Raw genomic sequence first — 57,671 nt, 5'->3', positions numbered from 1 at the left:
GGGATCGCGGTCGCGAACGGCGCGGCCGGCACGTCGCAGCTCATCAGGTTCGCGACGGCCTCGAAGTCGGCCTGCGGCACGTCGTCGTACAGCGCGCGCTTCGCGAGCTCGCGATAGGCGGCGTCGCCGCTGCGCGGATCGATGCGCAGCGCACCGGCGACGCGCGGGCTCGCCAGCATCAGCGGGCCGAGCATTTCACCCTTGTTTTCAGGTGCGCGCACGTAGTCGAGGCCCGGCACGCCCGACGCGGGCATGAAGGCCGCGAGATAGACGATCTTCGCGATCTTGTCCGGCGCGCGTTCGGCGGCCGCCGTGATCGCGAGGCCGCCCATGCTGTGCCCGACGAGCACGACCTTGCCGCGGCCGAGTGCGTACGCGTCGTCGACCGCCTGCATCACCTGCGTGGCGTAATCGTCGAGCGTCGTGTTCGCGACCGGCGACGGCTCGGCGCCGAACGCATCCTTGTCGAGCGGGCGTGCGAAGTAGGAAGCGGGAAAACGGGCGTTGATGCCGTGCGCGGGCAGGTCACGCGCGATCGACAGATGGCCGCGCGCGGCCAGCGCGGCCGCGACGTGCGCGTAGCACCACGCGCCGTGCCAGGCGCCGTGCACGAGCACGAAAACGGGATGATCGGACTGCGGGGTGGCGCTTGCGTTCGTCTCCATGGTGTCCGGGTCTTCAGATCTTGAGAAAGGTGTCATCTTAGACGAACCCGCGTGCGCCCTGACGGGCCGGATTCGATCCGTCCTCTTGTCTCGTACAGGCCACATTTCGTTCGTATCTGATTTGAATTTATCGCGAAGCACGCTAATTTGTTGCTTTACTTGCGATTGCGCCCCATGAACGTCGACTATCTTTTCTACCGGAGGCCGGACAAGCCTGGCCCCTATTCGCTCGACGACCTCGGCGACATCGCGCCGCCGATCGGCCCGGGCGACGTGGTGCGTGCGGGCATCGCGCGCGTGTTCGCGCAGATCGACTGGCAGGAATCGCCCGATGTGCCGGGCGCGTGGTTCGGCACGGGCGGTGCGACATTCCAGTTCACCGCGGAGCCCGACGGCCGCGTGACGAGCTTCATGGGCTCGCGCCTCGAACGCCGCTCGATGCTGCAACTCACCCGCGAAATGGGGCTCATTGCGCTCGACCTGCAACGCGACATCGTTTACGGCTGACGCGCCGCCGGCGCCGGCGCCCGCGGGGCCCGCCCGGGCCGGCCGCGCTTGCCGGCCAACGGCTTCCGGCATGCCGCCGCACGTGGCGCGTGTCCGCCATCGAACTTCAAAGATTGCTATACTTTCGCCCAATTCCGGCTTCCGGCCGGTAATTTGTGCCTGTCTGTGTCGATCGTTCGCATATCTCGCACGCATTTGACACCCTGACCATCCCAGCCGGGCATGGCTTCTTCAATCGCCCCGCGTGGGTGTCTCCGTGGAGCTCGTCTTGGCCGTTTCCCATTCCGTCGTGGACGAACAAGAAACCGACGCCGCTGCCGTCACATCGGGCAGTTCTTTCTATCTTGCGATGCGCATCCTGCCGGCCGTGCAGCGCGATGCGATGTTCCAGGTCTACGCGTTTTGCCGCGCGGTCGACGACATCGCCGACAGCGACCTGCCGCGCGCCGAGCGCCACGCGGGCCTCGATCGCTGGCGCGCGGACATCGACGCGTGCTTCGCCGGCCGCCCGCCGCGCCACCTGGCTGCGCTCGACCGCGAGATCCGCGCATTCAACCTGCAGCGCGACGACTTCCACGCGATGATCGACGGGATGGCGATGGATGCGGTCGAAGACATCTGCGCGCCCGACGAACCGACGCTCGACCTCTTCTGCGATCGCGTGGCGAGTGCGGCCGGCCGGCTGTCGGTGAGGATTTTCGGGATGCCGGAAGCCGAAGGGATCAAGCTGTCGCATCATCTCGGCCGCGCGCTGCAACTGACCAACATCCTGCGCGACATCGACGACGATGCGGCGATCAACCGTTGCTACCTGCCGCGCGAGCTGCTTGCGCGCGAAGGCATCGCGATCACCGACCCGGCGACGATCGTGCGCGATCCGGCGCTGCCGCGCGTGTGCGCGACGCTCGTCGAGCGCGCGCTCGAGCACTTCCGCCAGGCTGACGCAGTGATGGACACCTGCGCGCGTGCGCAGGTGAAGGCGCCGCGCATCATGTCGGGCGCGTATCGCTGCATTCTCGAAGCCGCGATCGCACGCGGCTTTGCCTTCCCGCGCGCGCCGCTGCGCAAGCCGAAAGCGCGCATGCTGATGATCGCCGCGCGCTACGCGCTGTTCTGAGCCGACCGAGTCGATGCCCAGGACCGTCCACGTGATCGGCGCCGGCGTTGCCGGCCTGTCGGCCGCGGTCGAGCTGCAACGCCGCGGTCGGCGCATCGTGCTGCACGACGCGCACGCGCATGCAGGCGGCCGCTGCCGCTCGTGGTTCGACGGGACGCTGAACACGACGCTCGACAGCGGGCTGCACACGGTGTTTGCGGGACAGCCCGCGACGCAGCGCTACCTGCGCGCGATCGGCGCGGCCGACCAGCTCACGGGGCCCGCGCTGCCTGAATTCCCGGTCGTCGACGTCGCGTCGCAGCAGCGCTGGACGCTGCGCTTCGGCAGCGGGCGCTGGCCGTCGTGGCTGTTCGATGCCGCGTCGCGCGCGCCGGACACGACGCCGCTCGACTACCTCGCGCTCGCCCCGCTCGCGTTCGCGCGGATGGGCCGCTCACTCGCACAGACGATGCGATGCGACGGTATGTTGTGGGAACGTTGGCTGCGGCCGTATTTCCTCGGTGTGCTGAACGTCGAGCCGCGCCACGCGAGTGCCGAACTCGCACGCGCGGCGCTGTGCAGCACGTTTTCCGCGGGCGGCCCCGCTTGCCGTCCACTCGTCGCGCGCCACGGCCTCGGCAGCGCATTCGTCGAACCGGCGCTGCGGATGCTGCAGCACGGCGGCGCGCAGATCCGGCTGAACTCGCGGCTCGACGCGTTCGAATTCGGCGCGCACGGCAACGCGGTCGATGCGGTTTCGGTCGGTGGCGAGCGGATCGATCTCGCGCCGGGCGACGCCGTCGTGCTGGCCGTGCCGCCCGAGGTCGCGCAGCCGCTCGTGCCCGAACTCACCGCGCCCGACACGTTTAGCGCGGTCGTGACCGCGTATTTCGCGGCTGAAGCGCCGGCCGGCAATCCGCTGCAGACGTCCGTGATCAGCGGTGTGGTCGATACGGTGCGCACCGGCGGCGGCCAGTTCGCGGCGACGATCCGCGACGCGGGCCGCTGGCTCGACACGCCGCGCGACACGCTCGCGCGGCGCATCTGGGAAGATGTCGCGCGCGTGACCGGCGCGAACCCGGAAACCATCCCCGCGTGGCAGCTCGTCGTCGAGCCGCGCGCGGGCTTTGCGGCGGTGCCGTCGCAGGAAATGAAGCGTCCGGCCGTGCGTACGCGCTGGACCAATCTTGTGCTGGCGGGCGACTGGATTGCCACCGGCTTGCCCGCCACGATCGAGGGTGCGATCCGCTCCGGCCAGCTGGCCGCGGACGTGCTCCAGACACAGTAAGTAAAAGAGGGACCGATGAACGATCTCACCGAAATGGCTACCCTGTCCGCCGGCGCCGTGCCGGCCGGCGTCGATACGGCCGTCGCGCGTGCGACCGACGCGCTGCTGGCCGCGCAGAACGCGGATGGCCACTGGGTCTACGAACTCGAAGCCGATTCGACGATTCCCGCCGAGTACGTGCTGCTCGTCCACTATCTCGGCGAGACGCCGAACCTCGAGCTCGAACAGAAGATCGGCAAGTATCTGCGCCGCATCCAGCAGGCCGACGGCGGCTGGCCGCTGTTCACCGACGGCGCGCCGAACATCAGCGCGAGCGTGAAGGCGTATTTCGCGCTGAAGGTGATCGGCGACGACGAGAACGCCGAGCACATGCAACGTGCGCGCCGTGCCATCCACGCGATGGGCGGCGCCGAGATGTCGAACGTGTTCACGCGCATCCAGCTCGCGCTGTACGGCGCGATTCCGTGGCGCGCGGTGCCGATGATGCCGGTCGAGATCATGCTGCTGCCGCAGTGGTTCCCGTTCCATCTGTCGAAGGTGTCGTACTGGGCGCGCACGGTGATCGTGCCGCTGCTCGTGCTGAACGCGAAGCGCCCGCTCGCGAAGAACCCGCGCGGCGTGCGCATCGACGAACTGTTCATCGATCCGCCCGTCAACGCCGGGCTGCTGCCGCGCCAGGGCCACCAGAGCCCCGGCTGGTTCGCGTTCTTCCGCGTCGTTGACCATGCGTTGCGCGCGGTCGACGGGTTGTTCCCGAACTACACGCGCGAACGCGCGATCCGCCAGGCCGTGTCGTTCGTCGACGAGCGCCTGAACGGCGAGGACGGCCTCGGCGCGATCTATCCGGCGATGGCCAACTCGGTGATGATGTACGACGCGCTTGGCTACGCGGAAGATCACCCGAACCGCGCGATTGCGCGCAAGTCGATCGAGAAGCTGCTCGTCGTGCACGACGATGAAGCGTATTGCCAGCCGTGCCTGTCGCCGGTGTGGGACACGTCGCTCGCCGCGCATGCGCTGCTCGAAACGCGCGACGCGCGTGCCGAGGATGCCGCGATCCGCGGCCTCGAATGGCTGCGCCCGCTGCAGATCCTCGACGTGCGCGGCGACTGGATCTCGCGCCGCCCGCACGTGCGGCCCGGCGGCTGGGCGTTCCAGTACGCGAACGCGCACTACCCGGACGTCGACGATACGGCGGTGGTCGCGGTGGCGATGGAGCGCGCGCAGCAACTCAAGCAGAACGACGCGTATCGCGATTCGATCGCGCGTGCGCGCGAGTGGGTCGTCGGGATGCAGAGCAGCGACGGCGGCTGGGGCGCGTTCGAACCGGAAAACACGCAGTACTACCTGAACAACATCCCGTTCTCGGATCACGGCGCGCTGCTCGATCCGCCGACGGCCGACGTGTCGGGCCGCTGCCTGTCGATGCTGTCGCAGCTCGGCGAGACGCCGCTGAACAGCGAGCCGGCGCGTCGCGCACTCGACTACATGCTCAAGGAACAGGAACCGGACGGCAGCTGGTATGGCCGCTGGGGGATGAACTACGTGTACGGCACGTGGACGGCACTGTGCTCGCTGAACGCGGCCGGCCTGACGCCGGACGATCCGCGCATGAAGCGCGGCGCGCAGTGGCTGCTGTCGATCCAGAACAAGGACGGCGGCTGGGGCGAGGACGGCGACAGCTACAAGCTGAACTATCGCGGTTTCGAGCAGGCGCCGAGCACCGCGTCGCAAACCGCGTGGGCGCTGCTTGGCCTGATGGCGGCCGGCGAGGTGAACAACCCGGCGGTGGCGCGTGGCATCGACTACCTGATCGCCGAGCAGAACGAAGAAGGCTTGTGGGACGAGACGCGCTTCACGGCGACGGGCTTCCCGCGCGTGTTCTACCTGCGCTACCACGGCTATCGCAAGTTCTTCCCGCTGTGGGCGCTTGCCCGCTATCGCAACCTGAAGCGCGACAACACCACGCGCGTGACGGTCGGGCTGTAACGCGTGGCGCCGCAATCCACCGGCTCGTTGCCCGTCATCGCCGTGACGGGGATGGCGTTCGAGGCGCGCATCGCACGCGGCGACGGCGTCGAAGCCGTCTTTGCCGCACGGGCCGACCGCCTCGAACGCGCGCTGACCGAGGCGACCGCACGCGGTTGCGCGGGCATCGTGAGCTTCGGCACGGCGGGCGGGCTCGCGCCCGACCTGGCGCCCGGCGCGCTCGTGGTCGCGAGCGCGATCGACGGGCCGTTCGGCCGCGTCGAGACCGACGCGGGCTGGAGCGCGCGGCTCGTCGCCGCGCTGCACGACACGCCCGTCTGGGCGCGCGTCACGCGCGGCACGATCGCGGCCGTCGGCGCACCGGTCATCAGCGAGCAGGACAAGACGTCGCTGCATCGCGCGAAGGACGCGCTCGCCGTCGACATGGAGTCGCATATCGCGGCGGCTTTCGCGGCGGCGCGCGGCGTACCGTTCGCGGTGTGCCGCGCGATCGTCGATCCGGCGTGGCGCACGTTGCCGCGCGCGGCGACGGCCGGCCTGCGCGATGACGGCAGCACGGCGATCCTGCCGATCCTGCGTGAACTGCTGAAGCAGCCGTCGCAGCTCGGCCCGCTGCTGCAGGTCGCGAGCGATGCGCGCGCGGCGCGCACGACGCTGATCCAGGCACGACACGCGTTCGAGCGTGCCGGTGCGATGCGGATCGCCTGAGCGACACGCGTCGCCTGTCTCGCCCTTCTCTCCCGTTTTCCGTTTCTCGCGGACAAAAAAAGAGCGCTGCATCTGAACTGCAGCGCTCTTTGTCTTTGCGGCGACGGCCGTTGCAGCGTTACTGCTGCACGGCCGGAGCGCTCGCAGGCGTCGCTGGTGCGGCCGCCGATGCCGCAGCCGGGGCGATGGCCGATGCCGCAGCCGGTGCAGCGGCCGAAGCAGCAGCAGGCGCACTCGCCGGCATCGCGTTGTCCGCGCCCGGATCGTCGTACTGCGGCAATCCCGGCGCGGCCGGTGCGTTGTTCGGCGTGGCGCCCGATGCGCCGCCCGCATCGCCCGGATCCTCGTAGTTCGGCAACCCCGGCACGGCAGGCGTTCCGGCCGGCACGGCGCCCGATTCACCCGGTTCGTTGTAGGTCGGCACCGTGGCCGACGACGACTGGCTGCGATACGTCAGCGACTTGCGCTGCTGCAGATACGCGTCGCGCACGAACGAATACGGATCGAGCGCGGCCTGCTTCAGCAGGTCGGTCGCGCCGAGCAGGTCCGAACGCGCGCTGATGAACTGCGCGATGTACATCGGGTTGCGCGCGGCCGGCTCGATGTAGTTCAGCAGGTTGAAGCGCACGTCCACCGCGCGGCCGACGCCGTCGCGGATCGTGCTCGGCCCGAACACGGGCAGCACGAGATACGGGCCGGACGGCATGCCCCAGCGCGCCATCGTCAGCCCGAAATCCTGGTGGTGCTTCGGCAACCCGGCCGGTGTCGCGATGTCGATCAGGCCGGCGACGCCGAACAGCGAGTTCATCGCCACGCGCATCAGATCCTGCGTCGCATCGGTGATGCGCAACTGCAGCAGGTTGTTGGCCATGTTGCCGAGATCGCCGAGGTTCGAGAAGAAGTTGCTGATCGCGGTGCGCACGGGCGTCGGCGTGACCTTCTGGTACCCCTTCGCGATCGGCTGGGCGATGTTCGTGTCGACGGTGTCGTTGAACTTGTACATCGCCCGGTTCATCGGCTCGAGCGGGTCGTTGGGGTTGCGGTTCGGTCCCGTCGCGCAGCCGGTCAGCGCCGCGCTGGCGGCAACGGTCGCCGCAATGATTCGCACCTTATTCATTGATTCCTTGCGATTGGTTCTTGGCGCGTTTGACGCGCGGTTTGCCCATCAGGACGGGCTGGAACACCACGGCGCCTATCAGCGTGCAGGTCAGGGCCAGCGCGAGCAGCTTGCCCATGCTCGACGTGCCCGGGTGGTGCGACAGCCACAGGCTGCCGAATGCGGTCGCCGTCGTCGCGGCGCTGAACAGGACGGCATGCGTGAGGCTCGAGTGCAGCAACCCGGTTTGCCCCGCGCGCCACGCCATCACGAAATACACCTTGAACGCGACGCCGACGCCGAGCATCAGCGGCAGCGCGATGATGTTCGCGAAGTTGAGCGACATGCCGAGCACGACGCACAGCTCGAGCGTCACGACGCCCGACACGAGCAGCGGCACCAGCGTGCGCAGCACGTCGCCGAAGCGGCGCAGCGTGACCCACAGCAGGACCGTGATCGAGATGATCGACCACAGCGCCGCATGCAGGAACGCGTTGATGATCGTGTCGGCCGAATGCAGGATCGAGATCGGCCCGCCGGTCGTGCCGGGTTCCGCGGCTTTCACGGCCTTCGCGAAGCGGCGCAGCATCGTGTCGTCGCCCGGGTCGACGCCCTTCGGCACCTTCGGCGAGATCTGCACGAGCGCATGGCCGTCCGGCGCGACCCAGTCACGCACGAGCTGCGGCGGCAGCGATTCGCGCGTGACGTCCTGCGGCTGCAGCAGCGACGCGAGCTGGTTGAGCGCGATGCGCAGCGTATCGGAGAACGCGCGTTCGGCGCGGTCGCGCGTCGCGGCATCCGCGGCGGCGAGCTTCGCGAGCGACGCCGACAGGTGCTGCGCGGCGGCCGCGCCCGGGCCCGGGTGATCTTCGGCCGCGTAGCTCAGCAGGTCCGACACGCGCTTGAGCGCGGCGACGCGCTGCGCGTCGGTCGCGGGCGGCGCGGGCGGCTGCGTCAGCGCGGGCAGCAGGTCGCTCGCGGCCGCGGCGATCGCCGCGCGCTTGGCCGGCTGGTCGGCGGGGATGAAGGTCGACAGCGTGGTCGTGCGGCCGACTTCGGGCAGCGCGTCGAGGCGCTTCGCGGCCGCATCGGCCTGCGCGAGCGACGGCGCGAGCAGCGTGACGTCGTTGACGGCGGCTTCCGGCGAATCCTTCAGGGCGAGCAGCGTCGCCATCGATTCGCTGTTCGGGTCCTTCAGGTGCAGCGGGTTGAAGTCGAAGCGCAGGAACGCGAGCAGCGGCAGCGCGCCGATCACGACCACGAGCGTGCCGATCAGGATCGGCTTGCGATGGCGGTCGAGGTAATCGTCGACCGGCGCGAGCCACGGGAAGCCCGGCGTCTTCGATTCGCCCGGCGGCGCGAACAGGCGCAGCAGCGCGGGCAGCAGCGTGATCGTGGTGAGCAGCGCGACGAACATCCCGACGCCCGCGATCAGGCCGAGCTCGGACACGCCGCGATAGGCGGTGGGGATGAACGAGAAGAAGCTCGCCGCGACGGCCGCGGTGGCCAGCGCGAGCGGCATGCCCATCGAGTGCGCGGCGCCGATCAGCGCGTGGTCGATGCGCGGATCGCGGAAGCGCTCCTCGCGGTACTTCACGCCGTACTGGATCGAGAAATCGACGCCGAGGCCGACGAACAGCACCATGAACGCGACCGAGATCATGTTCAGCGAGCCGACCATCGCCAGGCCGAGCGCGGCGGTCACGACGAGGCCGACGAACAGCGTGACGAGCACCGAGCCGATCATCCGCTTCGAGCGCAGCGCGAGCCACAGGATCACGAGCACGGCGAGCAGCGTGAAGACGCCGTTGAGCGCCGCGCCGTCCTCGACCGACGCGAATTCGTCGTCGGCGAGCGGCTGTTCGCCGGTCAGGCGCACGACCGCGCCGTAGCGCTTCTCGAGGTCGATCGAACGGGCCGCGTCGCGGATCACCTGGCTGGTTTCCGCGCCGGCCTTCAGCGCGCCGTAGTTGACCACGGGCTGCACGGTGACGAACGCGCGCGCGGGCTGCCGCGCGGCATCGTTGTCGACCAGCGCGCGCCACGAGAACGCGGCCGGCTTGCCGGCCAGCACGTCGTCGACCGTCGCGGCGCTGCGGGCGAGCAGCTTCGCCATCGTCGGCAGCTTCACCTGGCCGGTCAGCAGCGGCTGGCCGAGCGTGGTGGAGAGCGTCGTGGCGAGCCCGGTCAGGCTCGGGTTCTTCGCGAGTTCGTTGACGAGCGGGCGCGCGCTCGCGAGCTGCGCGGTCGTATCGGTGACTTCCTGCGGCGACAGGAACAGCAGCCCGTTGTGCTCGAAGAACGGCCCGCCGCCGGGCTCGGCGACCTGGCCGATGCGGCCGGCGGCGGCATCCTTCTGCAGCGCGTCGGTCAGCGCCTGCGCGGCGGCATTCGCGAATTCGGGCGCGGGTGCCTCGACGACCGCGAGGATCGTGCCGTTGCGTTGCGGGAACGCTGTGTCGACGGCGTGGCCGAGCGCGGCAAATTGCGGTTCCGCATCGACGAGCTTGCTGATGTCGGTGTTGATCTTGAAATGCTGCGCGACATAGACGCCGCTGAGCGCGGCGATGACGAGCGACAGCACGACGACCCAGACGGGCCGGCGTACCGACCATGCAACGAGTCGGACGATGAGAGATGTCACCATGTGGCGGTGGGGAGCGGCTGGAAAGGGCAAAGTAGCCAAGTATACCGGCGCAGCGTGGCGGCGGTCGTGACGTTGGGGGTTACGAGAACGGAAGGAGATTTGCTCGCGACGGCGGAATCGATGCCGGTGGCCGGCCGGTTTGTAAGGGGATATTTACATAAACGGCGCCGCGCTGCTTCGACGCGCCGCTGCGAGCCTGTGACAAAGGATCTGAAAGGTAACAGTCGGTCACGGCGGCGCACCGAGGCGTCGGGCCCGGTATACTTTGCTCCGTCGGCCGGTGCAATGAACCGGTCGTTTTTTCTCATCGAGCGATATTCGTATGAAACGTCATCTGTTTGCTTTCGTCGCGGCGGCCGCCGTGTCGGTTTCCGCTTTCGCGCAGAGCGCGCCGGTCGATATCGTCCGCAACGCGGTCGAGGGCACCGTCAACGCGATGAAGGCCGATCCGGCCGCACGCGGCGGTGACATGGCGAAGGTCTCCGCAGTCGTCGAGCAGCGCTTCCTGCCCGCGACCAACTTCGAGCGCACGACCCGCATCGCGGTCGGTGACGCGTGGAAGCAGGCCACGCCGCAACAGCAGCAGGAGCTGTACAAGCAGTTCAGGCTGCTGATGACGCGCACCTACGCCGCGTCGCTCGCGCAGCTCGGCAGCCAGGACGCGAAGTTCTCGTTCAAGGCGGGCGGCGCGTCGGGCGCCGACGCGCTCGTCCAGTCGACGGTCACGACGCCGGGCGACAGCCAGTCGGTCGGCTATCGTCTCGGCAAGGTCGGCAACGACTGGAAGATCTACGACATCGACATGTCGGGCGCGTGGCTGATCCAGGTCTACCAGGGGCAGTTCAAGAGCCAGCTCGCATCGGGCGGGATCGATGGCCTGATCGCGTATCTGCAGAAGCACAATTCGCGGACGAACTGACGGCCGCTGAGCGATCCGGATTCCGGATGCACGAAGGGCGCCCTCGGGCGCCCTTTTTCATGGCTGTGCGCTGGCGGCGCGTTACGCGCCGGCGCCGAGCATCCGCAGGCAATCGTCGACCACCGCGTCGACGAACGCGGCACGATCCGCTTCCGGCGCCGCGATGATGTGATCGGTCGCGCCATGCACGCCCGCATAGATCAGCAGCGCGGTCACCTGCGGATGCGCGAGCCGCCAGGTGCCGGCCCGTGCGCCGCCGTCGAGAATCGCGCCGAGCTGCTCGAGGATCGCGTTCTTGTCGGCATTCGCACGATCGTGGTGATGGTGGTTCGTGTAGACGATGTCGTGCGTGCGGTAGGTCGCCGCGTAGGTTTCGATGTTGGCGCGGATCCACGCGCGCAGGCGCGCGAGCCAGTCGTCGGCGTCGCACGCGTCCACCGCGTGCTGCAAACGGTCGAGGAACGAGGCCGTGTAGCGCTGCGCGAGCGCGGCGAGCATGTCGGACTTCGATTCGAAGTAGTGATAGAACGTGCCTTTCGCGACCTGCGCGTGCTCGACGATCTCGCTGATGGTCGTCGCTTCCACGCCCTGCGCGAGGAACAGCGTCTCGGCCGCCGCCATCAGTTCCTCGAGGCGCACTTCCGCCGGCTTCGTGCGCGGCTTGCCTGCCGGCGTGTCGTCTTTCACTGTCCTGAGTCCTGCCTTGGTCCTGTCCGTCATCGCGCGGCTCGACCCCCGTTCATGCAAAGCCCGCAGTTTAGGCCAGCGTCCTGCTCACGGCCAACGCAATCCATTGACCGACGGTCGGTCGATATATATGATGAGAATCATTCTCATCTCGATGCCCGTCAAGGGCTGACCACCATGCCTCGCTACCGTCGCGCCGCACTCGTCCTGGCCGCCTGTCTCGGCACCTTTCTCGCCACGCTCGACATCAGCATCGTCAACGTCGCGTTGCCGACGCTGCAGACGGCGCTCGATACCGATATCGGCGGCCTCCAGTGGGTCGTCAATGCGTATGCGCTGGCGCTGTCCGCGTTCATGCTGTCGGCCGGGCCGCTCGGCGATCGCTACGGGCACAAGCGTGTTTGGCTCGCCAGCGTCGTCCTGTTCACGGTGGGATCGGTGGTCTGCGCATGCGCGGGCAGCATCGAGCCGCTGCTGATCGGGCGCGCGATCCAGGGGCTTGCCGGTGCGTTGCTGATACCGGGCGCGATGCCGATCCTCACGCATGCGTTTCCCGATGCGCGCGAGCGTGCTCGCGCGATCGGCGGGTGGTCCGCGTTTAGTGCGCTCGCGCTGATCCTCGGGCCGCTGGTGGGCGGCCTGCTCGTCGAGCATGGCGGATGGCAGAACATCTTCCTCGTCAACGTGCCGATCGGCATCGTGACCGTGCTGCTCGGCGCATGGGGCATTCCGGAGCGCCGGCATCCGCAGCACGCGGCGTTCGATCCGCTCGGCCAGGCACTGAGCGTGATCTGGCTCGGGTTGCTCACGTACGGGCTGATCGGCATCGGCGAAGCCGGCGCGTGGCATGCGAAAGTGCTCGCGCCGCTGGCGGGCGCCGCGGTGGCGTTCGTCGTGTTCGTGCGAGTCGAGACGCGTGTCGAGCGGCCGCTGCTGCCGGTCTGGCTGTTTCGCGACCGGCGGCTGGTGCGCGCCAATCTCGCGTCGTTCGTGCTCGGGTTCTCGGGGTACAGCAGCCTGTTCTTCCTGTCGCTGTTCCTGCAGCAGGCGCAGGAGCGCACGCCTGCCGAGGCCGGCTGGCAACTGATGCCGCAGTTCGTGATGACGGCGATCACGTCGATGCTGTTCGGGCGCATCGCGGCGCGTATTCCGTTGCATGCGCTGATGGTGGCCGGGTACGGCCTGATCGGCGCGATGCTCGCGGTCATGGCCGGCTTCGGTGCGGGCACGCCATATGGGCCGGTCGGTGTCGCGCTGGCGGTGCTCGGCGTCGGCATGGGGCTCGCGGTGCCCGCGACCGGCATGACCGTGATGGAACTGGCGCCGGCCGAACGCGCGGGCATGGCGTCGGCGACGATGAACGCGTTGCGCCAGACGGGGATGAGCATGGGCATCGCGGTGCTCGGCAGCATGATGAGCGTCGGTGCGCTGCACCGGATGACGGCCGCGATGCTGGTGGCCGGCAGCGCGCAAGCGGATACGCTCGCGCGACAGGCGGTGATGGAGCATGTGTTTGCGGCAGGGCAGCCGGCGCTGCTCGGTGCGTATCGGGATGCGATGGCGCACGGGTTTTCGATCGCGGTTTTGTGTTCCGGGATCCTCAGTATTGTGGTTGCGGTGATGCTGATGGTGCGGCGTGAAACGGAGAAGCAGCCGGGACGCGCGGCGGCGTGCGTGACGTCGTCACAGCCGGAGTGATGTGGCGTGCCGGCAGATCGAGCCTGTCGCAGCGGATCGAGGCGTCAGCTGAATGGCCCTACCTCCGCCGATGCTCGACCGCGAACTTGATCAGCTCGGCCTGCCCTTCTATCTCCAGCTTGCGCTTCAGATTGAGCCGGTGCGTCTCGACCGTGCGCACCGACAGCCCCGTCTGCTGCGCGATCTGCTTGCTCGACAGCCCTTCCGCCAGCGCGTCGAGGATGTCGCGTTCGCGCGGCGTCAACCGGTCGAGCGGCGACGCGGTCGCGCTCGCGTGGATCATCCGCGCGGCGAGCCCCTCGCTGAAGAACGTCTGGCCGGCCAGCACCGCGCCGATCGCACGCACGATCTCGCTCGCGGGCGAATCCTTCAGCAGGTAGCCGCTCGCGCCGGCACGCACGGCCTGCGTCACGTATTCGATGTTGTCGTGCATCGACAGCATCAGCACGCGGATGCCCGGAAAGCGCTCGTGGAACACGCCCGCGAGCGTGATGCCGTTCATCCCGTTCATGCCGACGTCCATCAGCGCGAGATCGGGTTCGAGCGACGCGGCAAGCGCGAGCGCCTCGTCGGCGTTGCCGGCTTCGCCGACCACGGACAGGTCGGCCGCTTCGAGCCGCATCCGCAAGCCGTCGCGCACGAGCGGGTGATCGTCGACGAGCAGCAGTCGGGCGACGGGCCGGGCAGTGTCGGGGGCGCTCATGCGTGAAAGTCTCCTGTGATGGGGCGCATCATGACGCGGCGCCGGGCAGCGGCACGCGCGCGGCGACGATCGTGTGGCCGACCTGCGACGTGATCGTCAGCATGCCGCCGAGCGCGTCGAGGCGCTCGCGCATGTTGCGCAGGCCGATGCCGCGGCGCGCGTCGGCCTGCGAGCGTTCGGCGTCGAAGCCGCAGCCGTTGTCGGCGATGGTCAGCACGACGGATTGCGCGCCGACGTCGAGCGTGACGGCCGCGCGCGATGCCCGCGCATGATGCACGATGTTGCTGAGCGCTTCCTGGGCGATCCGGAACAGCGCGGTGTTGACGGCTTCGGGCAGCGGCCGGGTGCCGCTGTGCGCGACCTGCGTATAGCCGATGTCGATGCCGCTTTCGGCGCCGAGCTCGCGTACCAGTTGCTCGAGCGCGGCTGCGAGGCCGAGGTCGTCGAGCATCGACGGACGCAGCGCATGCGAGATGCGCCGCACTTCGCGCAGCGTGTCGCCGAGCCGCCCGACGCCCGATGCCAGTGCCTGCTCGGCTTCGGGCAGGCGGGCCGTGCCGCGTTCGAAGCGGGCGAGCGCGGATTCGAGCATCAGCTTCGCGGACACCATCATCTGGCTGATCCCGTCATGCAGCTCGCGCGACAGCCGCGCCCGCTCCTGCTCCTGCGATTCGACGACACGCTGCGCGAGCAGCTTGAGCTTCGCGTCGGTGCTGCGCGACTCGCTGACGTTCAGCACCAGCGCGCACACGGCGATCGCCGCCGCGCCGGTGAGCGCGATCGCGGTGAGCCAGCTCATCGTGCGCTCGATGTTCGCGGATGCGCGTGCGTCGATGCGCTGCAGCGCGGTGTCGACGTCGTCGAGATAGATGCCGGTGCCGACCATCCAGCCCCAGCGCTCGAGCGCGACGACGTAGCCGAGCTTCGGCGCGACGCGGCCCGTCGACGGCCGTTGCCATGCGTAGCGCACGTAGCCGCCGCCGCTCGACGCCGCGCCGATCAGCTTCTGGATCGTCAGCGCGCCCTGCGGGTCGCGCATCGACCAGTAGTTATGGCCGACGCGCTCCGGCTCGCGCGGATGCATCAGCGAATTGCCATGCAGGTCGTACACGAAGAAATAGCCGTCGGGGCCGAAATCCATCTTCTGCAGCATCGCGAGCGCCTGCGTGCGCAGCAGCGCGTCGTCGCGCGCGTTGCGGCCGCTCGCGTCGTAGAGCGGCATGATCGCGCTCGTCGCCAGCTCGACGTAGTGCTTCAGCTCGACTTCCTTGCTCGACAGGTACGCGGCCTGGATCGTCGCGTGCTGCGTGCGCGCGAGGGACGTCGCCTGCTGGCGCACGCCGAAGCCGATGCCGGCGATCGCGAGCAGGAACGGCACGATGGCCAGAAGGAAGATCTTTGCCTTGAGTCTCATGGTGGTAAGGTGGCCGACGGAGGCTGCGTCAGCGCAGAGAGCAGGTATTGTCTGCGATTTCATGAGGGTGTGGCCTTTGAGCGAGACGGGACACGCTGAAAGGCGGACAGCGAAAGGCCGGATGCTACTGGCGGGAACATAGGAGGCGGGCGGAGATTTGCCCCACGGACGGGCTAGGTTGAGCTCGGTCATAGCCCTGAAGAGATTTCTATAGAGTACCGTTATCCAGTCTGAATCGACTTGTGGCGATCTGGCTTGTGAAGCTCATTTGAATGGTGTGTATTCTTGAAAATTAGGCGGGTGATATTTTAAATTTGGAATATTTTGATTCCCAAGAAGGTCGCATATTAAAAAATTAAACGAAAAATGCAAATGATGAAAAATATTAAAAGCAGCTTTGCTGCTCTAGTTAGGAAAGGATCTGTAAAGTCGCCCACGGATAGGAATTTTTCCGAAAAAGCATGGAATGCTGCGTGGAAAGCGTCGGCTGATAATGAAGTGGCTGATGAGCAACTATATAACGCGGGAATCGTGTTCTCCAGGATATTGGCAGAACTTCGGGGGGAAATTGATCATCTTTATAGGAAACCGCCCAACGTTGGGTGGCTTGATTTGATCAAGGCATATTGCGGTATGGCTAATCGAGATGCATTCATCGTATCGAAATCTCATAGCCAACCTCGAGGGGATTTGACGGCTCTCACATCTTCTCGCAACAGGATGGGGAACAAGCTGACTCTCTCGGAGATAGCAACCGGTTGTGTGGATGGTATTGATATCGCAATTAGAAATTTGATGCGAACTCGTGTGCGAGCGGAATTTGGAAAAAATTCTGTGGACGCCTTCGATTTCGTTAAGAAAGAGATTGCGATTTCTCAACTCTATGGAATTTATGAAGGTTACTGGCGTGCACTTTTGTGGGGCGAATGCGAATTCGAGCACAAGAGTGCGATGGAGTACGAGGTTAAACAAAAGGCATCTGATTTTTATATTGCATATGAAATTAGTCAATTACGCAAGGATAAGTTGATGGCCAATGCTGTCCCGTTTGCGACGGATCCAGCGTATCTAGCGATGTTGGGGTCTAAACTGTGTCTAGATTTTGTGCGTAGTGGAAAAAGGAGATCAATTTCCGTGATCGAGGCAGGGAAATTGAGTGAAAATTATCAAGTATTTCATGCGATGTATTTTTATCAACTGATTCAGCTTGAAGATTGCTTTCCTCGTGGTTTTCTTGAAAATGAATATAACAATCAGGGGTTTAGTGTTCTTGATGTGTTGGAGGTATTTCGTCTCCTTGTTATTCTTGCGCAAGTTAGTCTCGATAATTTTCCTTCAAATGACGGTGTGTTCACCTTCAACAAGGCGGTCAAATTTTCGCCGAGCGTGAATCGAAGCGAGCTCTTGCGTGGAGTGAGCAAAATCACTGGGTGGAAGTTCGAGAAATCCGAGAAAATTCTCGATTTTTTGTCTTTTAATGGTGACCGCGAAAAGGATCTGTGGTGTTATCCGGTTGTAGATATTGGCGAGGGCAACGTAACTTACCTTGTCGCGGCTTTGGTGTCTCCGGTATTGCAGCGCGTAGTCGAACACTGGCTCGTCAAAATGAAAGTCGATCTTGCCGAGAAAGGCCGGTCATTTGAGGGTGTAGTGACGGCTGTGCTAAATGAAACGATAAAGGGTAATCCGCTTTTTTCAGATCATGACCCAGTTGTCGGTCGACGTGTCGATCTAGATGCAAGTGGTGGAGAGGAAATTGACCTATTGTTGAGATTCGGGAGTGTCGTTGTCGTTGGCGAAATAAAATCGATCGTGACCACCGATTCGCCGATCTCCCTTTATAGAACTCGTCAGATAATATCGGGTGCTTCGGAGCAGGCGAAGAGAAAGTCTGGGTATTTTAAAAATAACTTGGAGGCTGCGTTCAGGGAGTTGGGGTGGAATTTTGATCCCAATGAGGCATACCGAATTGTTCCAGTGATTGTTTTAAGTAGTGGCATCTGTGCTGGGCTAACAATGAATGATGTTCCGGTATGTGATCTCAGAATTCTCAGTAAATATTTCAAAAATAACATTGTTCCGTTGGTCAGTGTGTCAGAGAAAGAGCATCTGGTCTGGTTTAAGTTATACGAGAATTTCGTCGATGCGCAGGAGAATTTTGAAAAATATCTGCATCATCCGCCACAGATTGCTCAGTCGGAGCGGGATTTTGAGGGTGTAACTTTTCGAGTGCCGTGTGTGAGCGAGGATTCAGCAAAAATTGTTTTCACAAGGCTTGTTAAAAAGCCGGTTGATGTGGATCAGCTACTGAAAAGGCAGTTTCCATTTCCATTGCATCGTTCTGACGGTTTCGCGGAAGTGATTGCCAAGGCCGACGCATTTCTCTGAACCATACGTCGGCGATGCCGGTGCCTGTTTCGTTGTATCGAACTGAGTGAGGGCGCACAGATTCGGGTAAGCGTTCTCCCCCTAGCTCAGATCAAGCTTATCTAACGCCTCATTGTCACTCAGGCTCGGCGCGGTTCTGGATCGGCGTTTGCGGCCGGGTGCACGACGATGCGGTTGCGCCCGCCTTCCTTCGCGCGATACAGCGCGTCGTCGGCCAGCTTCAGCGCGCCCTGCATGTCGTCGTCGTGTTCCGGATAGCTGGTCGTCACGCCGATGCTCACCGTCAGGCGGCCGGCGGTACCGGCGTCGTGCCGGATGCCGAGATCGAGGATGCCGGTGCGGATCGTCTCGGCGATCGTCATCGCGCCGTCCGTGTCGATGTCGGGCAGCACCACGACGAATTCCTCGCCGCCGTAGCGCGCCGCGTAATCGGCCGGGCGGCGCAGGCAACCGGCGATGCAGTGGCCGACCGCGGCAAGCGCGTCGTCGCCGGCCTGGTGCCCTTGCGTGTCGTTGTAGCGCTTGAAGTAATCGACGTCGATGAACAGCAGCGACAGCGCGTGCTGCGAGCGCGCGGCACGGCGCCATTCGCGCGCGAGCGTGACGTCGAGCATCCGGCGGTTGTCGAGGCCCGTGAGGCCGTCGGTGCGCGCGAGCGCCTGCAGTTCGGTTTCCGCGCGATGGCGCTTGCGCAGCTGCACGTCCAGCAGCAGCGACAGGCCGACGAAGCCGATCGCGAGCGCGACCATCGCGGAGCCGATCGGAATCGCACGGTCGTACCACGCGGCGTAGGTATCGGCTTCCGAGCGCGCGACCATGATGATGAGCGGCAGGTTCTCGAGGTGCCGGAACACGTACAGGCGCCGCACGCCGTCGATCGACGCGGTGTCGGCGAAGCTGCCTTCATTGGCGGTCATGAACCGCCGGAACGTGCTGGCGTGGCTGATGTCGCGGCCGACGATCTTCGGGTCGTACGGCTCGCGCGCGAGCATCCTGCCGTCCGTGTTGATCAGCGCGATCGAGCCGCGATCGCCCAGCGACAGGCGCGAGAACAGGTTCTGGAAATATTCGAGCCGGATCGACATCACGGCGACGCCGCCGAACGTGCCGTCGGGCTTCGTGATCCGCCGGCTGAGCGCGATGCTCGGCGAGCCGCCGCGCATCCGCGAGTGATACGGCGGGCTGACGTACAGGCCGGCGTCGGGGTGATCGCGGTGCACGACGAAGTACGGCTCGTTGCTGAAGTTGGCCTTGCGCGGCACGTCGCTCTTGCCGTCGACCTCGATGTCGCCCTTCGCGTCGAGCACGTAGATCCCGCCGAGGTACTTGGCGGTCGTCGCACGGTCGAACAGCACCTGGCGGCGCAGCGGCATCGGCAGCTTGACGACCTCGGGGTCGTTCTCCCCCTCGACGACGGCCTGCAGCGACAGCGAATAGATCTCGATATTGCGCTCGATGTCCCACGACGCCATCAGCGCCAGGTTCTGCTGCATCGCGATCGAGCGTTCGCGTGCATCGATGCGGCCTTCGTACAGCACGATCCCGCACAGGAGCAGCAGGACCAGCGCGATCAGCAGCCCGGTATAGAAGATCAGGTGGGGCAGCAGGAACCGGCGCAGATGAACGGCGACACGGCTCGTCAGGCCGGATTCGCTGGGCATTGCGTAGTCGGTTTCTGCCATGGTCGGTGGATCGGTGGGCATTGCCGCCGGGAGGCGGGCCGATGCGATTGTTCGTATGACGTGTCGGCGGCGATCCGTTACGCGACCATTCCGACGCCTTCCTGCCGGCCGGCGGGGAAAATGGACGCCGATTATCGGTAATCGCGGCCAGATATACCGGTAAATCAAGCATTCACTGGTGACATCTGCGCCGATTCAACGATCCGACGAATCGGGTAACGCGAATTCAACGGAGTATAACGCGCGCGTCCGCGTGCGCGGAAAATCTTGGGGGCCATTGATCCGGATCAAATTTCAGTGAATTCCCGGGCTGGTGAATATCGGGCAGCGCGTTTCAGCGCAAGGCTTTGCGGCATGTCGCCGCCGTTTCCATCCGGTGAGCGACACACGCAGGCGAAAAATGAAGGCATGCGATATGTGCCGATTATTCGTTTCAACGGCCGGGCGAACGCGAAAATGAAAACGGGCGGCCGTGGCGGCCGCCCGTTTCGTGAAGCACGCCTACGCTTAACCGCCGTGCCGTTGCGCCTTGAACGCGAGGCGGAACCGGTGCAGCAGCGGCTCGGTATAGCCGCTCGGCTGCGACGTGCCCTGCAGCGCGAGCGCGCACGCGGCCTTGAACGCGGTCGACTGGTCGTAGCCGGGCGCCATCGGGCGATAGTTCGGGTCGCCGGCGTTCTGCTGGTCGACGACGCGTGCCATCCGCTTGAACACGTCGAGCACGAACGCCTCGGTGATCACGCCGTGGCGCAGCCAGTTCGCGATGTGCTGGCTCGAGATGCGCAGCGTCGCACGGTCTTCCATCAGGCCGACGTCATGGATGTCGGGCACCTTCGAGCAGCCGACGCCCTGTTCGACCCAGCGCACGACGTAGCCCAGGATGCCCTGCGCGTTGTTCTCGACTTCGCTCAGGATCTCGGCCTCGCTCCACGCGGCGCGTTCGACGACCGGCACGGTCAGCAGGCCTTCGAGCAGCGCGTCGCGTTCGCTTGCGTACGGCGTCTTCTCGAGTTCCTGCTGGACGGCCTGCACGTCGACGAGGTGGTAGTGCAGCGCGTGGAGCGTCGCGGCGGTCGGCGACGGCACCCATGCGGTGTTCGCGCCGGCGCGCGGATGCGCGATCTTCTGCTCGAGCATCGCGTGCATCAGGTCCGGCATCGCCCACATGCCCTTGCCGATCTGCGCGCGGCCGCGCAGGCCGGCCGACAGCCCGGCGAGCACGTTGTTGCGCTCGTACGACTGGATCCACGCCGACGACTTCATGTCTCCCTTGCGGATCATCGGGCCCGCTTCCATCGCGGTGTGCATCTCGTCGCCGGTGCGATCGAGGAAGCCGGTGTTGATGAACGCCACGCGTGCGGCGGCCGCGGCGATACATGCGGCGAGGTTCACGCTGGTGCGGCGCTCCTCGTCCATGATGCCCATCTTCAGCGTGTTGCGCGGCAGGTTGTACAGATCCTCGATGCGCGCGAACAGCGTATCGGCGAACGCGACTTCGACCGGGCCGTGCATCTTCGGCTTCACGATGTAGATCGAGCCGGTGCGCGAGTTGCGCTTCGCCTTCAGGTCGTGCAGCGAGCACAGCACCGTGACGACGCCGTCGAGGATCCCTTCCGGAATCTCGTTGCCGTCGCGGTCGAGCACCGCGCCGTTGGTCATCAGGTGGCCGACGTTGCGCACGAACAGCAGCGAGCGGCCGTGCAGCGACAGCGTGCCGCCGGCGGGCGTGGTGTACTCGCGATCGGCGTTCAGGCGGCGCGTGAAGGTCTTGCCGCCCTTCGCGACTTCCTCGACCAGCGTGCCCTGCATCAGGCCGAGCCAGTTGCGGTAGAGCTGGACCTTGTCTTCCGCGTCCACCGCCGCGACCGAATCCTCGCAGTCGATGATCGTGCTGACCGCGGCTTCGAGCACGACGTCCTTCACGTGCGCGAGATCGGCACGGCCGATCGGCGTCGACGCGTCGATCTGGATCTCGAGGTGCAGGCCGTTGTGCTTCAGCAGGATCGCGGACGGCGCGTCGGCCGCGCCCTGGTAGCCGACGAACTGCGCCGGCTGCGCGAGGCCCACGACGCCCTTCGCGGTTTCGACGGCGAGCTGGCCGTCCTGCACGCGATAGCGCAGCGCGTCGCGATGCGAGCCGCTCGCGAGCGGCGCCGCGTTGTCGAGCACGTTGCGCGCGTAGTCGATCACGCGCTGGCCGCGCGTCGGGTTGTAGGCCGTGGTGCGTTCGGCGCCGCCGTCTTCAGGCAGCGCATCGGTGCCGTACAGCGCGTCGTACAGGCTGCCCCAGCGGGCGTTCGCGGCGTTCAGCGCATAGCGTGCGTTCGACAGCGGCACGACGAGCTGCGGGCCGGCCTGCGTGGCGATCTCGCTGTCGACGTTCGCGGTGGCTGCCGCGACGTTCGACGGGACCGGCACGAGGTAGCCGATCTGTTCGAGGAACGCGCGATACGCGGCGTGGTCGCGCACGGGGCCGGGGTGCGCACGGTGCCAGGTGTCGAGTTCCTGCTGCAGGCGGTCGCGTTCCGCGAGCAGCTCGCGGTTACGCGGCGCCAGGTCGTGCACCAGGGCCGAGAAACCGCTCCAGAACGCGGCCTTGTCGATGCCGGTGCCCGGCAGCGCTTCGTTTTCAATGAACTGGCTCAGCGCTGGCGCGACTTGCAGTCCTGCTTGGTCGATCATCGTTAATCCTCCCGGGGAAAAAATCGCGCGCGGCTTTGGCTGGTTACGCTGCGACGCTTTGTGTGCCGGCGCGGGCGATCTGCGCGTCCTGTTCGGACTTTACGCCAGACACGCCGATCGCGCCCGCGATCCGGCCGCCGACCGTGACCGGCACGCCGCCTTCGAGCAACCCCGTCAGCGGCGCGCTGAGAAACGCGGTGCGGCCACCGTTGATCATATCCTCATACGCTTTCGTCTCGCGCCGCCCGAGCGCCGCCGCGCGCGCCTTGTCCTGCGCGATATACGTGCTGGCCGGCGATGCACCGTCCAGGCGCGCAAAAGCGAGCAGGTGGCCGCCGTCGTCGACGACGGCGATCGACACGGCCCAGCCGTGGTGCTCCGCTTCCGCGCGGGCGGCGGCGAGCATGCGGTCGGCATCGGCGAGTTCGAGTTCGGGTTTCGTCTGCATGGCAATCCTCCGGAATCCGGTCAGTTGACGAGATGGTTGTCGACGAGCTCGATCCAGTGACGCACGGGCGTGCGGCCCGCGCCGTTCAGGTGAGTCTGGCAGCCCACGTTGGCCGTGACAATCAGGTCCGGCCGCGCGGCTTCGAGCGCGTCGAGCCGGTTGTCGCGCAGTTTCGTCGCGAGTTCGGGCTGTGTCAGCGAATACGTGCCGGCCGAGCCGCAGCACAGATGGCCGTCGGCGACATTCGTCAGATCGAAGCCGAGCCGCGTCAGGATGCGCTCGACCGCGCCGCCGAGGCGCTGCGCGTGCTGCAGCGTGCACGGGCAATGTACCGCGATGCGGCGTGGCGTCGACCCGGCCAGCGCGTCGAGCGGCTCGGCCGCGATCACCTCGGCCAGATCGCGCGCGAGCGCGCTGACGCGCTGCGCCTTCTCCGCATAGACGGGGTCGGAGCGCAGCAGGTCGCCGTATTCCTTGACGAATGCGCCGCAGCCGCTCGCCGTCAGCACGATCGCTTCCGCGCCGGCTTCGATCGCGGGCCACCAGGCGTCGATGTTGCGGCGTGCGCGGGCGAGGCCGGCCTCCTGCGCGTTCAGGTGATATTCGGTCGCGCCGCAGCAGCCGGCTTCGCGCGCGGGGCTCACGCTGATGCCGAGCCGGTCGAGCACGCGCGCGGCCGCCGCATTGGTGTTCGGCGACAGCGACGGCTGCACGCAGCCCTCGAGCATCAGCACGCGCCGCGCATGGCGCACGGGCGGGCGCGGCGCGGCCGCGGGGACGGCGGCCGGGATCTTGTCCTGCAGCGTGCCGGGCAGCAGCGGGCGCAGCGCGCGGCCGGCCTTCAGCAACGCGGCGAAGGTTGCCGGGCGCGGCACGACATGCCGCAGCCCCGCGCGCAGCAGGCGCTCGCGCGCGGGCCGCTGCGCGCGCTTCTCGGCTTCCGCGCGGCCGATGTCGAGCAGCGTGTGATAGCGCACGCCGGACGGGCAGGTCGTCTCGCAGTTGCGGCATGTCAGGCAGCGGTCGAGATGCTGCTGCGTGCGCTCGCCGCACGGCTCGCCTTCGAGCAGCTGCTTGATCAGGTAGATGCGCCCGCGCGGCCCGTCGAGCTCGTTGCCGAGCACCTGGTAGGTCGGGCAGGTCGCGTTGCAGAAGCCGCAGTGCACGCACGCGCGCAGGATCGCTTCCGCTTCGTCGGCCCGGGCGAGGGCCTTGCTTGCTTCGCTGAGATTGGTTTGCATCGGCGGGTCGGGATCGGGTTCGCGTCAGAAGTCGGCGTACAGGCGGCCGGGATTGAAAATCGCATGCGGGTCGAGCTGTGCCTTGAGCTGCCGGTGCACGCGCAGCAGCGCGGGCGGCAGCGGCTGGAACGGCTCGCGCGTCGTGCCCGGTGTGAAGCAGGTCGCGTGGCCGCCCCATTGCGCGGCGAACCGCTGCACGTCGGCCGGTGCGGTATCGCTCTTCAGCCAGCGCTGTGCGCCGCCCCAGTCGACGAGCTGCGCGCCGGGCAGTGCATCGAGCGGTGCGGAGGCCGGCGCCGACACGCGCCACAGCGGGCGCGGATCGTCGAAGAACGGCAGCGCCAGGTCGCGCAGCCGAGCCCAGAACGCATCGTCGCGATCATCCATGCGTTCGCCGCCGATCGTGTCGCGCGCGGCTTTCACCGAGCCCTCGCCGCCTTCGATCCGCACGCGCAGCACGCCGTCCGCGTGGCATGCGCCGGCGAGCGGCAGCCCCGCGCGACGCCAGGCGGCGACGCGCTGCACGGCTTCGTCCACGCCAAGCTGTAACGCGAGATCGCCCGTCGCGCGCGGCTTCGGCAGCACCTTCAACGACACCTCGGTCACGACGCCGAGACAGCCGAAGCTGCCCGCGAGCAGCCGCGATACGTCGTAGCCCGCGACGTTCTTCATCACCTCGCCGCCGAAGCGCAGGTGCTTCGCGTGGCCGGTGATCACGCGGCAGCCGAGCACGAAGTCGCGCACCGCGCCGGCCCACGGGCGGCGCGGGCCCGACAGCGCCGCCGCGAACATGCCGCCGACCGTTGCCGAGCCGCCGAACGTCGGCGGCTCGCACGGCAGCATCTGGCCGGCCGCGTCGAGCATTGCTTCGAGCTCGGCGAGCGGCGTACCCGCGCGCGCGGTGACGACGAGTTCGGTCGGGTCGTACGAGACGACGCCGCGATGCGTGCGCACGTCGAGCCTGCGGCCTTCGACGGGGCGGCCGAGGAACACCTTCGTGCCGGCGCCGCGGATGTGCAGCGGCTGGCGATCGTGGATCGCCGCGTCGACCTGCGCGACGAGCGCCGCGCTGTCGTCGATCGATTCGATTTCGCGTCGCATCAGAAGCGCTCCAGTTCGGGAAACGGCAGCTTGCCGTGATGGACGTGCATCGCGCCGAATTCGGCGCAGCGGTGCAGCGTCGGGATGTTCTTGCCGGGATTGAGCAGGCCTTGCGGATCGAACGCGGCTTTCACTGCGTGGAAGAACGTGATCTCGTCGGCGTTGAACTGCACGCACATCTGGTTGATCTTCTCGCGGCCGACGCCGTGTTCGCCCGTGATGCTGCCGCCCGCCGCGACGCACAGCTCGAGGATCTTGCCGCCGAGCGCTTCCGCGCGGTCGAGCTCGCCGGGCCGGTTTGCGTCGAACAGGATCAGCGGGTGCATGTTGCCGTCGCCCGCGTGGAACACGTTCGCGACCGGCAGCCCGTATTCGGCGGACAGCGCGGCGATGCCTTCGAGCACACGCGGCAGTTCGCGGCGCGGGATCGTGCCGTCCATGCAGTAGTAGTCCGGCGACATGCGGCCGACCGCCGGGAATGCGTTCTTGCGGCCGGCCCAGAAGCGCTGGCGCTCGGCTTCGTCGCGTGCGACGCGGATCTCGGTCGCGCCCGCGTCGCGCAGCAGCGTGGCGACGCGTTCGGCGTCTTCGTCGACGTCGGTCGGCGAGCCGTCGAGCTCGCACAGCAGGATGGCCTGTGCGTCGACCGGGTAGCCCGCGTGGATGAAATCCTCGGCCGCGCGGATCGCGAGGTTGTCCATCATCTCGAGGCCGCCGGGGATCACCCCCGCGCCGATGATTCGCGCGACTGCCGCGCCGGCTTCGGCGACGTCGTCGAAGCTCGCCATCAGCACCTTCACGCTTGGCGGCTTCGGCAGCAGCTTCACGGTGACTTCCGTGACGATCCCGAGCATCCCTTCCGAGCCGGTGAACAACGCGAGCAGGTCGAAGCCGGGCGCGTCGAGCGCGTCGGCGCCGAGCGTGAGCGTATCGCCGTCGATCGTCAGGATCTCGACCTTCAGGATGTTGTGCACCGTGAGGCCGTATTTCAGGCAGTGCACGCCGCCCGCGTTCTCGGCGACGTTGCCGCCGATCGAGCAGGCGATCTGCGAGGACGGATCGGGTGCGTAGTAGAGACCGTGTGGTGCGGCCGCCTGCGAGATCGCGAGGTTACGCACGCCGGGTTGCACGCGCGCGATGCCGGCATCGGGGTCGATGTCGAGAATCCTGTTGAACTTCGCCATCACGAGCAGCAGGCCTTTCTCGAGCGGCATCGCGCCGCCCGACAGCCCGGTGCCCGCGCCGCGCGCGACCACCGGCACGCCGAGCGCGGCCGCGACGCGCAGCACCGCGCGCACCTGCTCGACCGTGTCGGGCAGCACGACCGCGAGCGGCACCGTGCGGTATGCGGCGAGGCCGTCGCATTCGAACGGCTTGAGCGCCTCGCGTTCGTGCAGCACGTCGAGGTCGGGCGCCGCCGCGTGCAGCGCGGCGACGAGTGTGTCGCGGCCGACGGTCGCGAGTGGGCCGTCGATCCGTTCGTCGTAGATGAAACTCATCGGGGGTGTCTCCGTCTCCTTCATGCGGCGGCCGCGCGATGGGCGGTGCGCCGGATGGACGGGATTCTTGGCGGGCGGCGCGCGTGTGTCCAGACGTGGCGAAGGTGGTCATACCAGTTTTTATGAGGCGGCCGGAAATCTGCTGTATCGGTCGCCATAAAACTGAATGGCTAAAAGGGTTTGTGGGAAAATCGCCGATATCCTTCCGGAGTGGTCATACCAGTATGGAAACGCAGGATCGAGTGGGCCCGGCGCGGAACGTGGCCGACGTCGTTGCAGAGCGCCTCGAGCAGCTGATCGTCGACGGCGTGCTGAAGGCCGGGCAGGCATTGCCGTCCGAACGGCGGCTGACCGAGAAGCTCGGCGTGTCGCGCACGGCCGTGCGCGAAGGGATGAAGCTGCTGCGTGCGCGGGGGATCATCGACACCACGCACGGCAAGGGCTCGTTCGTGGCGAGCCTGACCCCGCAACGCGAGATCACGCCGATGATGCATCTGCTCGGCTCGCAGCCGCGCACGCTGTACGACCTGTTCGAGGTGCGCGGGATGCTCGAGACGGAGGCCGCGCGGCTCGCGGCGCTGCGCGGGACGCCGGCCGATTTCATCCTGATCAAGCGTCGCTATGAAGAGATGACCGCGGCCGATGCGCAGGATCTCGACCCGGCCGCGCGCGCGAAGCTCGATCACGCGTTTCATCTGGCGATCTGTGAGGCTTCGCATAACCCGGTGCTGGTGAATACGCTGCAGTCGTTGACGGATTTGTTGCTGAGTTCGGTGTTTGCGTCGGTGAACAATCTCTATCACCGCGAGCCGTTGAAAAAGCAGATCGATCGGCAGCATGCGCGGCTCTATAACGCGGTGACGGGGCGGCTGCCCGATCAGGCGCGCAAGGCGGCGAGCGAGCATATCCGGCAATGCGTCGAGTATCTGCGCGAGATCGAGCAGGAGGAGCAGCGGCTGGTACGGTCGACGTTGAGGCTCGAAGGGTGGACGTGAGGTCGGCTATGCGTGGCGGTGTGTCTTGATGCGCATCACGCACAGTGGGTCGGCTGCAGACGCGTGTCACAGGGCTATGTCAGACTTGTGAGCCATTCTTCGTGTGGTCTCGCTGTTGTCTATCGTGATGCGTGGACGCTGTCGTGAGCGCAGTGCCTGACGGAATCACGCCGGGCGAACCGGTGCGCCACGCTTCCTGAACGGAGGACATCGCATGTCGAACCGGACCCACGACGACGGGCACGACGCCCGTCCCGCCAAAGCAGCCGAAGAATTCGCTGATGCGCAGCGCGACGCGTTGCTCACGTTGCTGAATGAGCTGCTGGAAGCCGAGCGCGCAGGTGCGCGGGTTGCGTCGGAGACCGTGGTGGAAATCGACGATCCCGAACTTCATCGGCTCGTGGCGAGTATTCGGCAGGATGAGGCGCACTGGTGTGCGGTGCTGGTCGACGCGATTCGGTCGCTCGATGCGACGCCGACGCATGCTACCGGGGCGTTCTATGAGAAGGCGATGGGGATCGATGACTTGGCCGAGCGGCTGGCGTTTTTGAATCGTGGGCAGCGCTGGGTCGTGCGGAAGTTGCAGGCATTACTGCCGACGCTTGCGCAGCCGGATATGCACCATGCGCTCACGCAGATGCTCGTGGCGCATGAGAAGAATATTGGGTCGGTTGACGCATTGCTGCGGCTCAAGGGGTGCGGATCGACGGGTTGAATCCGCAACCCTGAACAGCAACTCGAATGTTCTTGAAGCGGTCGCTGGATCCAACCAGAGGATCTGGCTTGGACTCGCGACCGGAATGTCATTCGAAATCGATCCTCAAGGCACTCTCGTCGACGTATTGCAGCTTCAAATCAACCAGGACCGCACTAGACAGTGCGATCGCCAACGCGATCTTCAATTCTGGCGTGACACCGTTGAGATGAAAGGAAAACTCCCATCCCGGCACCGCATCGATCCAGGACACAAATAGATCATCGCCGTCGGGCTGCCAAAACTGAACGTTCTTTATTCCACCTGTCGCTCCTTCATCGACGATCTTGGCGCGGGATACTGCCATCTGCCGACCCTCATCGGTCCAATGAGTTATCTGACCGCTATCAGGATTGGCAAGCAGAAATCCGAGAGGTTGGACCAACGTCTCGACAAAACGAAAAGCTTCCGGAAATGGATTTTTCAGCAATACGACCAAGATAGGTTTTGCCATTGCGCCTGCGAACCCGAGTGTTGGATGTCTGCCGCTATCGTGACAAGACCTCGGTCGATTGTCGACGATTTCGATGATGGCGTCGAACGACCGTTTGGGGCCGTCCTGCGACCGCGTGCAATGGTCAGGAAGCGGTCACAGCTGAAGCCAGTCCGCGCGGCCGATGCCATAGACTTCCTCGCATTCGTCGTATATCTCGTCGAGTGAAAGAAATAAATGATCCGACGTCGGAAATGGCGCGTCCAGGGATTCGTACCGCATCAGTAGAAAGACGTCGTCGTCGAGTTGTTCGATCGCGACTTTCACGGTCGTGCCGTCGCTTTCGCCTCGATCATCAAGGGATTTTCGTGTCGGCGCCCAAATCAGCATAGGTGGCTCGTGTCCGTTGTACGTTGTGTCGTCAGGTGTGTCGAACAGGGTTGTTGGCCCGCGCCCCGGGATTGTCGACGATCGAAGCCACCGTGTCGAACACTTCGAACCTGCCGAAGGCGGCCATCGTGTATCGTGCTTCGCCGCTCTACGACAGCTCAAAAAAAAAGCCCGCCGAAGCGGGCAACCTCACGATGCGGAGGGGGAGATACGAATAAGCGTGGCCGCGCGTTCAGCCTTTGGTCGCACCAAACGTCAGCCCCGCCACAAAATGCTTCTGCATCGCGAAGAACATCGCGACAGACGGCAGCGCCGCCAGAATCGACCCGGCTGATACAAGATTCCACGACGTCGTCCACTGCCCCTTCAACGCGGCAACGCCAGCGGTAATCGGCGCGGCCTCATCCCCTTGCGTGAGACACAGCGCCCAGAAGTAGTCATTCCACACGAACGTAAAAACGAGAATCGCCAGCGCGGCCAACGCGGGCCGGATCAACGGCAGCACGATCCGGTAAAACACCGTCCATTCCCCCGCGCCTTCGATCCTTGCCGCTTCGATCAACTCGAACGGCAACTGCTTGATGAAGTTGCGCAGAAACAGCGTACAGAACCCGGTCTGGAACGCGACATGAAAAAGAATCAGCGCCTCGACCGTATTAAACACACCGAGCCTGAGCGACAGATCCCGCACCGGAATCATCAACACCTGCACCGGCACGAAGTTACCGGCGACGAACGTCCCAAACAGCGCCGTACTCCCGCGAAACTTGTAAGTCGCCAGCGCAAAGCCCGCCATCGCTGCGAGCGCAATCGACCCGACAACGGAAGGCACCGTAATCTGCACGCTGTTCCAGAAGTAATGCAGCATCGGCGACGTCGTCAGCGCGTCGCGATAGTTCTCGATCATCGAGAAGTGCCGTGGCCAGCCCCAGTAGTGGCCTTCGACCAGTTCCTCGGTCGAGCGCACCGACGTGACGAACACGGCGATCATCGGCAGCAGCCAGATCAGCAGCGCAACCGGCAGCGACAACTTGTACAGCCTGCGCGAGACAGGCTTCCATTGGGCAACGGGAGTCGGAAACATGATGGCCACCGGTCAGGTTATTGCTCGTTGCGCAGCAGGCGGCGCAACTGGAACACGATGTAGACGAGCATGATCGCGAACAGCACGACCGCAATCGACGCGGAATAGCCGAGCCGGTAGTACTTGATCGCCTGGTCGTACATGTAATACGCGAGCACGGTCGAGCTCTCGAACGGGCCGCCGCTCGTCATCACCGAGATCAGGTCGAAGCTGCGCAGCGCGCCGATCACCGTGACGACGATCGCCATGAAGGTGGTCGGCCGCAGTTGCGGCAGCACGACGTGCCACAGCAGCGCGAAGCCGCGCGCGCCTTCCATCCGGGCGGCTTCGATCTGTTCCGGGTTGAGCGACGTGAGGCCGGTGAGGTACAGGATCATGCAGTACGCGGTCTGCGGCCACAGCGCGGCGAACACGATGCCGAACGTCGCGTAGCGCGCGTCGCCGAGCACCGGGATGCCGTGCCCGGCGATCAGCGCGAGCAGCCCGAACGTCGGATCGTAGAACCACGAGAAGATCAGCCCGACGACCACGCCGGACAGCACGAACGGCGCGAAGAACAGCGACTTCACGAGCCGGATGCCGGCCACCGCCTGGTTCAGGTACAACGCGAGCGCGAGGCCGAGCGGCGGCGCGAGCATGAAGAGCGCGAGCCAGATCACGTTGTTGCGCAGCGCGGTGTAGAACGTCGGCGCATGCAGCAGCTCCGCGTAGTTCGCGAGCCCGACGAAGGTGCGCTCGGTCATCCCGTCCCAGTTGTACAGGCTCAGCCACAGCGTCGACAGGATCGGCCAGATCACATAGACGGCCACCATCGCGCAGGCCGGCGCGAGAAAGAGCCATGCAGCGCGCTGTTGGCGCCGCACGGCAGGTGACGGGCGACGTGCGGGCATCGCGGTGGCGGCGGATGCGCCGCGCGGCGGCGGCGCGGCGCCCGCGCCGGCGGGCGGGGGGGACGTGATCGGACTGGACACGGCAAGCCTCCTGAACGGGCACGGCGGCACGAGGCCGCCGGTTGGGTCACACGGTCACTTCTTGTAGATGCGCTTGCGGGTCTGTTCGAGTTGCGCGAGCACCGTATCGAGCTGCGCGGGATTCGCGACGAACTGCTGCATGCCCTTCATCCCCTCGTCGGCCATTTCCTTCGTCATGTCGCGGTCGTAGAACTGCGCGACGCCGCCCTTCGTATCGGCAAGGATCCGGAAGCCGATACGCGAGATCGGATCGGCCGGCTCCGGCGACTTGCTGTTGGCCGACAGCGAGCCGAGCCCTTCCGCGAGCTTCGCGCCCATCTCGGGCGTTTCGACGAACGCGAGGAACGTGTGCGCGTCGGCCTTGTTCTTCGCCTTCGTCGGGATGTGCAGCGATTCGACCGGGCCGTCCTCGGCGGTCGGCACCTTCGGGTCGATGATCGGGAAGCGGTAGTAGCCCATTTCCTGCTTCACGTTCGGTGGAAAGCCCGCCGCGATGAAGGTGCCCATCAGCATCATCGCGGCCTTGCCCTGGAACAGGAACGGCTGCGCGCCGTCGAGATCGTAGGACAGCGCGTTGTCGATGAAGTAGCCCGCGTCGATCAGCGATTTCCACGTCGTGTAGACCTTCTTCACGCGCGGGTCGGTGTACGGCACGTCGCCGGCCATCAGCTGCTGGTGGAACACGTTGCCGTTCACGCGCAGGTCGAGATAGTCGAACCAGCCGGCGAGCGTCCATGCGTCGCGGCCGCCGACCGCGATCGGCGTGATGCCGGCCGCTTTCAGCTTCTTGCACGCGTCGAGAAACTGGTCCCACGTCTTCGGCTCGTCGGCGATGCCGACCTTGTGGAACAGGTCCTTGCGGTAGAACAGCCCCCACGAGTAGTAGACGGTCGGCGCCGCGTACTGCTTGCCGTTGTACGAGGATGCGTCGCGCGTCGACGCGTACATCGTGCCCCAGCCGTTCTTCGTCCAGTCGCCGCTCAGGTCCTCGAACAGCCCGCGCTTCGCGTAGTACGCCATCCGTTCGCCGGCGTGCCAGTTCACGACGTCCGGTGCGACGGTCGTGAGCCAGGCGGGGAGCTGCACCTTGTACGCTTCCTCGTCGACGAAGGTCGCCTTCACGTCGATGTCGGGATGCGCCTTGCGGAACGCGTCGAGCGTCGACTGCCAGACCGCGCGCTGGCTGGCGCCCTTGAACGCGATGTTGATCGTCAGCGTGCCGGCATCGGCGGGCGCCGTCATGCCGAGCGATGCCAATGCGACAGCGGCGGCCGTGGCGAGCCGGGCGGCGGTGCGAAGGGGGCGATGGGTCATGCGTGTCTCCAGTCCTGGGTGTCGTTGTGCGTGACCGGCGCGTCGTGGCGCCGGTCGCGGTTGCTACGAACGGCTTCGATACACGGCCACGTCTTGCGGCCCGACTTGCGCGGCGCCGAGCACGAACGCGGACGGCGGCACCGCGTCGATCGTGTGCGGCGCGTCGCCATAGTTGAAAACGTAGGTCAGGCCGCCGCGCCGGCTCACGCGTATGCCGTCGCCGAGCGGCGCGGGCGCGAGGCCGGCTTCGGCCGTGACATCGGCGAACAGCCGGGTGGTGGTCGCGTCGTCGAACAGCGCGGCCCAGTAGTGCAGCGTGCCGTGCGATACCCACGCCGGGTGGCCGTCGGCGAAGCGTGCACGCACGACGCTATGCGTATCGTCGTGCAGCTCGACGAAGTCGCGCCAGTGGCGTGCGTTGCCTGCGAGCGGCGTGCCGTCGCGCAGCGTGCCGTCGATCCGCTCGGTCATGTTCGGCCGCAGCGATTCGACGCGCCACACGCGCACCGGCAGGATCGACGCCAGCGGGCCGGGCGGCAGCGTCGGCGGGATCTGCAGGTCGACGGTCTTCGAACCGGTGCGCGGGCCGAGCACGACATGCGCGCCGGAGGCGGCGAGCCGCGCGGCGAAATCGTTCGGCACGACCGGCAGCGGCGGCACGACGACGAGGCGGTAGCCGTCGAGCGGTGCGTGCGCGGAAACGATGTCGACGTCGAGGCCGAGCGAGCGCAGCGCCGAGTAGTACTCGAACGCGAAGCGCGGGTAATGGAAATCGGCGCCCTGCGGCTGCACTTCGAACAGCCACTTCGCTTCGTAATCGAAGACCAGCGCGACGGGGGCGCGTACGGCGCCGTCCGCATCCGCGCCGGCGTCGTGCACAGTCGCTATCTCGTGCGCGACGCGCTGCGCCTCGCGGCCGCCTTCGTCGAGCTTGTCATCGGGGGTATGCAGGCCCGCATGCATCTGCTCCTGCGCGAACGGCGCCTGCCGCCAGCGGAAGTACGACACGCAGCCGGCGCCGTGCGCGAATGCTTCCCAGCTCCACAGGCGCACCATGCCCGGCAGCGGCGCGGGGTTCCACTGCGCCCAGTTCACGGGCCCGGGCTGCTGCTCCATCACCCAGAACGGCAGCTTCGACATGCCGCGATAGAGGTCGTGATTGAACGACGCGAAGTCGGGATGCCCGGTGCGCAGCCAACGCGCCTTCACGTCGGGCGCGAACCATTGCTCCTCGAGCGCGCCGAGCGGATAGCTGTCCCAGGTCGCGATGTCGAGGTCGCGCGCGACTTCGTAGTGATCAAACTCGGTGAACAGCTGCATGAAGTTGTGCGCGACGCGGCGGCCCGGCGAATGCGCGCGGATCACGTCGACCTGCATCCGGTGATAGCGCGCGACTTCGTCCGACGCGAAGCGCCGGTAGTCGAGGCGATGCGACGGGTGGGCCTCGGTCACGGTGCCGACCGGTGCGTCGACCTCGTCGAAATGGCGATACTCCATGCTCCAGAACACGGTGCCCCACGCGCGGTTCAGCGCGTCGATCGTGCCGTAGCGCGCTTTCAGCCACGCACGGAAACGCACGAGCGCGGCCGGCGAGTAGCTGACGACGGTCTGGTGGCAGCCCAGCTCGTTGTCGGTCTGCCAGTAGCGCACGGCCGGGTGGCGGCCGTAGCGGTCGGCGACGGCCGTGCAGATCTGGCGCGACGCTTCGAGATAGGTCGGCGACGAGAAGTCGTAGTGGCGGCGCGAGCCGAACGCGCGCGGCCGGCCGTCCGCGCCGATCGCGAGGATGTCGGGGTGGCGATCGACCAGCCATTTCGGCGGCGTCGCGGTCGGCGTGCACATCACGATCTCGAGGCCGGCCGCGCCGAGCACGTCGACCGCGCGATCGAGCCAGCCCCAGTCGTATTCGCCCGGCGAAGGCTCGATGCGGCTCCACGCGAATTCGGCGATCCGCACTTGCTCGATGCCGAGCGCTTTCATCCGGCGGGCATCGTCGGCCCACATCGTTTCCGGCCAGTGTTCCGGGTAGTAACAGACTCCGAGGCGCATGCCCGATCCTTATGCGTAATGGTGAACGTGGACGTCGGCGCACGCGGGCACCGCGCGGCCGTCTTCGGTGAAGAGATGGCAGGCCGCGGCCGGCGCATGCACACGCACGCGTTCGCCGTTGCGCACCTGCGCGTCGCCGGGCACCTTCGCGATGATCGAGTGGCCGCCGGGCTGGTCGAGATGCACGTAGGTCTGTTCGCCGAGGCGTTCGACGAGCGCGACGTCGCGCGCGAGCGCCGTCGTGTCGTGTGCGGCGCCGAGCGTCAGGTGTTCGGGGCGAATGCCGAGCGTCACGGTGGCGCCCGCACCGAGCGCCGAGCCGTCACGTGGCAGTACGAAGGTTTCGCCGGACGGCGTGAGCGTGACGGTCGTGCGATGCGCGTCGCAGGCGGTCACGACGGCCGGCAGGAAGTTCATGCGCGGCGAACCGATGAAGCCCGCGACGAAGCGGCTCGCCGGGTGGTGGTAGAGGTCGAGCGGCGCACCGACCTGCGCGATGCTGCCGTGCTGCGCGGTATCGGCGCCGGCGTGCAGCAGCACGATCTTGTCGGCGAGCGTCATCGCTTCGGTCTGGTCGTGCGTCACGTAGACGACGCTCGCGCGTTCGAACTGCCGGTGCAGCTTCGCGATCTCAATGCGGGTCTGGCCGCGCAGCGCGGCGTCGAGATTCGACAGCGGTTCGTCGAACAGGAACACGCCGGGTTCGCGCACGATCGCGCGACCGATCGCGACGCGCTGCCGTTGTCCGCCCGACAGCGCCTTCGGCTTGCGATCGAGCAGCGTGTCGAGCTGCAGGATGCGCGCGGCATCGCGCACCTTCCGGTCGATCTCGGCCTTCGGCACGCGCGCGAGCTTCAGCCCGAACGCCATGTTCTCGTAGACCGTCATGTGCGGAAACAGCGCGTAGCTCTGGAACACCATCGCGACGCCGCGTTCGGCGGCCGGCACGTCGTCGACGCGGCGGCCGTCGATCGACAGCTCGCCCGCGCTCAGATCCTCGAGCCCGGCGATCATCCGCAGCAACGTCGACTTGCCGCATCCGGACGGCCCGAGGAACACGCAGAACTCGTGCGCGCCGATCTCCAGATCGACGTCGCGAATGACCGGCGCGTGATCGCCATAGGCTTTCTGCACGCGCCGCATCGAGATGCTCGCCATTGTCTCCGCTCCATGTTCTAATGCGCTTTCATCAATGATTAAGCGCTTAATCATCGCGATCAAAAAAAGAGGCGATGCGATCGCGGCCGAGTCGCGCCCGTCGGTCGGGCGGCAGGGTGTGCGGCGATAGTGCGCCGCTTCGGTAAGCGAAGCAAATACTGGATAGACGTCTCATATAGTGAGCAAGAAATGGCAACCCTGGATGAAGTGGCGCGCCGCGCCGGCGTGACGGCCGCGACCGTGTCGAACGTGCTGCGCGACCGCGGCCGGGTGGGCGAGGCGACGCGGGCGCGGGTGCTGGAGGCCGTGGCGGCGCTCGGGTATCGCCCGCATCTCGCCGCGCGGGCGCTGGCGGAAGGGCGCGCGCCGACGGTCGCGCTGATGGTGTCGAGCATCGCGAACCCGTTCTATCCGGAGTTCGCGCTGGCGGTCGAGCGCGCGGTGCGGCGCAACGGGCAGTTCCTGATCGTCTGCAACACGAACGAAGATCCGTTGCAGGGGCGTGCGTATCTCGACCAGATCGCCGGCACGGTCTCCGAAGGCATTCTCGTGACCAATGCGAACCTGCATCTGCCGGATCTGCGCGACGTGGCGGCACGCGGCGTGCCGGTCGTGCTGTGCCTGTGGGAGCGGCCGGAGGCGCCGCCCGATGGATTGCCGTGCGTCGCGATCGATTTCCGCGAGGCGGGGCGGATCGCGACGCGGCACTTGCTCGAACTGGGCCACGAGCGCATCGGCGTGATCGTCGGCGGGTCGGCGAGCGGCGTGCAGGCGGCGCGCTACGACGGCTTCGTCGACGTGATGCGCGAAGCGGGGCTCGATGCGTCGATCGTCGCGGCCGAGCCCGATTCGATCGAAGGCGGCGTGCGCGCGGCGGGGTGGTTGCTCGATGCGCACCCACGGTTGACCGCGCTGGTCGCGACCAACGACCTGCCGGCGATCGGCGCGATGCATGCGGCGGCCGATCGCGGCCGGCGTGTGCCCGATGACCTGTCGATCGTCGGGATCACCGACATTCACCTGGCGAGCGACACGCGGCCCACGCTGACGACCGTCGCGATCCCGACCGCCGAGGCCGCCGGACTCGCGGTCGAACTGCTCAATGCGCTGCGCGAGGCGGGTGGTGACAGCGATGCGGTATCGCGCGTGCGGACCGCGTCGCTACCGAGGCTGGTGGTGCGGGGTACGACCGGGCGTGTGGCGGGCGGGGGCGCGACACCTTCGGTTTGATGCGTGGCGGCGGCGAGTAGGTTGAGGTCACTGTCGTGATCGTTGCGACCCGGTGTCGGGTGGCGCCCGCCTTGGCAAACGGCACACGGCGAGCGGCAAACGCACCGCCGTCCTCACCCGCCTTCGACGAGCTGCATCACGATGCTTCTAGCCGACTCCAGATGCGCGACCGTCATCGAGCGCGCCGCACGCGCATTGCGTTCGCGGCAGGCCTGCAGGATCTCCTCGTGCTCGACCTGGAACGACGGCGTATCCGCGAGCAGCGTGGCCTGCAGGCGCTCGTACCGTTCAACCTGGCTGCGCAGCTCCGCGATCGTCTTCAACTGCCGCGCGTTGCCGCAGCATGAATACAGCAGGGAGTGGAATTCGCGGTTCAGTTCGCCCTGCCGGCGCGGCACGGCCGCATCGCCAAGCAAACGATGGACGAGTTCGGCGCGCGCAAGCGTCTCGTCGTCGAGCCGCTTCACGCTCCGGTAGATCGCGTCGCCTTCGAGCAGCGTGCGCAGGTCGTAGATTTCCTGCACGTCCGACGCACTCAGCATGCGCACGACCGCGCCGCGATTCCTGAAGATGTCCAGCAAGCCTTCGCGCTCCAGGCGCTGGATCGCCTCGCGCATCGGAATCCGGCTGATGCCGAACCGGTCGGCCAGGTCGCGCTCGACGAGCCGCTCGCCGGCTTCCAGCTCGCCGTTGATGATCATGTCCCGCAACGAGGCGGCGACCGCGTCCGCCGTGGAATCGAGTTTGGCTTCCATGCCTGCATGTTCCGTCAATTTGGAATAATGGTATACCAAACGGGAATCCAGTGCCAAAATGGCGAGCGCAGGCGGGCTTCGCAAAGCGACATCCGGCCCGGCCGAAGCAACCCACATCAATGGAGAGCGAGATGGCATCTGGCGAACACAAGTATCGCGTCGCAGTGGAATGGACAGGCAATCGTGGCACCGGCACGTCGGGGTATCGCGAGTACGGGCGGGATCATCTGATCCGGGCCGGTTCCAAGCCGGATATTCCCGGTTCGTCGGACGCAGCGTTTCGCGGCGATGCGTCGCGCTGGAATCCGGAAGACCTGTTGCTGGCGTCGGCATCGGCGTGCCACAAGCTCTGGTACCTGCATTTGTGCTCGGAAGCGGGTATTCGCGTGCTTGCGTATGTCGACAACGCGGAAGGCACGATGGTCGACAGTGCCGATGAAGGCCGCTTCACGGAAATCGTGCTGCGCCCGCATGTGACGATCCAGGCCGGCGACGATCGCGAACGGGCAGCACATCTGCATCATGACGCGCACGCGAAGTGCTATATCGCGAACTCGGTCAACTTCCCGATCCGCTGCGAACCGGTGATCGAGTTCGCCGCCGCGTGACGCCGACACCCGCCTGAGTGAAATCGACGATGAAGCTCTTCTACTACCCCAGCAATGCCAGCATGGCGCCGCACATCGTGCTGGAAGAAATCGGCAAGCCGTTCGAACTTGAATTCGTCGACCGCACGCACGACCAGCACAAGTCGCCGGACTACCTCGCGCTCAATCCGAACGGGCTCATCCCGGTGCTGATCGACGGCGACCTGGTGCTGTACGAAGCCGCCGCCATTTGCCTGCATCTCGCCGATACGCATCCCGAGCAGCGGCTTGCACCCGCACTCGGCACGCCGGAACGCGCGCAGTTCTACAAATGGCTCATGTGGCTCACCAACACGCTGCAGGCGACACTGATCGCGTATTTCTATCCGGAGCGCTGGGTCGATGTGGGCAATGCGGCCGGCGCCGCGCAGGTGAAGGCACACGCGGAGGCGAGAATCGCGGCGTTGCTGGCTCAGCTCGACCGCCAGCTGGAGACGAGCGGCGGCCCGTGGCTGCTCGGTGCGCACTACACGGTGCTCGATCCGTATGCGCTGATGCTGTGCCGCTGGACGCGCGGCTTTGCCGAGCCGGCGCGGCAGCGTCCGGTACTCGGCGGCTATCTGCAGCGGGTGCTCGCGCGTCCGTCGGTCCAGCGGGCATTGCAGACCGAAGGGCTCGTGCAGCCCTGGGTGTAACGCGTCATGGCGGCAGCATGCGCGTCACTCGATGCGCATGCGTGCTGGGCGATCCGGGAACGGCAGCGGCCACGACGTCGCGAACTCAGCGTCGGCGTCAGCGTCACAGCGCGACGCCATACACCTCCCGCGCCGCCGCGCGAATCGCATCGGCCATCATCGCGACGGCCGGCGAATGCAGCCGGTCGGTGCGCGTGATGATCCCGAAATCGTCCATCCGGCAATCCATCTCCAGCGGCAGCACCGTGACGATCCCGTGCCGCGCGTAGTAACGCGCGACGTCCTCGGCCAGCACCGCGATCATGTCGCTCTGTTCGAGCAGCTGCGTGATGAACAGCAGCGCGGACGTCTCGACGAGATTCGCCGGCGGCGCGAGGCTCGCGCGCTGGAACACGAGATCGAAGCGGTGGCGCAGCACGCTGCCGGCCGGCGGTACGACCCACGCGGCGCGCTGCACGTCCGCGAGCGACAGCGGCGCCTGCGCGAGCAGCGGATGGCCGGGCCGCACGACCGCGGCGACCGACTCGCCGGTCAGCGGCTCGTAGCGCAGCCGCAGCTTGTCGTGTTCGGCGGAGAGCCGGCCGATCACGATGTCGATTTTTTCCTGCGCGAGATGTTCGAGCAGCACGTTGCTGGTGTCGATCTCGACCGACACGTGCAAGCCGGCATGCGTGCCCTTCACCGCGGCGACGGCCGGCGGCACGAGCCGCAGGCCCGGTGACGTGATCGCCCCCACCGCCACGTGCCCGAGATGGCCGGCCTTCAGCGCGGCCAGCTCCTCGTGCGCCTGGTCGAGGCTGCCGAGCGCCGCGCGCGCATGGCGGATCAGCGCGTCGCCGTAGAGCGTCGGCCGCATCCCGCGCGGCAGGCGCTCGAACAGCACCGCGCCGATCGATTCCTCGAGTTCGCGCAGCAGCTTCGACGCGGCCGGCTGCGTCATGTTCAGCGCGGCCGCCGCGCGGTGAATGCTGCCTTCGTCGGCGAGCGCGACGACCAGCAGAAGCTGGCGCGTCTTCAGGCGGCCACGGTTTCCCCACGGGCTGGCTTCGGGCATCGTACGGGTTTATATCGATATCGGAATCGATATCGTAATCGCCAAAAACGTCATTAGCCAGTTATCAAAATTCTGCCTAGACTGCGCCGGTATCCCGTCACCACAGGACTGACGATGTCGGCAACGAAACCCAGGCTGCGCTCCACCCAATGGTTCGGCACGAACGACAAGAACGGCTTCATGTACCGGAGCTGGATGAAGAACCAGGGCATTCCCGATCACGAGTTCGACGGCCGGCCGATCATCGGCATCTGCAATACGTGGTCCGAACTGACGCCGTGCAACGCGCACTTCCGCAAGCTCGCCGAGCACGTGAAGCGCGGAATCTCCGAGGCGGGCGGCTTCCCGGTCGAGTTCCCGGTGTTCTCGAACGGCGAATCGAACCTGCGCCCGTCGGCGATGCTCACGCGCAACCTCGCGTCGATGGACGTCGAGGAGGCGATCCGCGGAAACCCGATCGACGCGGTCGTGCTGCTCGCCGGTTGTGACAAGACGACGCCCGCGCTGCTGATGGGCGCGGCGAGCTGCGACGTGCCGGCGATCGTCGTGTCGGGCGGGCCGATGCTGAACGGCAAGCTGGAGGGCAAGAACATCGGCTCCGGCACCGCCGTGTGGCAACTGCACGAAGCGCTGAAGGCCGGCGAGATCGACGTTCATCACTTCCTGTCGGCGGAGGCCGGGATGTCGCGTTCGGCCGGCACCTGCAACACGATGGGCACCGCGTCGACGATGGCGTGCATGGCCGAGGCGCTCGGCGTCGCGCTGCCGCACAACGCGGCGATTCCGGCCGTCGATTCGCGCCGCTACGTGCTCGCGCACATGTCCGGCATCCGCATCGTCGAGATGGCGCTCGAAGGGCTCGTGCTGTCGAAGATCCTCACGCGCGCGGCGTTCGAAAACGCGATCCGCGCGAACGCGGCGATCGGCGGCTCGACCAACGCGGTGATCCACCTGAAGGCGATCGCGGGCCGCATCGGCGTGCCGCTCGAACTGGAAGACTGGATGCGCATCGGCCGCGACACGCCGACGATCGTCGACCTGATGCCGTCGGGGCGCTTCCTGATGGAAGAGTTCTATTACGCGGGCGGGCTGCCGGCGGTGCTGCGCCGGCTCGGCGAGGGCGGGCTGCTGCCGAACCCGGATGCGCTGACGGTGAACGGCAAGTCGCTGTGGGACAACGTGCGCGAAGCGCCGAACTACGACGACGAAGTGATTCGCCCGCTCGACCGGCCGCTGATCGCGGACGGCGGCATCCGCATCCTGCGCGGCAATCTCGCGCCGCGCGGCGCGGTGCTGAAGCCGTCGGCGGCGAGCCCCGAGCTGCTCAAGCATCGCGGCCGCGCGGTCGTGTTCGAGAACCTCGACCACTACAAGGCGACGATCAACGACGAGGCGCTCGACATCGACGCAAGCTCGGTGATGGTGCTGAAGAACTGCGGGCCGCGCGGTTATCCGGGGATGGCCGAGGTCGGCAACATGGGGTTGCCGCCGAAGCTGCTGCGTCAGGGCGTGAAGGACATGGTGCGGATTTCCGACGCGCGGATGAGCGGCACCGCGTACGGCACGGTCGTGCTGCACGTCGCGCCGGAAGCCGCCGCCGGCGGGCCGCTCGCGGCCGTGCGCAACGGCGACTGGATCGAGCTCGACTGCGAGGCCGGCACGCTGCATCTCGACATTACGGATGACGAGCTGCAGCGCCGCCTGTCGGACGTCGATCCGACCGCGGCGCCGGGCGTGGCCGGCCAGCTCGGCAAGGGCGGCTACGCGCGGCTGTACATCGATCACGTGCTGCAGGCCGACGAGGGGTGCGACCTCGACTTCCTGGTCGGCACGCGCGGCGCGGAAGTGCCGAGCCATTCGCATTGAGCGGCTGCGCGGCAGCCGGTTGCGGGCTTTCCCGGCCCGCGCAACGTGAAACCGTAAACGCATGACGGCCGGTCGTCACCGAGGCCGAAGCAGGACGCGAACCATGACATCGAGCAGCACGCCGCGCTATCGTGGCATCTTCCCCGTCGTTCCGACGACGTTTACCGATACGGGTGAACTCGACCTCGCGAGCCAGAAGCGCGCGGTCGATTTCATGATCGACGCTGGCTCGGACGGGCTGTGCATCCTCGCAAACTTCTCCGAGCAGTTCGCGATTACCGACGACGAGCGCGACGTGCTCACGCGCACGATCCTCGAGCACGTCGCGGGCCGCGTGCCGGTGATCGTCACGACGTCGCATTACAGCACGCAGGTGTGCGCGGCGCGCAGCCTGCGCGCGCAGCAGCTCGGCGCAGCGATGGTGATGGCGATGCCGCCGTACCACGGCGCGACGTTCCGCGTGCCCGAAGCGCAGATCTTCGAGTTCTATGCGCGCGTGTCCGACGCGATCGCGATTCCGATCATGGTCCAGGACGCGCCCGCGAGCGGCACCGCGCTGTCGGCTCCGTTCCTCGCGCGGATGGCGCGCGAGATCGAGCAGGTCGCGTACTTCAAGATCGAGACGCCGGGCGCCGCGAACAAGCTGCGCGAGCTGATCCGGCTCGGCGGCGATGCGATCGAGGGGCCGTGGGACGGCGAGGAGGCGATCACGCTGCTCGCCGACCTGCATGCGGGCGCGACCGGCGCGATGACGGGCGGTGGGTTTCCGGACGGCATCCGGCCGATCCTCGAAGCGTGGCGCGACGGCAGGCATGACGACGCCTACACGCGCTACCAGGCCTGGCTGCCGCTGATCAACCACGAGAACCGCCAGTCCGGGATCCTCACCGCGAAGGCGCTGATGCGCGCAGGCGGCGTGATCGCGTGCGAGCGGCCGCGGCACCCGATGCCGGAACTGCATCCGGACACGCGCGCGGAACTGCTCGCGATCGCGCGCCGGCTCGACCCGCTCGTGCTGCGCTGGGCGCACTGAACGGTCACCGAACGATTCGCGAAGGAGGCATGCACGATGAGTGATCAGGTTTCGCTGGGGGTCGTCGGCATCGGCAAGATTGCGCGCGACCAGCATCTGCCGGCGATCGACGCCGAACCGGGTTTCAAGCTGACCGCGTGCGCGAGCCGTCACGCGGAAGTCGCCGGCGTGCGCAACTATCGCGACCTGCGCGCGCTGCTGGCCGCCGAGCGCGAGCTCGACGCCGTGTCGCTGTGCGCGCCGCCGCAGGTGCGCTATGCGCAGGCGCGCGCCGCGCTCGAAGCCGGCAAGCACGTGATGCTCGAGAAGCCGCCGGGCGCGACGCTCGGCGAAGTGGCCGTGCTGGAGGCGCTCGCGCGCGAACGCGGCCTCACGCTGTTCGCGACCTGGCATTCGCGCTGCGCGAGTGCGGTGGAGCCCGCCCGCGCCTGGCTTGCGACGCGCGCGATCCGCGCGGTGCAGGTGCGCTGGAAGGAGGATGTGCGGCGCTGGCATCCGGGGCAGCAATGGATCTGGGAGCCGGGCGGCCTCGGCGTGTTCGACCCGGGCATCAACGCACTGTCGATCGTCACGCGCATCCTGCCGCGCGAGCTCGTGCTGCGCGAGGCGACGCTCATCGTGCCGAGCGACGTGCAGACGCCGATCGCCGCTGAGCTCGATTGCGCGGATACCGACGGCGTGCCGGTGCGCGCGGAATTCGACTGGCGGCACGGCCCGGTCGAGCAATGGGAGATCGCGGTCGACACGGCCGACGGCGTGCTCGCGATCAGCCGCGGCGGCGCGCAGTTGTCGATCGCGGGCGAGCCGGTCGAGCTCGGGCCCGAACGCGAGTATCCGGCGCTGTATGCGCACTTCCATGCGCTGATCGCGCGTGGCGAAAGCGACGTCGACGTGCGGCCGCTGCGGCTCGTCGCCGATGCGTTCCTGTTCGGCCGGCGCGTGCAGGCCGACGCGTTCGGCCGCTGATCACGCGGGCGCGCCCCGGCGCGATCGCACACGACGAATCATTACGGCACAAGCCGATATCAAGGAGACACCGCATGAACCGCACGACTCACACGATTCGCCGCCATACCCTGCGCGCGCTGCTGGCCGCACTGTGCATCGCGCCGCTCGGCATGCAGGGTGCCGCGCGCGCCGACGCGCCGCTGAAGATCGGCTTCCTGGTGAAGATGCCCGAGCAGGCGTGGTTCATCAACGAGCAGAACGCGGCGTCCGCGCTCGGCCAGAAGGAGAATTTCTCGGTCGTGAAGATCGGCACGCCCGACGGCGAGAAGGTGCTGGCCGCGATCGACAACCTCGGCTCGCAGGGCGCGCAGGGCTTCGTGATCTGCGCGCCGGACGTGCGCCTCGGCCCGGCGATCGCCGCGCGTGCGAAGCGCTACAACATGAAGTTCGTGACCGTCGACGACCAGCTCGTCGATTCGACCGGCAAGCCGCTGCCGAACGTGCCGCACCTCGGGATGTCGGCGACCAAGATCGGCAACCAGGTCGGCCAGGCCATTGCCGACGAGATGAAGCGGCGCGGCTGGAAGCCCGAGGAAGTCGGCGCGCTGCGGATCACGAACTACGAGCTGCCGACCGCGAAACTGCGCACCGACGGCGCGACGCAGGCGCTGCTCGCGAGCGGTTTCCGCAAGGAGAACATCTTCGACGCGCCGCAGAAGACGACCGACGACGAAGGCGGCTTCAGCGCGGCCGCGCCGGTGCTCGCGCGCCATCCGAACGTGAAGAAGTGGGTGGTCTACGCGCTGAACGAGGAAACCGTGCTCGGCGCGGTGCGCGCGACCGAGCAGCTGCATATCCCGGCGGCCGACGTGATCGGCGTGGGCATCAACGGCGCGGGCGAGGCGTTCGCCGAATTCCAGAAGAAGGAGCCGACCGGCTTCTACGGGACGATCGCGGTCAGCTCGACGAACCACGGCAAGGACAGCACGCAGAATCTCGTCGAATGGATTCGCGGCGGCAAGACGCCGCCGGCCGACACGCAGACGAGCGGCAAGCTGATGACGCGTGCGAACTGGCAGGCCGTGCGCGCCGAGCTCGGCATCTGAGCGCACGAGGCGAGAACGCGATGACGACGCAGACGATGACGGCCGTATCCGGCAATGATCGCGACACCGGCGGCGATGCCGGCGCGTCGCCGCCGGGCGGCCCGCTGCTCGCGCTCGACGGCATCACGGTGACGTTCCCGGGCGTGCGCGCGCTCGACGCCGTGTCGCTGTCGGTGCGCGCGGGCGAAGTGCACGGGCTGATGGGCGAGAACGGCGCGGGGAAGTCGACGCTGCTGAAGGTGCTGTCCGGCGTGAACCAGCCGCAGGCCGGCACGCTGACGCTGAACGGCACCGAGCAGCGCTTCGCGTCGACGCGCGCGGCGCTGGAGGCCGGCATCGCGATCATCTACCAGGAACTGCATCTGGTGCCCGAGCTGACGGTTGCGGAGAACCTGATGCTCGGGCAACTGCCGAGCCGGCTCGGCGTGGTCGACGAGCGCACGCTCGCCGCGCGCGCGCTCGATGCGCTGGAGCGGCTCGGCGAGCATATCGACCCGGGCATTCCGGTGAAGTACCTGTCGATCGGCCAGCGCCAGATGATCGAGATCGGCAAGGCGTTGATGCGCGACGCGCGCGTGATCGCGTTCGACGAGCCGACGAGTTCGCTGTCCGCGCGCGAAACCACGCAGCTGTTCCGGATCATCCGCGCGCTGCGCGCGGAAGGGCGCGCGATCATCTACGTCACGCACCGGATGGAGGAAGTGTACGAACTGTGCGACCGCGTGACGGTGTTCCGCGACGGCCGCCGCATCGACACGTTCGATTCCGTGACCGATCTCGACCGCGACCGGCTGATCGGCTGCATGGTCGGCCGCTCGATCGAGGACGTGTACGGCTACCGGCCGCGCGCGGCTGGCGACGTGCTGATCGAGGCGAAAGGGCTGGCGGGGCCCGGGTTGTCCGAGCCCGTGTCGTTCACCGCGCGGCGCGGCGAGATCGTCGGCTTCTTCGGGCTCGTCGGCGCGGGCCGCTCGGAGCTGATGAAGCTGCTGTACGGTGCCGCGCGCCCGAGCGCGGGGCACGTCGAGCTGAACGGGAAGCGGGTGGCGTTCGGGAGCCCGCGCGACGCGGTGCGCGCCGGTCTCGCGCTGTGCCCGGAAGACCGCAAGCAGGAGGGCATCGTCGCGATCGCGTCGGTGGCCGACAACCTGAACATCAGCGCGCGCCGGCATTTCAGCCCGGCGCGGGTGCTGCTCGACGGGCGGCGCGAACGCGAACTCGCGCAGCGCTACATCGAGCGGCTCGCGATCAAGACCCGCGACGGCGACACGCCGATCGGCGCGCTGTCCGGCGGCAACCAGCAGAAGGTCGTGCTCGCGCGCTGGCTGGCCGAGCGCATCGACGTGTTCCTGATGGACGAGCCGACGCGCGGCATCGACGTCGGCGCGCGCGCGGAAATCTACAACCTGTTCTACGAACTCGCGGAAGCGGGCCGCACGGTGATCCTCGTGTCGAGCGACCTGGCCGAGGTGATCGGCGTGTCGGACCGGATCATCGTGATGAAGCAAGGACGGATCGCGGGCGAGGTCGCGAAGGCGCAGGCGACGCCCGACGCGCTGATCAAGCTCGCGCTGCCGCGCTAGCGCCCCGCAACGATCAACCGGATGCAAACGACATGAGCCAGGCAATGCAACCCCAACGCACTTCCCCGTCCCCCGATGCCGCCGTCGTACCTGCGCGAGCGCGCGGCGGCGTGTGGCAGCTGATCAACCGCTCCGGCATCGTGATGGTGTTTCTCGTGCTGTTCGCGACGCTGTCGCTGACCGTGCCGGACTTCCTCACGCCGCGCAACATCCAGGGCCTGCTGCTGTCGGTCACGCTGATCGGCTCGATCGCGGTGACGATGATGTTCGTGCTCGCGCTCGGCGAGGTCGACCTGTCGGTCGCGTCGATCGTCGCGTTCTCGGGCGTCGTCGCGTCGACGCTGATCACTGCGACGCACAGCGTCGTGCTCGGCGTCGCGGGCGGCGTGCTCGCGGGCGGCGCGGTCGGGCTCGTCAACGGCGTGCTGATCGCGCGCTGGCGGATCAACTCGCTGATCGTCACGCTCGCGATGATGGAAGTCGTGCGCGGGCTCGCGTTCATCACGTCGAACGGCGACGCGGTGATGATCTCCGAGGAACGCTTCTTCGATCTCGGCGGCGGCTCGTTCCTCGGCATCTCGTATCCGATCTGGAGCAACATCGTCGGCTTCGTCGTGTTCGGCTTCCTGCTGCGCAAGACGGTGTTCGGCAAGAACGTGCTCGCAGTTGGCGGCAACGGTGAGGCCGCGCTGCTCGCGGGGCTGCCGGTGATGCGCATCAAGATCACCGTGTTCGTGCTGCAGGGGCTCGTGACGGGTTTTGCGGGCGTGATGCTCGCGTCGCGGATGAGCCTGGGTGACCCGAAGACGTCGGTCGGGCTCGAGCTCGGCGTGATTTCCGCGTGCGTGCTGGGCGGCGTGTCGCTGACGGGTGGCGTCGCGACGATCTCCGGCGTGCTGGTCGGCGTGCTGATCATGGGCTCCGTCCAGGACGCGATGAGCCTGCTGAACGTGCCGACGTTTTACCAATATCTGATACGCGGCGGAATTCTGTTGCTCGCGGTGCTGTTCGACCAGTATCGTCGCAACCAGCGGCGCGCGATGAAGATCTGATCCCTGGCGAACGCGCGGCCGCCTGCATAAGCGACAGATATCGGGAGACGGCATGCAACAGATTCATCCGGCCGGGCAGGCGACGCTGCTGGCGGACACCCGCAACACGCTCGGCGAAGGTGCGACGTGGTGCGACAGGACGCACGCGCTGTATTGGGTGGACATCGAAGGCGCGCAACTGTGGCGCTGCCGCGCGGACGGTTCGGACCTTACCCCGTGGGCGATGCCCGAACGACTCGCGTGCTTCGCGCTGACCGACGACCCGGACGTCCTGCTCGTCGGGCTCGCGACGCATCTCGCGTTCTTCAATCTGCGCAGCGGCGCGTTCACGCGGATCGTCGACGTCGAGCCCGAGCTGGCGACGCGGCTGAACGACGGGCGCTGCGACGGCTCCGGCGCGTTTGTGTTCGGGATGAAGGACGAAGGCGCCGAGCCGCCGAAAGCGGTCGGCGGGTTCTACCGGCTCAATGCCGATCTCACGCTGGAGCGGCTCGCGTTGCCTGCGGCCGCGATTGCGAACAGCATCGGGTTCTCGCCGGATGGCACGAAGATGTATTTCTGCGATTCGCTGGTGCGCGAGATTTTTGTGTGCGATTACCGTGCGGGCGGCGATGTCGCGAACGTGCGGTCGTTTGCGCGGCTGACCGATGCGAACGGCGATCCGGACGGCTCGATCGTCGATCGCGACGGCGGCCTGTGGAATGCACAGTGGGGTGGGCGGCGGGTCGTGCGTTATGGGCCGGACGGGGGCGAGACGGATCGCGTTGCCGTGCCGACCGCGCAGCCGAGCTGTGTGGCGCTCGATGGTGAAGGTCGGTTGTACGTGACGAGTGCGCGTGTCGGGCTGAGCGACGATGCGCTGGCGGGCGACGCGCACGCGGGCGGCGTGTTCGTCGCGCAGACGCGGCACGCGGGGATGGCGACGGCGCGGTTTGCGGGGACACGTACTGGATGAATGGCGCGTGTGGACGGCAGGTTCTATCGGCTGGCAACCCGAAGTGGCGCAGAACGACGAAAGCCCCCGGCTTGTGAAGGTTCGGGGGCTTTTCTTTTGGACCCAATCACCACAATTAAAATAAAGGTAGTCGGGCACGAATCCAGTCCCATTTGGTAGGCGGAATCGAAACCAACTGCATCACATCACTGCTTGAGCTATCGTAATATACGATACCGCCAACACCATCTACCAATTCTCGCTCGGTTGCCGAATTTGCGTAGTATGAAAAATAGCGTTGAGCGCGCAATTCTCCAGCCCCATCGAAAAGCTGAAATCTCACTTCATGCCCATTCCGAATATTCGCGCCACACAATTTTGCGTAATATTCCACACCTCCAAACTCTTTCTTTCCTCCATTCAGTTCTTTTTCAAAAAAATCACACCGACCATAATTGGGCCTGGTCATATGAATGGAGGCGCCAGTCAGCAAAAACACAAGAATGGCTAGCCCAGTGATTCTGATGGCGTTAATCTGCATATTTCACCAAGTTTTATTTCAATAGGTTTCTTCAGCTTCAGATAGACGGGTTTTGAATATATCATAAAGTCCCCGCCCATATGATGCTTGGTGCGCCACCGACTGTAGTCTGAGTTGTAGACCGGATAGAACACGTCAGGCTCTTTGAACTTTCCGAAAAAGCTTCTTCTCGTGTCTACGGGCTTGTTGATGCTTTTTACCCAGATATCCACATCAGTATCACGCTTTGGTGAGCTAGACGTCGACCCACTTATCATAGGCCCCGGCGCGATGATCACGCCGCGCTTATTCCAATGCCCCAGATATTGAATCCCATTAAATGAGTAGTTGTCTTTCACGTAAACGTACACGTGCGTAATTTTTGCGATGGCATCCAGGCAATAAAAGTTGTTCGTTTTTTCGTATCTAAAGTATTTTTCACCGGAAATTTCAAGATTGCCCATGGCTGCGTATATATTAAAATTCGCCAGAGCTCCCGTCAGGTCGGTTGGTGTGAGATTTTCGAGCGTGTCCCAATTGCTGATCGAAGCAAGCTGAAATTGCCAATCGATATGAAATTGACGGATATCAGACAGAAATCGAGTCGTATTGATGTTGAGATCTGCCCCTCTGTCATCTGAGAATATCTTGTTGATTTTTGTCAGAATTTTTGTTCTTGCTTCGACTATGGCGGCGTCACGATAAATGTCGTCAGAAAGAAGTCTTTCATATTTTATCCGAACGCTTCCAAATTTCAACGTCCAGTCAAGGGTTACACTATTGCTGTCTATTGGTTGAATTGATTTTGCATTATCATTGTAAGTGTGTTCGGAGCTGGCAAACCAAGCGCGTGCGAGTTTGGCTGATACTTTCCAGCCCAAGTTGTCCATCGCAATAGTTACATCTTGCAAATCAAAAGGCGGGGGATTTTCGCAAACTTCGGCCTCGTCTTGCTTTGGTGGTTCCTTGGTCTTTGGCGGTTGCTTTGGCTGCGGTGTTTCTGCTTGGTTCCGAGTTTTGGGCGGCTCCACTACCGGCTTTGGTGGCAGCGGAGGGGGAGGCGGCGGTTTTTCGCCTGGAGCTAGTCTATCGATTGATACAGTTTTTTGAGTCTCAAGCGGGATGCATCCTTGTGCGCCCTCGTACTTCTTCAACTCTGGTCCTAGCAAACCTTTTTGCGGTTTATAGTAAGGAATCTTTTTTACGTCAGCCATAAATAGATTTCGCCAATGGATTAATCGATTATTTCAGGGTGGTTGGTGATTAACAAAACCTCCGTCCCATATTGGTTCTTGTCGGTTCCAGTGTCGAAGTCGCTTCGCCCTGTGAAGGTTGGAATGAAGCTGTTCTTTTACCCCGTCGTGAAGTGCTGAACCATTTTCAAGATGAGAATCGATGGCTTTTGGTAATTAAATTAGTATGTCGGCCGGTAATTTCGTACTGATATGAGGTAACTGAGGACATGGAGGTGCGCTGAACGTGATGTCGCGACTATGCGTTCGCGCCCCGACGTACTGGTAAGATGGCCCGCAATTCCATCCCGCCCGCACCATGAGTTCCGCACCGACCAAGCCCGCGAATCCGAAGAATGCCGCGAAAACCGCCACGAAGCCCGCCGCCCGCGCGACGGGCGACAAGCCGAAGGCGCGCGTGCAGCAACGCCTGACCTACGTGATCGGCGGTCTCGACCGGCTGCTGCGCCGCCACATGACCGACGCGCTCGCCCCGCTTGGCATCACGCTCGCGCAATACACGGCGCTGTCGGTGCTCGAGGCGCGCGGCGCATCGTCGAACGCGCAACTGGCCGAGCGCTCGTGGATCACGCCGCAATCGGCGAACGAAGTGATGAGCGTGATGGCCGCCCGCGGCTTCGTCACGCGCGAAGCCGACCCGTCGCACGGCCGCATCATCCTGCTGACGCTGACCGACGAAGGCGCGGCGATGCTGCGTGAATGCGAAGCAGTCCTGCGCCCGCTCGAGACGCGCATGCTCGGCGACGTCTCCGCCGACACCGCCGCGGACGTGCAGCGCGCGCTCGAACTGTTCTCGCGCAACCTGCGCGGCTGACCGCCTTCCGAACCTTCATCGCGCCGGCCCGTGCGGGCCGCGTTCGCGTTGCCGGTCGCCTGACCGTTCCCCGATTCCGTCGCCTCCTGCCGCTTTCCGCTCCGGGTTTACACCGGCGCGCGTGCCGCTTGCAATATCAGGTAGCCTGATATTAAATGAAGCCGTCCGCAGCAGGGATGCTGCGCACCGAATCGCACAGGAACGAACGACAGGAACCGACATGAGCAAGTACGACAACCGCTGGCAGACCGTTGAAGTGAACGTGGAGGCTGGCATCGCGTGGGTGACGTTGAATCGCCCCGAGAAGCGCAACGCAATGAGCCCGACGCTGAACCGGGAGATGCTGGAAGTCCTCGACGCAGTCGAGTTCGACGACGAGGCGAAGGTGCTGGTGCTGACCGGCGCGGGCGCCGCGTGGACGGCCGGCATGGATCTGAAGGAGTACTTCCGCGAGATCGACGGCGGCTCCGACGCACTGCAGGAAAAAGTGCGCCGCGACGCATCGGAATGGCAATGGCGTCGCCTGCGGATGTACAACAAGCCGACGATCGCGATGGTGAACGGCTGGTGCTTCGGCGGCGGGTTCTCGCCGCTCGTCGCGTGCGACCTCGCGATCGCGGCCGACGAAGCCGTGTTCGGGCTGTCGGAGATCAACTGGGGCATCCCGCCCGGCAACCTCGTCAGCAAGGCGATGGCCGACACGGTCGGGCACCGCCGCGCGCTGCACTACATCATGACCGGCGACACGTTCACCGGCGTGGAAGCTGCCGACATGGGCCTCGTGAACAACAGCGTGCCGCTGGCCGAACTGCGTGACGCGACGATCGCGCTTGCGGCGCGGCTGATGGACAAGAACCCGGTCGTGCTGCGCGCGGCGAAGCACGGCTTCAAGCGCGCGCGCGAACTCACGTGGGAGCAGTGCGAGGATTACCTGTACGCGAAGCTCGACCAGGCGCAGCTGCGTGACCCGGAGCGCGGCCGCGAGCAGGGTCTGAAGCAGTTCCTCGACGACAAGACGATCAAGCCGGGCCTGCAGGCTTACAAGCGCTGATACAAGCGCGGACGCAGTCGCCGGCTTCACCGTCGGCGTAATCGCAAGAGACAGGCAAGGCAGGAGACGACATGACCGACAGACGGATGCTGATCGGCGGCGAGTGGTGCAACGCTCGCGACGGCCGCACTTTCGACCGATTCAACCCCGCGACGGGCGCGCTGGCGTCACGCGCGCCGGCGGCCGGCGTGGCCGACGCCGACGCGGCGATCGACGCCGCACACCGCGCGTTTCCCGCCTGGTCGGCGCTTGCGCCGACCGAGCGCCGCCGGCTGCTGCTGAAGGCGGCCGACCTGATGGACGCGCGCATCGACGCGTTCATCGCGACCGGCGTAGCCGAAACCGGCGCGACGCCGGGCTGGATCGGCTTCAACGTGACGCTTGCGGCGAACATGCTGCGCGAGGCCGCGTCGATGACGACGCAGATCGCCGGCGACGTGATTCCGTCCGACGTGCCCGGCAATCTCGCGCTCGCGATGCGCGTGCCGTGCGGCGTCGTGCTCGGCATCGCGCCGTGGAACGCGCCGGTGATCCTCGGCACGCGCGCGCTCGCGATGCCGCTCGCGTGCGGCAACACGGTCGTGCTGAAGGCATCCGAAGCGTGCCCCGGCGTGCATGCGCTGATCGGCGCGGTGCTGGACGAAGCGGGGCTCGGCGCGGGCGTGGTCAACGTGATCACGCACGCGGCGGCCGACGCACCCGAACTCGTCGAGCGGCTGATCGCGCATCCGCACGTCAAGCGCATCAACTTCACCGGCTCGACGCATGTCGGGCGCATCATCGCGCGCCATGCGGCGGCGCACCTGAAACCGGTGCTGCTCGAACTCGGCGGCAAGGCGCCCGTGCTCGTGCTGGACGATGCCGATCTCGACGCGGCCGTCGACGCGATCGCGTTCGGCGCATTCTTCAACCAGGGGCAGATCTGCATGTCGACCGAGCGCGTGATCGCGGCGCGGCCGATTGCAGACGCGCTCGTCGAACGCCTCGCCGCGAAGGCGCGCACGCTGGTCGCGGGCGATCCGCTGGCCGGCCATCCGCTCGGCACGATGGTCGACGCGGCGGCCGCCGCGCGTGCGGCGGCGCTCGTCGAGGATGCCCGGGCGCATGGCGCGAATTTGCCGCTCGGCTGTCGCGTCGAAGGTGCGACGATGCAGCCGGCGCTCGTCGACGGCGTGACGCGCGACATGCGGCTGTATCGCGAGGAATCGTTCGCGCCGGTCGTCGCGATCCTGCGCGCGGACAGTGACGACGAAGCGGTCGCGCTCGCGAACGACAGCGAGTTCGGGCTGTCGGCGAGCGTGTTCAGCCGCGATGTCGCGCGCGCGATGGCGGTCGCGCGCCGGATCGAATCGGGGATCTGCCACATCAACGGCCCGACCGTGCACGACGAGGCGCAGATGCCGTTCGGCGGCACGAAGGCAAGCGGCTACGGCCGCTTCGGCAGCCGTGCATCGATCGCCGAATTCACCGAGCTGCGCTGGATCACCGTGCAGACCACGCCGCGTCACTACCCGATATGAGCGAGGCGACGATGAATGTAGCGAAGCCTCCGGGCGAGGCCGCACAAGATACCGGCGGCGTGCGTTATCGCGCGGCGGCCGTCGCCGTGGGCGCGGCCGAGATTCGTCGCGCGGAAAACGGCGCGTGGTACCTGCGTTCGCGCGAACCGCTCGGCGACTACCCGACGCGCCTGACCGACTGCCTCGTGCGCGGCGCGCAAGCGCATCCCGATCGCGTGCTGGCCGCGAAGCGCGGCGACGACGGCCGCTGGATCGAGATCACCTACGCGCAGATGCTCGAACGCGCTCGCGCGCTCGGACAGGGCCTCGTCGATCTCGGGCTGTCGGCCGAGCGTCCGCTCGCGGTGCTGTCCGGCAACGATCTCGAGCATCTGCAGCTGATGTTCGCGGCGATGCTGGCCGGTGTGCCGTACTCGCCGATCTCGCCCGCGTATTCGCTGGTGTCGACCGACTACGGCAAGCTGCGTCATACGCTCGGTGTGCTGCGGCCGGGCGCGGTGTTCGTCGCCGAGCGCGCGCCGTTCGCGCGTGCGCTCGACGCCGTGTTGCCGGCTGATGCGGCGCTGATCGTCGCACACGACGACGATGCCAGTGTCGACGCCGACGGAAAAGGCCGCGCGGTGCCACTCTCGCGCCTGCTCGCCACCCCCCCGCGCACGATCGACGCGATCCACGCGGCGATCGGCCCCGATCACCTCGCGAAGATCCTGTTCACGTCCGGCTCGACGAAGCAGCCGAAGGCCGTGCCGACCACGCACCGGATGCTGTGCAGCAACCAGCAGATGCTGCGCCAGACGATGCCCGAACTGACGCGCGAACCGCCGGTGCTGGTCGACTGGCTGCCGTGGAATCACACGTTCGGCGGCAGTCACAACCTCGGCATCGCGCTGTACAACGGCGGCACGCTGTATATCGACGACGGCCGCCCGATGCCGGGCCGCTTCGACGAAACCGTGCGCAACCTGCGCGAGATCGCGCCGACGATCTACTTCAACGTGCCGAAAGGCTGGGAAGAACTGACGGCCGCGCTCGAACGCGATGCCGCGCTGCGCGACACGTTCTTCTCGCGCGTGAAGCTGTATTTCTTCGGCGGCGCGGGCCTGTCGCAGGCCGCGTGGGACCGGCTCGACCGCGTGACCGAGGCGCATTGCGGCGAGCGGATCCGGATCATGGCCGGCCTCGGGATGACGGAGGCCTCGCCGTCGTGCCTGTTCACGACCGGGCCGCTGATGCGCGCCGGCTATATCGGGCTGCCCGCGCCCGGCTGCGACGCGAAGCTCGTGCCGTGCGGCGGCAAGCACGAATTGCGCTTCAAGGGGCCGAACGTGATGCGCGGCTACTGGCACGCGGACGTCGATCCGCGCGACGTGTTCGACGACGAAGGCTATTACCGCAGCGGTGATGCGGGCGTGTTTGCCGATCCGGCGCGGCCGGAGCTTGGGCTGCTGTTCGACGGGCGGTTGACCGAGGATTTCAAGCTGAGCAGCGGCACCTTCGTCAGCGTCGGGCCATTGCGCGCGAACGCGGTGTCGAGCGGCGCGCCGTACGTGCAGGACGTGGTCGTCACCGGCATCAATCGCGACGACATCGGGCTGCTGGTGTTTCCGCGCGTCGACGCGTGCCGCGCGTTGGCGGGGCTCGCCGCTGATGCTTCGGTGACCGACGTGCTGCGCGCGCCGGCCGTGCGCGCGGTGTTCGAACAATGGCTCGTCGAGCTGAACCGGCAGGCGAGCGGCGGTTCGACGTTCGTCGCGCGCATCCGGCTGATCGACACGCCGCCGTCGCTCGACCTCGGCGAAGTGACCGACAAGGGTTCGCTGAACCAGGCCGCCGTGCAGAAGCATCGCGCGGCGACGATCGACGCGCTGTACGACCCGGCGCGGCGCGATCCCGACGTGATTTACGCGTAAGCAGTAAGCGCGAGCAGTAAGCATCAACAAGCACGCACAACGACCGGCCGGCCACGACACCGGCAGGCATGCTTGCGGCCAGTGAATCAGGCTGCCTGATAAAGGCGGCCGTTCAGACGACACCTCGCGCGCTGCTTCGCCACTGGCCGGCGACGGCGCGCGGTGGCCGTTGCATGGTCGACCGATTACAAGACATGGGACTGGAGACACGATGAACACCTACGTAGCGGAAAAATCCACGGTCGCGACCACGCTCGCGCTGTGTTTCGCGATCGCACTTCTCGAAGGGCTCGACCTGCAGTCGGTCGGCGTCGCCGCGCCGCGCATGGCGCGCGAATTCGGGCTGTCCGTATCGCAGATGGGCATCGCGTTCAGCGCGGGCACCTTCGGGCTGTTGCCGGGCGCGATGCTCGGCGGGCGGCTCGCCGACCGGATCGGCCGCAAGCGCGTGCTGATCGCATCGGTCGTGCTGTTCGGGCTGCTGTCGATCGCGACCGCGCAGGTATCGACGTTCGCGATGCTCGTCGTCGTGCGCGTGCTGACCGGCATCGGCCTCGGCGGCGCGATGCCGAACCTGATCGCGCTGTCGTCCGAAGCGGTCGAGCCGCGCTCGCGCAGCAGCGCGGTGGCCACGATGTACTGCGGGATCCCGTTCGGCGGCGTGATCGCGTCGGTGATCGGCGTGCTGCTCGCGGGCGACACCGAATGGCGGCACATCTTCTACGTCGGCGGCGTGGGGCCGCTGCTGCTCGTGCCGCTGCTCGTGTGGTTCCTGCCGGAATCGCGTGCGTATCTCGACGTCGCCGGCACGCCGGCCGCGCGATCCAGCGTCGCGCGTACGCTGTTCGGCGACGGCCGCACGACGTCGACGGTCGCGCTGTGGGTCAGCTACTTCTGCACGCTGATCGTCCTGTACTTCCTGCTGAACTGGCTGCCGTCGCTGATGGCCTCGCGCGGGCTCGATCGCGCACACGTCGGCCTCGTGCAGATCGCGTTCAACGTCGGCGCGGGGCTCGGCGCGCTCGGCATCGGTGCGGCACTCGACCGGATGCGCGCGTCGCGCGTGGTCGGCGGCATGTACGTCGGAATCGTGCTGTCGCTCGCCGCGCTCGCGGCGGCGCCCGGTTTCGCGTCGCTCGCGGCCGCCGCGTTCGCGGCCGGGATGTTCGTCGTCGGCGGGCAGTCGGTGCTGTACGCGCTCGCGGCGATCTACTACCCGACCGCGATGCGCGGCACGGGTGTCGGCGCGGCGGTGGCAGTCGGCCGGCTCGGTTCCGTCGTCGGGCCGCTCGCGGCCGCGACGCTGCTGGCCGCCGGCCGCAGCGCGCCGGTCGTGATCGGCGCGAGCATTCCCGTCACGCTCGTCGCGGCCTTCGCTGCATTCGTGCTGATTCGCCGCCCGCAAGCCGGCGACTGATGGTTCGTTTTTTCAATGCGCGCCGTCAGAGCGCGCTTACTCAAGGTCTGGAGACGCAACGATGAAGACGAAGACAAGGAACGGCCTGCTGGCCGCCGGAGCGTGCTGCGCATTTGCCGCGCCGGTCGCGCATGCGCAGTCGAGCGTGACGCTGTACGGGATCATCGATACGGGCGTCGAATACGTGTCGCACGCGAACGCGGCAGGCGACCACGTCGTGCGGATGCCGGGCGTGACGGGCGAGCTGCCGTCGCGCTGGGGGCTGCGCGGCACCGAGGATCTCGGCGGCGGCTATCAGGCGGTGTTCACGCTCGAAAGCGGCTTCAACGTGCGCGGCGGCGATCTCGGCCAGGGCGGCCGGTTGTTCGGGCGGCAGGCATTCGTCGGGTTGAAGAGCGGCTTCGGCACGCTCGCGTTCGGGCGCCAGTACACGATGACCTACCTCGCGCTGCAGGGCGCGGACATCATCGGCCCTGACATCTACGGGCTCGGCTCGTTCGACGCGTACGTGCCGAATGGCCGCGCCGACAACGCGGTGACCTACGTCGGCGCGTATCGCGGCGTGACGTTCGGCGCCGCGTATTCGTTCGGCCGCGACGGCGCGGGCACCGGCAACTCGCCGGGGCAGGGCACGTGCGCGGGGCAGGTGCCGGGCGACGCGGTGCAGTGTCGCAACTGGTCGGTGATGCTCAAGTACGACAGCGCGTACTTCGGTGCGGCGGCGTCGTACGAGGAAC

At 66.4% G+C, this 57,671-nt stretch carries 48 protein-coding genes and 1 pseudogene (2 of these 49 running past the window's edge); 26 read left to right on the top strand and 23 right to left on the bottom strand.

Annotation, left to right across the window (positions count from 1 at the left end; all coding sequences use genetic code 11):
* On the bottom strand, positions 1–665 hold the 5' portion of the coding sequence (locus CFB40_RS31930; RefSeq protein ID WP_089428726.1) for an alpha/beta fold hydrolase. Its footprint begins 220 nt before the window's first position; only the first 665 of its 885 coding nucleotides appear in the window; it begins with the start codon at positions 663–665; its stop codon lies off the left edge, out of view.
* A gap of 174 nt (positions 666–839) precedes the next feature.
* Between CFB40_RS31930 and CFB40_RS31925 the strand changes: the two genes are divergently transcribed.
* From CFB40_RS31925 to CFB40_RS31900, 5 genes are all read left to right on the top strand, one after another.
* Positions 840–1,172 (top strand): hypothetical protein, encoded by a 333-nt coding sequence (locus tag CFB40_RS31925; protein WP_089433547.1) that lies wholly within the window; start codon positions 840–842, stop codon positions 1,170–1,172.
* Positions 1,173–1,440: 268 nt separating this feature from the next.
* Complete coding sequence (gene hpnD, locus CFB40_RS31915) at positions 1,441–2,289, top strand: presqualene diphosphate synthase HpnD (protein WP_089428727.1); 849 nt, start codon at positions 1,441–1,443, stop codon at positions 2,287–2,289.
* 13 nt (positions 2,290–2,302) lie between these two features.
* Positions 2,303–3,556 carry a hydroxysqualene dehydroxylase HpnE gene (gene hpnE / locus CFB40_RS31910; RefSeq protein ID WP_089433546.1) on the top strand — a complete coding sequence of 418 codons (1,254 nt, stop codon included), beginning with the start codon at positions 2,303–2,305 and terminating at the stop codon, positions 3,554–3,556.
* 15 nt (positions 3,557–3,571) lie between these two features.
* On the top strand, positions 3,572–5,545 hold the full coding sequence (shc, locus tag CFB40_RS31905) for a squalene--hopene cyclase (RefSeq protein ID WP_089433545.1): 1,974 nt from the start codon (positions 3,572–3,574) through the stop codon (positions 5,543–5,545).
* Between the two features lie 51 nt (positions 5,546–5,596).
* A complete protein-coding gene (locus CFB40_RS31900) occupies positions 5,597–6,253 on the top strand; it encodes a phosphorylase (RefSeq protein WP_241022391.1) in 657 nt (218 codons plus the stop codon).
* 118 nt (positions 6,254–6,371) lie between these two features.
* On the opposite strand, the gene CFB40_RS31895 is transcribed toward CFB40_RS31900, so the two are convergent.
* On the bottom strand, positions 6,372–7,370 hold the full coding sequence (locus tag CFB40_RS31895; protein ID WP_089428731.1) for an MlaA family lipoprotein: 999 nt from the start codon (positions 7,368–7,370) through the stop codon (positions 6,372–6,374).
* The gene (locus CFB40_RS31890; RefSeq protein WP_089433544.1) at positions 7,363–9,996 is read right to left on the bottom strand and encodes an MMPL family transporter; all 2,634 of its coding nucleotides are present in this window, start codon (positions 9,994–9,996) and stop codon (positions 7,363–7,365) included. The genes CFB40_RS31895 and CFB40_RS31890 overlap by 8 nt, the downstream gene beginning before the upstream one ends.
* A gap of 322 nt (positions 9,997–10,318) precedes the next feature.
* Here CFB40_RS31890 and CFB40_RS31885 point away from each other — a divergent pair, with 322 nt between their 5' ends.
* Positions 10,319–10,915, top strand: coding sequence for an MlaC/ttg2D family ABC transporter substrate-binding protein (locus tag CFB40_RS31885; RefSeq protein ID WP_089428733.1), 597 nt, complete (start codon positions 10,319–10,321; stop codon positions 10,913–10,915).
* Between the two features lie 81 nt (positions 10,916–10,996).
* Here CFB40_RS31885 and CFB40_RS31880 read toward each other — a convergent pair whose 3' ends face one another.
* Entirely contained in the window at positions 10,997–11,635 is a 639-nt protein-coding gene (locus CFB40_RS31880; RefSeq protein WP_089433543.1) for a TetR/AcrR family transcriptional regulator, read from the bottom strand.
* 144 nt (positions 11,636–11,779) lie between these two features.
* On the opposite strand from CFB40_RS31880, the gene CFB40_RS31875 reads away from it, so the two are divergent.
* A complete protein-coding gene (locus CFB40_RS31875; RefSeq protein ID WP_089433542.1) occupies positions 11,780–13,300 on the top strand; it encodes an MFS transporter in 1,521 nt (506 codons plus the stop codon).
* Positions 13,301–13,358: 58 nt separating this feature from the next.
* Here the strand turns inward: CFB40_RS31875 and CFB40_RS31870 are convergent, their stop codons facing one another.
* Together CFB40_RS31870 and CFB40_RS31865 are read right to left on the bottom strand one after the other, a co-directional pair.
* On the bottom strand, positions 13,359–14,003 hold the full coding sequence (locus CFB40_RS31870) for a response regulator (protein WP_043186307.1): 645 nt from the start codon (positions 14,001–14,003) through the stop codon (positions 13,359–13,361).
* 28 nt (positions 14,004–14,031) lie between these two features.
* On the bottom strand, positions 14,032–15,417 hold the full coding sequence (locus CFB40_RS31865) for a cache domain-containing protein (RefSeq protein WP_089433541.1): 1,386 nt from the start codon (positions 15,415–15,417) through the stop codon (positions 14,032–14,034).
* Between the two features lie 372 nt (positions 15,418–15,789).
* On the opposite strand from CFB40_RS31865, the gene CFB40_RS38335 reads away from it, so the two are divergent.
* On the top strand, positions 15,790–17,805 hold the full coding sequence (locus CFB40_RS38335) for a hypothetical protein (protein ID WP_143329912.1): 2,016 nt from the start codon (positions 15,790–15,792) through the stop codon (positions 17,803–17,805).
* Positions 17,806–17,924: 119 nt separating this feature from the next.
* Here the strand turns inward: CFB40_RS38335 and CFB40_RS31860 are convergent, their stop codons facing one another.
* From CFB40_RS31860 to glcD, 6 genes are all read right to left on the bottom strand, one after another.
* On the bottom strand, positions 17,925–19,487 hold the full coding sequence (locus CFB40_RS31860; protein WP_089433540.1) for a sensor domain-containing diguanylate cyclase: 1,563 nt from the start codon (positions 19,485–19,487) through the stop codon (positions 17,925–17,927).
* A 507-nt stretch (positions 19,488–19,994) separates the two neighbouring features.
* Positions 19,995–22,169 carry a malate synthase G gene (locus tag CFB40_RS31855; RefSeq protein ID WP_089433539.1) on the bottom strand — a complete coding sequence of 725 codons (2,175 nt, stop codon included), beginning with the start codon at positions 22,167–22,169 and terminating at the stop codon, positions 19,995–19,997.
* A 43-nt stretch (positions 22,170–22,212) separates the two neighbouring features.
* Entirely contained in the window at positions 22,213–22,617 is a 405-nt protein-coding gene (locus CFB40_RS31850; RefSeq protein WP_089428739.1) for a GlcG/HbpS family heme-binding protein, read from the bottom strand.
* A gap of 20 nt (positions 22,618–22,637) precedes the next feature.
* A complete protein-coding gene (glcF, locus tag CFB40_RS31845) occupies positions 22,638–23,858 on the bottom strand; it encodes a glycolate oxidase subunit GlcF (RefSeq protein ID WP_089433538.1) in 1,221 nt (406 codons plus the stop codon).
* A gap of 24 nt (positions 23,859–23,882) precedes the next feature.
* Positions 23,883–24,959: a glycolate oxidase subunit GlcE gene (gene glcE, locus CFB40_RS31840; RefSeq protein ID WP_089433537.1), complete on the bottom strand. Its 1,077-nt coding sequence runs from the start codon at positions 24,957–24,959 to the stop codon at positions 23,883–23,885.
* Complete coding sequence (glcD, locus tag CFB40_RS31835) at positions 24,959–26,458, bottom strand: glycolate oxidase subunit GlcD (protein WP_089428742.1); 1,500 nt, start codon at positions 26,456–26,458, stop codon at positions 24,959–24,961. Before glcD ends, glcE begins: the two co-directional genes overlap by 1 nt.
* Before the next feature lie 224 nt (positions 26,459–26,682).
* Here glcD and glcC point away from each other — a divergent pair, with 224 nt between their 5' ends.
* Both glcC and CFB40_RS31825 read left to right on the top strand, forming a co-directional pair.
* A complete protein-coding gene (glcC, locus tag CFB40_RS31830) occupies positions 26,683–27,453 on the top strand; it encodes a transcriptional regulator GlcC (protein WP_089433536.1) in 771 nt (256 codons plus the stop codon).
* Positions 27,454–27,727: 274 nt separating this feature from the next.
* Positions 27,728–28,168 (top strand): annotated as a pseudogene (locus tag CFB40_RS31825) (DUF6306 domain-containing protein); the annotation flags it as partial.
* A gap of 88 nt (positions 28,169–28,256) precedes the next feature.
* On the opposite strand, the gene CFB40_RS31820 reads toward CFB40_RS31825, so the two are convergent.
* The 7 genes from CFB40_RS31820 to CFB40_RS31795 form a co-directional block, all read right to left on the bottom strand.
* Positions 28,257–28,661, bottom strand: coding sequence for a hypothetical protein (locus CFB40_RS31820; RefSeq protein ID WP_089433534.1), 405 nt, complete (start codon positions 28,659–28,661; stop codon positions 28,257–28,259).
* A 135-nt stretch (positions 28,662–28,796) separates the two neighbouring features.
* Positions 28,797–29,030, bottom strand: coding sequence for a hypothetical protein (locus tag CFB40_RS38330; protein ID WP_143329911.1), 234 nt, complete (start codon positions 29,028–29,030; stop codon positions 28,797–28,799).
* Positions 29,031–29,262: 232 nt separating this feature from the next.
* Complete coding sequence (locus CFB40_RS31815; RefSeq protein WP_046548796.1) at positions 29,263–30,114, bottom strand: carbohydrate ABC transporter permease; 852 nt, start codon at positions 30,112–30,114, stop codon at positions 29,263–29,265.
* Between the two features lie 17 nt (positions 30,115–30,131).
* Positions 30,132–31,085 carry a carbohydrate ABC transporter permease gene (locus tag CFB40_RS31810; RefSeq protein WP_089433533.1) on the bottom strand — a complete coding sequence of 318 codons (954 nt, stop codon included), beginning with the start codon at positions 31,083–31,085 and terminating at the stop codon, positions 30,132–30,134.
* 54 nt (positions 31,086–31,139) lie between these two features.
* Positions 31,140–32,399: an ABC transporter substrate-binding protein gene (locus CFB40_RS31805; protein WP_089433532.1), complete on the bottom strand. Its 1,260-nt coding sequence runs from the start codon at positions 32,397–32,399 to the stop codon at positions 31,140–31,142.
* Between the two features lie 63 nt (positions 32,400–32,462).
* Entirely contained in the window at positions 32,463–34,448 is a 1,986-nt protein-coding gene (locus CFB40_RS31800; protein WP_089433531.1) for a beta-galactosidase, read from the bottom strand.
* 9 nt (positions 34,449–34,457) lie between these two features.
* Positions 34,458–35,606, bottom strand: coding sequence for an ABC transporter ATP-binding protein (locus tag CFB40_RS31795; RefSeq protein ID WP_089433530.1), 1,149 nt, complete (start codon positions 35,604–35,606; stop codon positions 34,458–34,460).
* Positions 35,607–35,795: 189 nt separating this feature from the next.
* On the opposite strand from CFB40_RS31795, the gene CFB40_RS31790 reads away from it, so the two are divergent.
* Positions 35,796–36,836 carry a LacI family DNA-binding transcriptional regulator gene (locus CFB40_RS31790; protein WP_089428750.1) on the top strand — a complete coding sequence of 347 codons (1,041 nt, stop codon included), beginning with the start codon at positions 35,796–35,798 and terminating at the stop codon, positions 36,834–36,836.
* 113 nt (positions 36,837–36,949) lie between these two features.
* On the opposite strand, the gene CFB40_RS31785 is transcribed toward CFB40_RS31790, so the two are convergent.
* Positions 36,950–37,591, bottom strand: coding sequence for a GntR family transcriptional regulator (locus tag CFB40_RS31785; protein ID WP_089428751.1), 642 nt, complete (start codon positions 37,589–37,591; stop codon positions 36,950–36,952).
* A gap of 131 nt (positions 37,592–37,722) precedes the next feature.
* On the opposite strand from CFB40_RS31785, the gene CFB40_RS31780 reads away from it, so the two are divergent.
* Entirely contained in the window at positions 37,723–38,199 is a 477-nt protein-coding gene (locus CFB40_RS31780) for an OsmC family protein (protein WP_089433529.1), read from the top strand.
* A gap of 29 nt (positions 38,200–38,228) precedes the next feature.
* On the top strand, positions 38,229–38,873 hold the full coding sequence (locus tag CFB40_RS31775; RefSeq protein ID WP_089433528.1) for a glutathione S-transferase family protein: 645 nt from the start codon (positions 38,229–38,231) through the stop codon (positions 38,871–38,873).
* A gap of 103 nt (positions 38,874–38,976) precedes the next feature.
* Here the strand turns inward: CFB40_RS31775 and CFB40_RS31770 are convergent, their stop codons facing one another.
* Entirely contained in the window at positions 38,977–39,927 is a 951-nt protein-coding gene (locus tag CFB40_RS31770) for a LysR substrate-binding domain-containing protein (protein ID WP_089428754.1), read from the bottom strand.
* Positions 39,928–40,041: 114 nt separating this feature from the next.
* Between CFB40_RS31770 and CFB40_RS31765 the strand changes: the two genes are divergently transcribed.
* From CFB40_RS31765 to CFB40_RS31735, 7 genes are all read left to right on the top strand, one after another.
* Positions 40,042–41,793, top strand: a complete 1,752-nt coding sequence (locus tag CFB40_RS31765) for an IlvD/Edd family dehydratase (protein ID WP_069252773.1) — start codon at positions 40,042–40,044, stop codon at positions 41,791–41,793.
* 103 nt (positions 41,794–41,896) lie between these two features.
* Complete coding sequence (locus CFB40_RS31760; protein ID WP_089433527.1) at positions 41,897–42,826, top strand: dihydrodipicolinate synthase family protein; 930 nt, start codon at positions 41,897–41,899, stop codon at positions 42,824–42,826.
* A gap of 36 nt (positions 42,827–42,862) precedes the next feature.
* Entirely contained in the window at positions 42,863–43,792 is a 930-nt protein-coding gene (locus CFB40_RS31755; RefSeq protein WP_089433526.1) for a Gfo/Idh/MocA family protein, read from the top strand.
* A gap of 74 nt (positions 43,793–43,866) precedes the next feature.
* The gene (locus CFB40_RS31750; RefSeq protein WP_089428758.1) at positions 43,867–44,880 is read left to right on the top strand and encodes an arabinose ABC transporter substrate-binding protein; all 1,014 of its coding nucleotides are present in this window, start codon (positions 43,867–43,869) and stop codon (positions 44,878–44,880) included.
* Between the two features lie 20 nt (positions 44,881–44,900).
* Positions 44,901–46,463, top strand: a complete 1,563-nt coding sequence (araG, locus tag CFB40_RS31745) for an L-arabinose ABC transporter ATP-binding protein AraG (protein WP_089433525.1) — start codon at positions 44,901–44,903, stop codon at positions 46,461–46,463.
* 32 nt (positions 46,464–46,495) lie between these two features.
* Positions 46,496–47,515, top strand: coding sequence for an L-arabinose ABC transporter permease AraH (gene araH, locus CFB40_RS31740; protein ID WP_089433524.1), 1,020 nt, complete (start codon positions 46,496–46,498; stop codon positions 47,513–47,515).
* A gap of 52 nt (positions 47,516–47,567) precedes the next feature.
* Entirely contained in the window at positions 47,568–48,470 is a 903-nt protein-coding gene (locus CFB40_RS31735) for an SMP-30/gluconolactonase/LRE family protein (protein WP_089433523.1), read from the top strand.
* 115 nt (positions 48,471–48,585) lie between these two features.
* On the opposite strand, the gene CFB40_RS38325 is transcribed toward CFB40_RS31735, so the two are convergent.
* Positions 48,586–48,990 (bottom strand): hypothetical protein, encoded by a 405-nt coding sequence (locus tag CFB40_RS38325; protein WP_143329910.1) that lies wholly within the window; start codon positions 48,988–48,990, stop codon positions 48,586–48,588.
* Positions 48,957–50,183 carry a DUF6402 family protein gene (locus tag CFB40_RS31730; protein WP_179255325.1) on the bottom strand — a complete coding sequence of 409 codons (1,227 nt, stop codon included), beginning with the start codon at positions 50,181–50,183 and terminating at the stop codon, positions 48,957–48,959. Before CFB40_RS31730 ends, CFB40_RS38325 begins: the two co-directional genes overlap by 34 nt.
* Before the next feature lie 337 nt (positions 50,184–50,520).
* On the opposite strand from CFB40_RS31730, the gene CFB40_RS31725 reads away from it, so the two are divergent.
* The 6 genes from CFB40_RS31725 to CFB40_RS31700 form a co-directional block, all read left to right on the top strand.
* A complete protein-coding gene (locus tag CFB40_RS31725) occupies positions 50,521–51,036 on the top strand; it encodes a MarR family winged helix-turn-helix transcriptional regulator (protein ID WP_089433521.1) in 516 nt (171 codons plus the stop codon).
* 220 nt (positions 51,037–51,256) lie between these two features.
* Positions 51,257–52,087 (top strand): p-hydroxycinnamoyl CoA hydratase/lyase, encoded by an 831-nt coding sequence (locus tag CFB40_RS31720; protein ID WP_089433520.1) that lies wholly within the window; start codon positions 51,257–51,259, stop codon positions 52,085–52,087.
* A gap of 71 nt (positions 52,088–52,158) precedes the next feature.
* Positions 52,159–53,607: an aldehyde dehydrogenase gene (locus CFB40_RS31715; RefSeq protein ID WP_089433519.1), complete on the top strand. Its 1,449-nt coding sequence runs from the start codon at positions 52,159–52,161 to the stop codon at positions 53,605–53,607.
* Entirely contained in the window at positions 53,604–55,517 is a 1,914-nt protein-coding gene (locus CFB40_RS31710; protein ID WP_373452699.1) for a feruloyl-CoA synthase, read from the top strand. Before CFB40_RS31715 ends, CFB40_RS31710 begins: the two co-directional genes overlap by 4 nt.
* A gap of 211 nt (positions 55,518–55,728) precedes the next feature.
* Positions 55,729–56,934, top strand: a complete 1,206-nt coding sequence (mhpT, locus tag CFB40_RS31705) for a 3-(3-hydroxy-phenyl)propionate transporter MhpT (RefSeq protein WP_089433518.1) — start codon at positions 55,729–55,731, stop codon at positions 56,932–56,934.
* Between the two features lie 61 nt (positions 56,935–56,995).
* On the top strand, positions 56,996–57,671 hold the 5' portion of the coding sequence (locus CFB40_RS31700) for a porin (RefSeq protein WP_089433517.1). It continues 473 nt past the right edge of the window; the window shows 676 of its 1,149 coding nt (coding positions 1–676); the start codon lies at positions 56,996–56,998; the stop codon falls past the right edge of the window.

The organism is Burkholderia sp. AU31652, from assembly GCF_002223155.1.
Classification (GTDB): domain Bacteria; phylum Pseudomonadota; class Gammaproteobacteria; order Burkholderiales; family Burkholderiaceae; genus Burkholderia.
The sequence above is the reverse complement of the archived record's forward strand: the minus strand, read 5'-3'. Positions and strand labels throughout refer to the sequence as shown.

Excerpts from the sequence above, each read along its gene's own strand:
- CFB40_RS31925 (WP_089433547.1), top strand. The coding sequence starts at position 840 with ATGAACGTCGACTATCTTTTCTACCGGAGGCCGGACAAGCCTGGCCCC.
- hpnE (WP_089433546.1), top strand. The coding sequence starts at position 2,303 with ATGCCCAGGACCGTCCACGTGATCGGCGCCGGCGTTGCCGGCCTGTCG.
- shc (WP_089433545.1), top strand. The coding sequence starts at position 3,572 with ATGAACGATCTCACCGAAATGGCTACCCTGTCCGCCGGCGCCGTGCCG.
- CFB40_RS31900 (WP_241022391.1), top strand. The coding sequence starts at position 5,597 with ATGGCGTTCGAGGCGCGCATCGCACGCGGCGACGGCGTCGAAGCCGTC.
- CFB40_RS31895 (WP_089428731.1), bottom strand. The coding sequence starts at position 7,370 with ATGAATAAGGTGCGAATCATTGCGGCGACCGTTGCCGCCAGCGCGGCG.
- CFB40_RS31890 (WP_089433544.1), bottom strand. The coding sequence starts at position 9,996 with ATGGTGACATCTCTCATCGTCCGACTCGTTGCATGGTCGGTACGCCGG.
- CFB40_RS31885 (WP_089428733.1), top strand. The coding sequence starts at position 10,319 with ATGAAACGTCATCTGTTTGCTTTCGTCGCGGCGGCCGCCGTGTCGGTT.
- CFB40_RS31880 (WP_089433543.1), bottom strand. The coding sequence starts at position 11,635 with ATGACGGACAGGACCAAGGCAGGACTCAGGACAGTGAAAGACGACACG.
- CFB40_RS31875 (WP_089433542.1), top strand. The coding sequence starts at position 11,780 with ATGCCTCGCTACCGTCGCGCCGCACTCGTCCTGGCCGCCTGTCTCGGC.
- CFB40_RS31870 (WP_043186307.1), bottom strand. The coding sequence starts at position 14,003 with ATGAGCGCCCCCGACACTGCCCGGCCCGTCGCCCGACTGCTGCTCGTC.
- CFB40_RS31865 (WP_089433541.1), bottom strand. The coding sequence starts at position 15,417 with ATGAGACTCAAGGCAAAGATCTTCCTTCTGGCCATCGTGCCGTTCCTG.
- CFB40_RS38335 (WP_143329912.1), top strand. The coding sequence starts at position 15,790 with ATGATGAAAAATATTAAAAGCAGCTTTGCTGCTCTAGTTAGGAAAGGA.
- CFB40_RS31860 (WP_089433540.1), bottom strand. The coding sequence starts at position 19,487 with ATGGCAGAAACCGACTACGCAATGCCCAGCGAATCCGGCCTGACGAGC.
- CFB40_RS31855 (WP_089433539.1), bottom strand. The coding sequence starts at position 22,169 with ATGATCGACCAAGCAGGACTGCAAGTCGCGCCAGCGCTGAGCCAGTTC.
- CFB40_RS31850 (WP_089428739.1), bottom strand. The coding sequence starts at position 22,617 with ATGCAGACGAAACCCGAACTCGAACTCGCCGATGCCGACCGCATGCTC.
- glcF (WP_089433538.1), bottom strand. The coding sequence starts at position 23,858 with ATGCAAACCAATCTCAGCGAAGCAAGCAAGGCCCTCGCCCGGGCCGAC.
- glcE (WP_089433537.1), bottom strand. The coding sequence starts at position 24,959 with ATGCGACGCGAAATCGAATCGATCGACGACAGCGCGGCGCTCGTCGCG.
- glcD (WP_089428742.1), bottom strand. The coding sequence starts at position 26,458 with ATGAGTTTCATCTACGACGAACGGATCGACGGCCCACTCGCGACCGTC.
- glcC (WP_089433536.1), top strand. The coding sequence starts at position 26,683 with ATGGAAACGCAGGATCGAGTGGGCCCGGCGCGGAACGTGGCCGACGTC.
- CFB40_RS31820 (WP_089433534.1), bottom strand. The coding sequence starts at position 28,661 with ATGGCAAAACCTATCTTGGTCGTATTGCTGAAAAATCCATTTCCGGAA.
- CFB40_RS38330 (WP_143329911.1), bottom strand. The coding sequence starts at position 29,030 with ATGCTGATTTGGGCGCCGACACGAAAATCCCTTGATGATCGAGGCGAA.
- CFB40_RS31815 (WP_046548796.1), bottom strand. The coding sequence starts at position 30,114 with ATGTTTCCGACTCCCGTTGCCCAATGGAAGCCTGTCTCGCGCAGGCTG.
- CFB40_RS31805 (WP_089433532.1), bottom strand. The coding sequence starts at position 32,399 with ATGACCCATCGCCCCCTTCGCACCGCCGCCCGGCTCGCCACGGCCGCC.
- CFB40_RS31800 (WP_089433531.1), bottom strand. The coding sequence starts at position 34,448 with ATGCGCCTCGGAGTCTGTTACTACCCGGAACACTGGCCGGAAACGATG.
- CFB40_RS31795 (WP_089433530.1), bottom strand. The coding sequence starts at position 35,606 with ATGGCGAGCATCTCGATGCGGCGCGTGCAGAAAGCCTATGGCGATCAC.
- CFB40_RS31790 (WP_089428750.1), top strand. The coding sequence starts at position 35,796 with ATGGCAACCCTGGATGAAGTGGCGCGCCGCGCCGGCGTGACGGCCGCG.
- CFB40_RS31785 (WP_089428751.1), bottom strand. The coding sequence starts at position 37,591 with ATGGAAGCCAAACTCGATTCCACGGCGGACGCGGTCGCCGCCTCGTTG.
- CFB40_RS31780 (WP_089433529.1), top strand. The coding sequence starts at position 37,723 with ATGGCATCTGGCGAACACAAGTATCGCGTCGCAGTGGAATGGACAGGC.
- CFB40_RS31775 (WP_089433528.1), top strand. The coding sequence starts at position 38,229 with ATGAAGCTCTTCTACTACCCCAGCAATGCCAGCATGGCGCCGCACATC.
- CFB40_RS31770 (WP_089428754.1), bottom strand. The coding sequence starts at position 39,927 with ATGCCCGAAGCCAGCCCGTGGGGAAACCGTGGCCGCCTGAAGACGCGC.
- CFB40_RS31765 (WP_069252773.1), top strand. The coding sequence starts at position 40,042 with ATGTCGGCAACGAAACCCAGGCTGCGCTCCACCCAATGGTTCGGCACG.
- CFB40_RS31760 (WP_089433527.1), top strand. The coding sequence starts at position 41,897 with ATGACATCGAGCAGCACGCCGCGCTATCGTGGCATCTTCCCCGTCGTT.
- CFB40_RS31755 (WP_089433526.1), top strand. The coding sequence starts at position 42,863 with ATGAGTGATCAGGTTTCGCTGGGGGTCGTCGGCATCGGCAAGATTGCG.
- CFB40_RS31750 (WP_089428758.1), top strand. The coding sequence starts at position 43,867 with ATGAACCGCACGACTCACACGATTCGCCGCCATACCCTGCGCGCGCTG.
- araG (WP_089433525.1), top strand. The coding sequence starts at position 44,901 with ATGACGACGCAGACGATGACGGCCGTATCCGGCAATGATCGCGACACC.
- araH (WP_089433524.1), top strand. The coding sequence starts at position 46,496 with ATGAGCCAGGCAATGCAACCCCAACGCACTTCCCCGTCCCCCGATGCC.
- CFB40_RS31735 (WP_089433523.1), top strand. The coding sequence starts at position 47,568 with ATGCAACAGATTCATCCGGCCGGGCAGGCGACGCTGCTGGCGGACACC.
- CFB40_RS38325 (WP_143329910.1), bottom strand. The coding sequence starts at position 48,990 with ATGCAGATTAACGCCATCAGAATCACTGGGCTAGCCATTCTTGTGTTT.
- CFB40_RS31730 (WP_179255325.1), bottom strand. The coding sequence starts at position 50,183 with ATGGCTGACGTAAAAAAGATTCCTTACTATAAACCGCAAAAAGGTTTG.
- CFB40_RS31725 (WP_089433521.1), top strand. The coding sequence starts at position 50,521 with ATGAGTTCCGCACCGACCAAGCCCGCGAATCCGAAGAATGCCGCGAAA.
- CFB40_RS31720 (WP_089433520.1), top strand. The coding sequence starts at position 51,257 with ATGAGCAAGTACGACAACCGCTGGCAGACCGTTGAAGTGAACGTGGAG.
- CFB40_RS31715 (WP_089433519.1), top strand. The coding sequence starts at position 52,159 with ATGACCGACAGACGGATGCTGATCGGCGGCGAGTGGTGCAACGCTCGC.
- CFB40_RS31710 (WP_373452699.1), top strand. The coding sequence starts at position 53,604 with ATGAGCGAGGCGACGATGAATGTAGCGAAGCCTCCGGGCGAGGCCGCA.
- mhpT (WP_089433518.1), top strand. The coding sequence starts at position 55,729 with ATGAACACCTACGTAGCGGAAAAATCCACGGTCGCGACCACGCTCGCG.